Consider the following 57,671-nt stretch of genomic DNA (forward strand, 5'->3'; position numbering starts at 1 on the left):
GGGCGACATAGTATCAGGTTGTAGACCCGAAACCAGGTGATCTACCCATGTCCAGGGTGAAGATGAGGTAACACTCATTGGAGGCCCGAACCCACGCACGTTGAAAAGTGCGGGGATGAGGTGTGGGTAGCGGAGAAATTCCAATCGAACCTGGAGATAGCTGGTTCTCTCCGAAATAGCTTTAGGGCTAGCCTCATGTAGTAAGAGTCTTGGAGGTAGAGCACTGTTTGGACTAGGGGCCCCAACGGGTTACCGAATTCAGACAAACTCCGAATGCCAAAGACTTATCCATGGGAGTCAGACTGCGAGTGATAAGATCCGTAGTCGAAAGGGAAACAGCCCAGACCACCAGCTAAGGTCCCCAAGTAATCGTTAAGTGGAAAAGGATGTGGGGTTGCTTAGACAACCAGGATGTTGGCTTAGAAGCAGCCATCATTTAAAGAGTGCGTAATAGCTCACTGGTCGAGTGACCCTGCGCCGAAAATGTACCGGGGCTAAACGATTCACCGAAGCTGTGGATGAATCTCTATGAGATTCGTGGTAGGAGAGCGTTCTAAGCGCTGTGAAGTCAGACCGGAAGGACTGGTGGAGTACTTAGAAGTGAGAATGCCGGTATGAGTAGCGAAAGAAGAGTGAGAATCTCTTCCACCGAATGCCTAAGGTTTCCTGAGGAAGGCTCGTCCGCTCAGGGTTAGTCGGGACCTAAGCCGAGGCCGATAGGCGTAGGCGATGGACAACAGGTTGATATTCCTGTACCACCAACACATCGTTTGAGTAATGGGGGGACGCAGGAGGATAGGAGAGCACGCCGTTGGTTGCGCGTGTTTAAGCAGTTAGGCAGGAAATGAGGTAAATCCCGTTTCCGCGTAAGCTGAGCTGTGATGACGAGGGAAATTAGTACCGAAGTCTTTGATTCCACACTGCCAAGAAAAGCCTCTAGCGAGATGCAAGGTGCCCGTACCGCAAACCGACACAGGTAGGCGAGGAGAGAATCCTAAGGTGAGCGAGTGAACTCTCGTTAAGGAACTCGGCAAAATGACCCCGTAACTTCGGGAGAAGGGGTGCTCTATTAGGGTGCAAGCCCGAGAGAGCCGCAGTGAATAGGCCCAGGCGACTGTTTAGCAAAAACACAGGTCTCTGCGAAACCGTAAGGTGAAGTATAGGGGCTGACACCTGCCCGGTGCTGGAAGGTTAAGAGGAGTGCTTAGCGCAAGCGAAGGTGCGAATTGAAGCCCCAGTAAACGGCGGCCGTAACTATAACGGTCCTAAGGTAGCGAAATTCCTTGTCGGGTAAGTTCCGACCCGCACGAAAGGTGCAACGATCTGGGCACTGTCTCAACGAGAGACTCGGTGAAATTATAGTACCTGTGAAGATGCAGGTTACCCGCGACAGGACGGAAAGACCCCGTGGAGCTTTACTGCAGCCTGATATTGAATTTTGGCACAGCTTGTACAGGATAGGTAGGAGCCTTAGAAACCGGAGCGCCAGCTTCGGTGGAGGCATTGGTGGGATACTACCCCGCTGTGTTGAACTTCTAACCCGCGGCCCTTATCGGGCCGGGAGACAGTGTCAGGCAGGCAGTTTGACTGGGGCGGTCGCCTCCTAAAGAGTAACGGAGGCGCCCAAAGGTTCCCTCAGAATGGTTGGAAATCATTCGAAGAGTGTAAAGGCATAAGGGAGCTTGACTGCGAGACCTACAAGTCGAGCAGGGTCGAAAGACGGGCTTAGTGATCCGGTGGTTCCGCATGGAAGGGCCATCGCTCAACGGATAAAAGCTACCCCGGGGATAACAGGCTTATCTCCCCCAAGAGTCCACATCGACGGGGAGGTTTGGCACCTCGATGTCGGCTCATCGCATCCTGGGGCTGTAGTCGGTCCCAAGGGTTGGGCTGTTCGCCCATTAAAGCGGTACGCGAGCTGGGTTCAGAACGTCGTGAGACAGTTCGGTCCCTATCCGTCGTGGGCGCAGGAAATTTGAGAGGAGCTGTCCTTAGTACGAGAGGACCGGGATGGACGCACCGCTGGTGTACCAGTTGTCATGCCAATGGCATCGCTGGGTAGCTATGTGCGGACGGGATAAGTGCTGAAAGCATCTAAGCATGAAGCCCCCCTCAAGATGAGATTTCCCACACGCAAGTGGTAAGATCCCTGAAAGATGATCAGGTAGATAGGTTCGAGGTGGAAGCATGGTGACATGTGCAGCTGACGAATACTAATCGATCGAGGACTTAACCAAATAGGTTGATTCTCGGAAAATCCCTTACTTTGATGAACGTATCCAGTTTTGAAGGCGCGAGCCTTTATAAGTCTAGTGATGAAAGCGAAGAGGTCACACCCGTTCCCATGCCGAACACGGAAGTTAAGCTCTTCAGCGCCGATGGTAGTTGGGGGTTTCCCCCTGTGAGAGTAGGACGTCGCTAGGCAACCTGAGTCTTCCCCTGAGTGGGAAGGCTTTTTTTGTGCTTTCAAAAATGCCTTTAAAGGACAGGATCCCAAGGACATCCACCGATAGAACAAGATCCCCCTCATAATATGGGACACGCGATTTCCTTCAATCTGAAAGTGATTCCCTCAATGCTGCGTTCAATTCCTTCAATTTCCGATTTGATTCCATTGATACTGATATTAATTCTTTCAATAGCCAAAACACCAGTCTGTATTCCTTCATTCCCTCACTTATTTCCATCACAAAGATCACCAATCCCATCAGGTATACAAATGATGCCATCATATCTCTAAACACAATTTAATTTATTTTTTAAAAGGTGAAATAGGTCTCAATTTCATATAGTTCCGTTTAAGGAGCTGGTGAACGGGTATCTTAATAAAGTGTAAGAAGATAACATCCATTATTGTAAAGGTGGTATGTATACGATGAGTAAAAAAGTATTGATGGTATTAACGAATACAAGTGAAATTGATAAGGATCATCCAACAGGGCTTTGGTTATCAGAGTTTGCTGAGCCTTATGTAGAATTTAAAAATAATGGTTACGATGTTACAGTGGTGAGCCCTAAAGGCGGAGGGATTCCACTTGATCCGAACAGTTTAGATGATGGTGAGAATCCTGCTGAGTGGAAGGAAGCTGAAGGAGAACTTCAGAATACCGAAAAGTTAGCAAACGTAGTATTTGAAAATTATGATGGAATCTTCCTGCCTGGTGGTCATGGAACGATGTTTGACTTACCAAATGAGCCACAGCTTCAGGATGCATTGTCACACTTTGCTGAAAATGATAAAGCGATCGGCGCTGTATGTCACGGACCGGCAGGTTTTGTAGATGTAGAGTTGTCAGATGGGACTTATTTAGTTAAAGGCAAAAAGATGACCGGCTTTACAGATGAAGAAGAAAAGGAAACAGGTCTTGATTCGCTCATGCCATTCCTGCTTCAGTCTAAGCTGGAAGAACAAGGCGCACACTTTGTCACGCAGGGTAACTGGGCTGAACATGTACTGACTGATGGAAAGTTTGTTACAGGACAGAATCCACAGTCCAGTCAAAAAGCTGCTGAGGCATTTGTAAAAGTATTATAATCGTATTGAAAAGGGCAAATCCTAACGGGTTTGCCTTTTTATAATATTAAATGCGAAAAAAGTGTGTTTGAAACCATTTTACTGGAAAATCGTATGATTAGATAAGGAGGGGTGAAAATGTACATCATTATAACAATCCTGGTTATTAGCATCGTGCTTTTCCTCTTATTTAACTGGTTAATGGGTTATAAAAAGGGAAACATCATTATTGATTTTGAAGAACGTTATTTCAACTTTAATGAATACATTGCAGCGATTAAAAAGAAGCTTGATGATGACGGAAGAGAAGTCTTTTATAAAGGAAATGGGAAGTTTCAGATCGATGGAAAAAATTATTTGTTCATTGAAAGAAATGTGAGCATGGGAGGTGTGCCGATTCAGCGGACAATCCTGAAGCTTGATGAATAGAAAAAGGAGTCTCGTTGATGAGGCTCCTTTTTACGTTAAAGCAGTTGTTCGAATACTTTTTGTACTGTTGTTCCTTCTTCAAATGAAATAAGATTAGCGGTTTCGCCGGTTGTAATGGCCTGATGAAAGGCTGTTAATAGGGAGCCTGAAGCAGAAGTTGCGCGTTGCTGGACGAGTGCAAGCGCCTGGTCTTTGTTGCCATACTTCAGTTCGCCCCACTGATCAAGAGATAACACGCCTTTTGTACCATAGATTCTGTAAGTGAGATCGTCTTTCATGCCAATTCCACTATGACCGTTGATTAACAATGGAATATAGCCGGCAGTTCCGAATGCAATGACGCTTGTTTCACTGTCAGTTTCATTGTCAGGGTATTGTGTTTCATTTGCAGAAAAAACGATTTTACCAAATAACCTGTTTGTTAGCTGAATAAAATGAGGTGTAATCTCTCTGATGAATCCCCCCTGCTCCCGCTTTGCGATCCAGTCGTTTTGCTGCCAGAAACGCGGCCATGTTTCAAATCTCATTGTAAGCTCGATTCTCTGGATTTCACCAATTTTTGATAATCTTTCTTTTAATAATGCCACTTCGTTACTGTAGTGAAGCGGGAAGTGAATCGCATTGATGACCTTAGCTGATTTGACAGACTCAGTCATTTCTTCAGCTTCTGTGATTGAATTTGCCAACGGCTTTTCACAGAGAATGGCGATACCACGTTTTGCAGCGAGGAGTGCATAGTGGTGGTGAAACTTAGGTGGAACAGCTATGTATAAGGCATCTAGTGCACCGTATTCAATCATCTCTTCAGCATCTGTATAGTGAATGGCTTTTAAAGCATGCTTTTGTGTCGTTTCTTTCATTAGATCTTTATTTACGTCACTGATGGCTGCTACGGTAAATCCCCCGTGTTGTTCAAATGCCGGGATCAGCCGCTGTCCTATAGCGCCAAGCCCGATGATTCCAATAGATAACTCCTTCATGATCTTCACTCCTGTGCATATGATAAGATAATTATATCACTTAGGCATACGAAGTAATGAAAAGTTAATGATTTGGGGAGTATTGTCCTTTACATTTTCAGTTAAGGCTAGTAGGATTGCTGTTAGGATTTGAAAATACCGGAAAAGAGGAGATTTCTTTTGCTTGAGAATAGCTTGGTTATGGTAGCGATCATATTTTCAATTAACATTTTTTATGTATCGTTTTTTACCATTCGGATGATTTTAACGTTAAAAGGATACCGCTATTATGCTGCAGGAGTCAGTATGGTAGAGGTCGTTATATATGTAGTAGGTCTTGGGCTTGTTCTCGATAACCTGAATGAGATTCAAAACCTGATTGCCTATGCAGTTGGTTATGGTTTAGGTGTCATTATTGGGATGAAGATTGAGGAGAAATTAGCGCTTGGTTATATTACAGTGAATGTGATTACAACTGATAATGGTCTTGAGCTTCCGAGAAAGCTGAGAGAGCTAGGTTATGGGGTGACAGACTGGGAAGCGAATGGTCTTGAGGGAGACCGGTTCGCAATGCAGATCCTGACGCCAAGAAAGTATGAGTTAAAACTATACGATAGAATTAAAGAAATTGATCCAAAGGCATTTATGATATCATATGAACCAAAAGCGATTCACGGCGGCTTCTGGGTGAAGAGTGTGAGAAGAAGAATGTCTCAGGAGGAAAAGAAAAATGAGCAAAAAGTGGTTTGATGTTGAGGAGCACGAGTCAATCGGAGACTGTCTCGACAGAATGGCGAAAGATGGGTACATGCCGGTCAGAAGAATGGAAGAACCGATATTTAAAGAAGTAAAAGATGGATCTTCTGTCAAAAAAGAACCAGTCAGACAGAAAATCAGATTTCAGGGTCAAAAAAGCGAACAATGAAATGTTCAGAAAATATAATGTTCGCTTTTGATGTTGACGTTCTAATGTCAGCTTGTTATGATAATTACGAAATCAATTGAATGAACGGCCTCATATAAAATCGGGAATATGGCCCGAAAGTTTCTACCCTGCACCGTAAATGACAGGACTATGAGGGAAAGAGTCAGGAGACCTGTATATTCTGCAGGTCCCCTGACATAAGTCAGCAGCTTTCCTTCATCCTTACTAATGAAGAAAAGCTGCTGACTTTTTTATTTTTTAAATGTAACCGACTTATTGAAAGATTTAATTCAGCTGGTGATTGGAGTGGAGGACGGAGACTCCCTCTCCAGGAAGGGACAGGTGAGACCATTCGTGGCACGGAGGGGCTTACCGCCCGGGGGCAGGAAAGCGGAGTCCTCCACGGAAATCAACAGCGGTTATAAAAGAAATAAACCCGGATGGAGTGAGAGGATGTCAGCACTGGTTAGCGTCATTATGGGAAGTACGTCAGACTGGCCATCAATGAAGAAAGCATGTGAAAAACTGGACGAGCTTAAGGTACCTTACGAAAAGCAGGTAGTCAGCGCTCATCGTACACCAGATCTTATGTTCACATTTGCAGAACAGGCAAGATCACGCGGAATCAAAGTGATCATTGCAGGAGCAGGCGGTGCAGCACACCTGCCCGGCATGGTAGCAGCGAAAACTACACTGCCTGTAATCGGTGTACCAATTCAGTCAAAGGCACTCAACGGACTGGATTCACTGCTATCAATCGCTCAAATGCCAGCCGGTGTTCCTGTTGCAACTGTTGCAATAGGGGATGCAGGTGCAGCAAATGCCGGTATTCTTGCAGCTCAGATGCTTTCATCATTTGATGACGAACTGGCTGAGAGAATTGCTGAGATGAGAAAGAAGAGTGAAGAAAAAGTACTTGAAAGCAGTGGTGATCTTGTATGAAGCAAATGATTCTTCCCCCTGCAGTGATCGGCATTATCGGCGGCGGACAGCTTGGCAGAATGATGGCACTGGCTGCAAAGGAAGCAGGCTTTCGGATTGCAGTGCTTGATCCATCTGAAAATGGACCATGTGCGCAGGTTGCTGATTATACAATTCAGACCGCTTATGACGATGAAAAAGGATTAGCGGAACTCGCTGAATTAAGTGACGTTATCACCTATGAATTTGAGAACATAGACTATGAATCTTTAAAGCGTTTAACAGAAAAAGCTCACGTGCCTCAGGGTGCTGAACTCATCAGAATCACACAAAATCGTCAGTTTGAAAAGGATACACTGACAAAAGCAGATGTTCCGACTGCTTCTTATCAAATCATAGAAAACGAACAACAATTATATGATATGATAGGAACGTTCGTTTTTCCGATGTTATTGAAGACAATTACCGGTGGGTACGATGGTAAAGGTCAGGTAAAGCTTGAGAATGAAGATGATCTTGCAGAAGCAGCAAAGTTAGTTCAAAACAATGGTACATGTATATTAGAAGCTTTTGTTGATTTTGACTGTGAGATCTCAGTGATCATTCATCGCAATGAAAAAGGCGACACCGTCACACAGCCAATTGCTGAAAATATTCATGAGCATCAGATACTCCATACGTCTATTGTTCCTGCAAGAGTGAGTGATGAAGTAAAAGCGGATGCGATCAGGCTGGCTGGCCAGGTAGCAGATGAACTGAAGCTTGTTGGTACACTCGCTGTTGAGATGTTTGTTGGAAAAAATGGAGAGCTTTACGTGAATGAGCTTGCTCCAAGACCGCATAATTCAGGTCACTATTCAATAGAAGCAAGTTCTTCATCACAATTTCATCAGCATATCAGAACAATTGCGAATTGGCCGCTTGCATCATCAGATCTTTTGAAGCCGGCTGTCATGGTGAATTTACTCGGACAGCACGTTGAACCGGCGCTGAATGCCATCGCGCATTACCCGAACTGGTCACTTCATTTATACGGGAAAGACGAAGCGAAAACTAACAGGAAAATGGGGCATATCACAATACTGACAGATGATATTGAAAAGACGCTGAAAGAAATTAAAGCATCAGGCGTCTGGACCCCTGCAGTCAAGGAGGCACAACGATGATTGAACGTTATACGCGACCTGAAATGGGTGCGATTTGGACTGAGCAGAACCGCTTTGAAGCATGGCTTGAAGTTGAAATTCTGGCATGTGAAGCATGGTCAGAGCTTGGTGATATTCCAAAAGAGGATGTAAAGAAAATCCGCGAGAACGCATCATTTGATGTAGAACGCATTAAAGCAATCGAAGAAGAAACGCGTCACGACGTAGTGGCATTTACAAGAGCAGTCTCAGAGACGCTTGGTGACGAAAAGAAGTGGGTACATTACGGACTGACGTCAACAGACGTTGTCGATACTGCACTTTCTTATCTGCTTAGACAGGCAAATGAAATCCTGCTTGCAGATCTTGAGCGTTTTGTAGAGATTTTAGCTGAGAAAGCAAAAGAACATAAAGACACAGTGATGATGGGCCGTACACACGGTGTCCATGCTGAACCGACGACTTTCGGTTTAAAACTTGCACTCTGGTATGAAGAGATGAAGCGTAACCTTGACCGCTTCAAACGCGCAGCAGATGGTGTTGAATTCGGCAAAATGTCAGGTGCAGTTGGTACTTATGCAAATATCGATCCTTTCGTTGAATCGTATGTATGTGAAAAACTTGGCTTAACACCGGCACCAGTTTCTACCCAGACACTGCAGCGCGACCGTCACGCAGATTACATGGCAACACTTGCGCTGATCGCAACATCAATTGAAAAGTTTGCTGTTGAAGTACGCAGCCTGCAAAAGAGTGAAACACGTGAAGTGGAAGAATTCTTTGCAAAAGGGCAAAAAGGATCTTCAGCAATGCCGCATAAACGAAATCCGATTGGCTCTGAAAATATGACTGGACTTGCACGCCTGATCAGGGGTTACATGCAGACAGCGTATGAAAACGTTCCGTTATGGCATGAGCGCGATATCTCACATTCATCTGCAGAACGCGTGATTCTGCCGGATGCAACGATCGCACTGAATTACATGCTGAACCGTTTCGGTAACATCGTCAAAAACCTTACAGTATTCCCTGAAAACATGAAGCGTAACATGGACCGCACACTAGGTCTGATCTACTCACAGCGCGTATTGCTCGCACTGATCGACAAAGGCCTGTCACGCGAAGAAGCGTATGACACTGTGCAGCCAAAAGCAATGGAAGCATGGGAAAAGCAGGTACACTTCCGTGAGCTCGTTGAAGCGGAAGAGAAAATCACTTCAAAACTGTCTCCGGCAGAAATTGAAGACTGCTTTGATTACACTTACCACCTGCAGCACGTAGATACGGTGTTTAAGCGTATCGGACTTTTATAAGTTTTACTTAAATAAAGAAGCAGTTACTTTCTAATTCGTATATCGTCTATTTTACACTTTGAGTTGATCGGAGTGTAAGGCGGCGACTCCTGCGGGATGTGACGGACAGCTGAGACCCCGGAAGGCGAAGCCTGAGGAGGCTCAGCGCCGTCCCCGCGGAAAGCGTCCGCCTGAAACGGAGATCAGCGGCAACAAGACCTTATCTGAAATAATCCCAATATTCCGACATTCGAAAGGATGAAATCGATTTGAAAAAAGAACAGCTCCTCTACGAAGGCAAAGCAAAACGACTCTATCAGACAGATCAAAAAGACGTTCTATGGATTGAATATAAAGACTCAGCAACTGCATTCAACGGTGAAAAGAAAGAAACGATCACCGGTAAAGGTGTGCTGAATAACCTGATCACCAGCCTTCTTTTTGAAAAACTGAAAGCTGAAGGCATTGAGTCCCACTTTATTAAAAAGATTTCTGATCATGAGCAGCTTGTGAAGGCAGTTGAGATCATTCCGATTGAAGTCGTTGTCAGAAGTACAGTAGCAGGAACGCTTGCGAAGCGGATTGGTCTGGATGAGGGAACAAAGCTTCCAAAAACAATTGTGGAGTGGTATTACAAGGACGATGATCTCGGTGATCCGCTGATTAATGAAGATCACATCGAAGTTCTCGGACTTGCTTCAGCTGAAGAGCTGACACTTTTAAAAGAAAAAGGACTGCAGGTAAATGAGGTCATGACAGCATTTTTCAAAGAGATCGGTCTTGATTTAATCGACTTCAAGCTTGAGTTTGGCCGTGATGAAAACGGACAGGTGCTGCTTGCTGATGAGATTTCACCAGATACATGCAGACTTTGGGATATTAAAACTGGCGAGAAAATGGATAAAGATGTGTTCAGACGGAATCTTGGAAGTCTGACAGAAGCTTATGAAAAGGTATTAAACCGACTGGGAGGCGTCAAATCATGATAAAAGTTAAAGTTCATGTAACGTTAAGAGAGAGTGTACTTGATCCGCAGGGAACAGCAGTAAAGAATTCACTTCATGCAATGGATTATCACGAAGTGCAGGATGTACGAATCGGAAAATACCTTGAGCTGTTAATCGAACCGTCTGATCGTCCGATTGAAGACACAGTGAAAGAAATGTGCGAGAAGCTGCTCGCAAATACAGTTATTGAGAACTATGAGTTTGAAGTGGAGGAGGCCGTTACACAATGAAGTTTGCGGTCATCGTATTTCCGGGATCAAACTGTGACATTGACATGTACCATGCAGTAAAGGATGAGCTTGGTGAGGAAGTTGAATACGTCTGGCATGATGAAGCTGACTTAAGTCAGTTTGACGGCGTGTTACTGCCTGGCGGGTTCTCTTATGGAGATTATCTTCGCTCAGGGTCTATTGCACGCTTTTCAAATGTGATGAGTGAGGTCGTGAAAGCGGCTGAAGAAGGTAAACCTGTTCTTGGCGTATGTAATGGATTTCAGATTCTGCTTGAAGCAGGACTGCTGCCTGGCGCCATGCTTCGCAACCAGGGACTGAAGTTTATCTGCCGTCCTGTCGAACTTGAAGTTGTCAATAACGAAACCATGTTTACACAAGCCTATCAGGAAAATGAGCGGATCACAGTGCCAGTCGCACACGGCGAAGGGAATTATTTCTGCGACGAGGAAACATTGAAGCAGCTTGAAGCAAACGGCCAGATCGCTTTCCGTTATGCAGATAATCCAAATGGCAGCCTGCTTTCAATTGCAGGGATCACGAATGAAAAAGGAAATGTCCTTGGCATGATGCCTCACCCTGAACGTGCAGTGGACGAGCTGTTAGGCAGTGCAGATGGACTTAAATTGTTTCAATCAATCGTAAAACACTGGAGGGACTCTCATGTCGTTAATGCTTGAACCGGCACAACAGCAAATTAAGGATGAGAAAATCTATCGTGAAATGGGGCTGACTGATGAGGAATTCAGCCTTGTAGAGGGTATCCTTGGCAGATTGCCTAACTATACAGAGCTTGGATTATTTTCAGTCATGTGGTCAGAGCACTGCAGCTATAAAAATTCTAAGCCCCTTTTAAAGAAATTCCCTGTAACAGGTGAACAGGTACTTCAGGGACCGGGAGAAGGAGCTGGCATTGTTGATATTGGAGACGGCCAGGCAGTGGCATTCAAAATCGAGAGTCATAATCACCCATCTGCCATCGAACCTTACCAGGGTGCGGCAACAGGTGTTGGCGGGATTATACGTGACGTATTTTCAATGGGAGCTAGACCCATTGCGATACTCAATTCCCTACGCTTTGGAGAACTGGATTCTCCTCGTGTTCGGTACTTATTTGAGCAGGTAGTAGCAGGAATCGCAGGCTATGGAAACTGTATCGGCATTCCGACAGTCGGTGGTGAAGTTCAGTTTGACAAATCATATGACGGCAACCCGCTGGTTAATGCCATGTGTGTCGGGCTGATCAATCATGATGAGATCCAGAAAGGTCAGGCAAAAGGTCTCGGCAATACCGTAATGTATGTTGGTGCTAAGACGGGCCGCGATGGCATTCACGGTGCGACGTTTGCATCGGAGGAATTAACAGAGGATTCAGATGAGAAACGCCCTGCAGTACAGGTAGGGGATCCATTTATGGAGAAGCTTCTGCTTGAAGCGTGCCTTGAACTGATTAAAAATGATGCGCTGATCGGTATTCAGGATATGGGAGCAGCCGGTCTGACAAGTTCATCAGCTGAAATGGCAAGTAAAGCAGGTTCAGGTATCGAAATGAATCTTGATCTTGTTCCTCAGCGTGAGACAGGCATGTCAGCTTATGAAATGATGCTCTCTGAATCACAGGAGCGTATGCTGATCGTGATTGAAAAGGGTCGTGAAGCAGAAATTCAGGAGCTGTTCCACAAGTACGATCTGGATGCAGTAGCAGTTGGAACTGTAACAGACGATAAGCGTCTTCGCCTTGTTCATGAAGGAAATGTCGTGGCAGATGTACCAGTTGATGCACTTGCTGAAGATGCACCAGTGTATCATAAGCCGTCTAAAGAACCTGCTTACTATCGTGAATTCCAGGAGATTGAAAATGCAGAGCCTGAAGTTGAAAACGTTGAAGAAACACTGCATTCACTTTTAAAACAGCCGACAATCGCGAGTAAAGAGTGGGTATATGATCAGTATGACTATCAGGTGCGCACAAATACGGTTGTAACGCCTGGATCTGATGCAGCAGTCCTACGTATCCGCGGCACTGAAAAGGCGCTGGCGATGACAACAGACTGCAATTCGCGCTATCTGTATCTTGACCCTGAGACAGGCGGGAAAATTGCGGTGGCAGAAGCTGCACGTAATATTGTCTGCTCTGGCGGACGTCCACTTGCGATTACAGACTGCCTGAACTTTGGCAGCCCTGATAAGCCGGAGATCTTCTGGCAGATGGAAAAATCCGTGGATGGCATGAGTGAAGCCTGCCGCGTGCTGAATGCACCGGTTATTGGTGGAAACGTATCCCTATATAACGAAACAAACGGTACGGCAGTCTACCCGACACCGGTTGTCGGTATGGTCGGACTGATTGAAAACCTTGAGCATATTACAACGCAAAGCTTTAAAAAGGCAGGAGATGCCGTCTATCTGATTGGTGAGACGAAAACTGAATTTGGCGGCAGTGAACTGCAAAAGCTGACTGCAGGAGAGATTTCAGGTAAAGCACCTGAGCTAGATCTTACAACAGAGCTTGATCGTCAGGAAAAGGTACTGGGAGCGATCAAACAGGGGCTTGTACAATCAGCACATGACCTTGCTGAAGGCGGTCTTGCAGTAGCGCTTGCTGAATCAGCATTCGGGTCAGGTCTTGGTGTGACAGCTGAAACAACAGGATCTGTCATAACTGAACTTTTCAGCGAAACGCAGTCAAGATTCTTAATCAGCGTAAAGCCTGAGAATCAAAAAGCCTTTGAGGCGCAGACAGGCGCAAAGAAAATCGGTGAAGTAACAGTACAGCCTGTATTAAAAGTTGTGCATGACGGAGCAGCTGTGATTGACCAGCCAGTTGAAAAATTTGAAGAGAGCTGGAGAGGAGCAATACCATGCTTGCTGAATTAAAAGGATTAAATGAAGAATGTGGTGTATTTGGCGTCTGGGGCCACGAACAGGCTGCACAGATGACGTATTACGCACTTCAAAGCTTACAGCACCGCGGTCAGGAAGGAGCGGGTATCGCTGCAACTGACGGGGAAAACTTATCTTTCTCAAAAGGTGAGGGGCTAGTAACTGAAGTATTTAACCAGGAAATGCTTTCTGAGCTAAAAGGACACGGAGCAATCGGTCACGTCCGCTATGCAACAGCAGGAGGCGGCGGTTATGAAAATGTTCAGCCGCTCGTCTTCCGCTCACAAAGCGGCACACTGACACTTGCCCATAATGGTAACCTGGTTAACGCAAATCAATTAAAGCATCAGCTTGAGCGTCAGGGAAGCATCCTTCAGACAACTTCTGATACAGAAGTGCTTGCCCACCTGATTAAAAGAAGCGGGTATGCCTCACTTGAAGAACGTGTGAAAAATGCACTGACCATGTTAAAAGGTGCATATGCATTTGTGATTATGACTGAAACTGAATTAATGGTGGCGCTTGATCCACATGGTTTAAGACCACTCACACTTGCTAAAGTTGGTAACGGGTATGCAGTGGCATCTGAGACATGTGCATTTGACATTATCGGTGCAGAAGTCATCCGTTCCGTAGAACCTGGAGAGCTTTTAATCATTAATGATGAAGGTATCCGCTCAGAGCGTTTTTCATATGCGACAAACCGTGCAATCTGTTCAATGGAGTATATTTATTTCTCAAGACCTGACAGTGATATTGACGGAATTAATATTCACTCAGCAAGAAAGCGTCTTGGCAGGCAGCTTGCGCAGGAATTCCCGATTGAAGCAGATGTCGTAACAGGGGTGCCGGACTCAAGTATTTCAGCAGCAATCGGCTACGCAGAGGAAGCATCGATCCCTTATGAAATGGGACTGATTAAGAACCGTTATATCGGGCGTACATTTATCCAGCCTTCTCAGGAACTTCGTGAGCAGGGTGTGAAAATGAAGCTATCACCAGTAAGAGGTGTGGTTGAAGGTAAGCGGGTTGTCATGGTGGATGACTCGATCGTCCGCGGAACGACAAGCCGCCGGATCGTGAAAATGCTAAAAGAAGCAGGAGCGACAGAAGTACACGTCGTGATCAGTTCGCCGCCGATTAAGAATCCATGTTTTTATGGCATTGATACAAGCAGTCATGAGGAACTGATTGCATCTAAGCATTCAGTTGAGGAGATCCGCCAGCAGATTGGTGCTGATTCTCTATCGTTTTTAAGTGTAGAAGGTCTTGTGAAAGCAGTCGGACGTGATGATGAAGGTGAAAACCGAGGGCACTGCCTTGCATGCTTTACAGGAAAGTATCCAACTGAAATCTACCCTGACACACTTCACCCGTATGAAAAAGAATTATCGCATTAATCTTTGATTATCACGATGATTAAAACGATAGAAGGCATTGAATTCAAAGAGAGAATTTCTTATGTCTACAGCGTAGATCGCAGTGGAAGGGGGCGACTCCTGTGGCAGTGAGGGACGTGTGGGACCGGGCATGGCGCAGCCTGCAGGCTCACCACCCGGCCGCGAAGTCCCCCTTTAACGAAGATCGTACGTCAATATACTAAGACCCAACAGCGTATTCAAGGAGGAACAATTCATGTCTGATGCCTACAAACAGGCCGGAGTTAATATCGAAGCAGGATACGAAGCAGTAGAACGGATGAAAAAACACGTTAAGCGTACAGAACGTGCGGGTATCATGGGCGCATTCGGTGGATTTGGCGGCATGTTTGACCTGTCAGCACTGAACTATAAAGAACCAGTACTGATCTCAGGAACAGACGGCGTCGGTACTAAGCTGAAGCTTGCGTTTGCAATGGATAAGCATGACACAATTGGTATAGACTGTGTCGCAATGTGTGTGAATGATATTGCCGCTCAGGGTGCAGAGCCGCTGTATTTCCTTGATTACCTTGCAGTCGGTAAAGCAGAACCTGAAAAGATTGAGCAGCTGGTAAAGGGAATTGCGGATGCGTGTGTGGATTCAGGCTGTGCGCTAATCGGCGGGGAAACTGCTGAAATGCCTGGCATGTATGAAGAGGATGAATACGATATGGCAGGATTTGCAGTAGGTGCAGCTGAAAAAAGCCAGATCATAACCGGTGAAGCGATTCAGCCGGGTGATGTCATCATCGGCCTGCCATCCAGTGGCATCCATAGTAACGGTTTTTCACTGGTACGCAAAGTACTTCTTGAACAGAAGCAGATGCAGCTGACAGATCGTCCGGACGGTTTTAAGCACACACTTGGTGAAGTATTATTGACGCCGACCCGCCTGTACCCAAAAGCTGTAAAAACAGCACTCGCTGCAGGTGAAGTTACGGGAATGGCGCATATCACTGGAGGCGGATTCTATGAGAACCTTCCACGTATGCTGCCTGAAGGTACATCGATCGAAGTAATGAATAACAGCTGGCCTGTGCTTCCGGTATTTGATCTGATTCAAAAGGCAGGAGATTTTACAGATCAGGAAATGTTCAGCGTATTTAATATGGGGATCGGCTTTGTATTTGCCGTCCGTCCTGATTACGCAGCAGCGGTTCAGAGAAAGCTTGCCGATTCAGGTGAAGAGAGCTTTGAGATCGGCCGTGTGACAGCTGAAAATGGAAAGAAGGTAACCATCTATGAGTGACATTAAATTTGCTGTATTTGCATCAGGAAGCGGAAGTAACTTTGAAGCAATCGCACAGGCAGTTCGCGACGGCAGATTAAAGGGCTCACTCGTGTTACTTGTAACAGATAAGCCTGGTGCATTTGCAGTTAATCGTGCAGAAGCATTAGGCATTGATGTCTGCGCACTGAGTCCGAAAGAATTTTCATCAAAAGCTGAATACGAGACAGCAATCCTTGAAATGCTTCATGAAAAAGAAGTAGAATGGCTGGTATTAGCAGGGTATATGAGACTCATCGGATCTGTCCTTCTTCAGGCCTATCCAAAGCGTATTGTGAACGTCCATCCATCACTTCTTCCTGCTTTCCCGGGAAAAGATGCACTCGGACAGGCGATCGACAGTGGCATGAAAGTAACAGGTGTCACGATTCATTACGTGGATGAAGGAATGGATACAGGCCCTGTCATTGTACAGGAGCCATTTAAAATTCCTGATGGTTGGGAAAGAGAAGAGATTGAAAAGGTGATTCACGGGATTGAACACCGCCTTTACCCTGAAACACTTAATCAGCTATTTGCTGAAGCATTGGAGGAAACAAAATGACTAAACGTGCGTTAATCAGTGTATCTGAAAAAGCAGGTATCGTAGAATTTGCAGAACAGCTGCAGGCACTTGGCTATGAAATCCTTTCAACAGGCGGGACAAAAACACTGCTTGCTGATAATGGAGTTGAAGTAAAAGGTGTCGATGAAGTAACCGGTTTTCCTGAAATCCTTGAAGGACGTGTGAAAACACTTCACCCATCTATTCACGGAGGGCTTCTTGCAAAGCAGGATCAGCCGGATCACCAGCGCCAGCTTAAGGAGCAGGGGATTGAAGCGATTGACCTTGTGTGTGTAAATCTTTATCCATTCCAGCAGACGATTGCAAAGCCTAATGTATCATTTGAAGATGCTGTTGAAAATATTGATATCGGCGGACCAACTATGCTGCGCGCCGCTGCTAAAAACCATGCATATTTAACAGTGGTTGTTGATTCAGAGGATTATGAAAAGGTCATTGAGGAATTAAAGGCAGGCGGCGTATCTCCTGAGTTTAAAAAGCGTCTTGCTGCAAAAGTGTTCCGCCATACTGCAGCTTATGATGCTTATATCGCACAGTACTTAACAGAGGAATCTGGTGAAGAAAATCCTGAGCGAATCACGGTGACGTATGAGCGTAAGCAGGATCTGCGCTATGGTGAGAACCCTCACCAGAAAGCAGCATTCTACCGCAATCCGCTCGGCTCTGAATTCTCAATCGCACATGCGCGCCAGCACCACGGAAAAGAGCTTTCTTACAACAATATTAAAGATGCTGATGCAGCCCTTCAGATCGTAAAAGACTTTGATCAGGCAGCAGCTGTTGCAGTAAAGCATATGAATCCATGTGGAGTAGGCACCGGTGAAAGCCCTCAGGAAGCTTTCCAGAGAGCCTTTGAAGCGGATTCCACGTCAATCTTTGGCGGTATTGTTGCATTTAACCGCGGTGTTAATAAGGAAACGGCTGAAAAGCTGGCTGATATTTTTCTTGAGATCGTGATTGCACCTGCATTTTCAGAGGATGCACTTGAGATTCTCACGAAAAAGAAAAACATCAGACTGCTGACTGTTCCGTTTGACCGTCACTTAAAGCATGAACATATCTACACTTCAGTTGAAGGCGGTCTGCTTGTTCAGGATCAGGATCGTTACACACTTGAGGATGCGGATCTGAAAGTTGTTACAAAGCGTGAGCCAACTGAAGAGGAATGGACAGCAATGAAAACTGCCTGGAAGGTGGTGAAGCACGTTAAGTCGAATGCGATCGTCGTTGCTGAGCAGCATATGACGCTTGGAATTGGCGCAGGTCAGATGAACCGTGTCGGCGCAGCTAAGATTGCACTGGAACAGGCAGGCGACCGCGCACAGGGAGCTGCACTTGCTTCTGATGCCTTCTTCCCAATGAATGATACGGTTGAAGCAGCGGCTAAAGCCGGTATCACAGCGATTATTCAAACGGGTGGATCGATCAAGGATGAGGATTCCATTAAGAAAGCCGATGAATATGGCATTGCCATGGTCATGACAGGCGTACGTCATTTTAAGCACTAATTAGCATGAGTGAAACTTTTCTATTTGCGTAAGAGGTCCATGTCAAAGCCGCTTACAGAATATTTTTAGCCGGCTTCTTTTTGAGGCCGGCTCTTTTTGAATATCACTTTATAGGTTGGCTGATGATTTCCGCTTCAGGGGGACGCTTTCCGCGGCCGGGCGGTGAGCCAGCAGGCTTCGCCATGCTCTGTCTCACCTGTCCCTTCCTGCCGCAGGAGTCGCCCCCTTACGCTCCAATCACCAGCTGTGAAAAAACAATCATCTTTAACATAATTTTTATCATTTAATAAATTGAAGAATATTGGAGGAATACAAATGAATGTACTTGTAGTTGGACGCGGGGGACGCGAGCATGCCCTTTGCTATAAATTTCATCAGGATGCATCGGTCGGACAAGTGTTCTGTGCACCCGGAAATGCAGGGATCGCAGCGCATGCTGAATGTGTGGATATAAATGAAACCGAACAGCAGGAGCTGGTGACTTTCGCGAAAAATAACGATATCGCACTTACTGTGATCGGTCCGGAGCAGCCGCTTGCTGAAGGACTGACAGATCTGTTTCAAGCAGAGGGACTGAAAGTGTTTGGTCCGACTAAAAAAGCCTCTGCAATTGAAGGCAGTAAAGCATTTGCAAAAGAGCTAATGAAAAAGTACAGTATTCCAACAGCAGGGTATGAGACGTTTACGAACTTTCAGGAGGCCTCTGCTTACATAGAGAAAAAAGGGGCACCGATTGTCATTAAGGCGGATGGTCTTGCAGCAGGAAAAGGTGTTGTCGTGGCAATGACAGAAGCTGAGGCGCTTGAAGCCGCTGAAGATATGCTGGAGCACAACCGCTTCGGTGCATCTTCTGCAAAAATTGTCGTAGAGGATTTTCTGGCTGGCGAAGAGTTTTCATTTATGTGTCTTGTTAATGAAGAATCTATTATTCCATTGGCTCTTGCTCAGGACCATAAAAGAGCCTATGACAATGATGAAGGGCCAAATACAGGTGGAATGGGTGCATACTCACCAGTTACTCATTTGCCATCATCCACTGAGGAACAGGCGATGAATGAAATTATAAAGCCTGTCGTCCAGGCAATGATAAAAGAAGGCACTCCTTTTACAGGTGTTCTGTATGCAGGATTAATCCTGACTGAAGATGGACCTAAAGTGATTGAGTTTAATGCGCGTTTTGGCGATCCTGAGACACAAGTGGTTCTTCACCGCATGGACTCTGATCTTGCAGAGATCCTGCTGAACCTCCTTAATCATCAAACAGCTGATGTGGAATGGAATGATGACACTGTCGTAGGTGTGGTGCTTGCATCAGAAGGATATCCTGGCGCTTATGAAAAAGAGCATTCTGTACAACCAGTTTTAGAGGCAGATACGTTCTTCTACCATGCAGGTACTAAAATAAAAAACGCACAAATTGTATCTGATGGAGGCAGAGTGCTTCTTGCAGCAGGCTCCGGTGCAAGCGTTGAAGCTGCCAGAGAAAAAGTATATCAGGCATTAAACCGGGTGCATACAGACCACTTTTTTTACAGAAAAGATATCGGCAATAAAGGATTAAATAGAAGTTAGAATTTTCCGTAAGTATAACCAAATTGGTGCAAATGAGAGTATGTAGATGAAAATCATTCTTTTCGTACCTGTATGCAGCTTATATGGAAGTTGCGATTCATCTGTTCTGACATATAATGAAGATACTTATATTCTCTATAAAGAACAAGAGGTGATCGAATGGTACGAAAAGAATGTCCTACATGCACGCGCTCATCTTATAGCAGTGGCGCTGGAGAAACCTGGTTTTGTCCGGTGTGCGGGGAAGATCTCACTGCATATCCATCTCTCAGAGCAATCTCTTATTACGAACTAAATCAGCATATCCGTCAATCTGCGTACCAGCATTCCGCAAAATAATACAAACGAAACATTGTAACATAAATTTAATGTTGAAAAAGTCAGAAAATTTAGGTAAATAGGACTATTTATTTGCGATAATCCAGGTGGTAATATTAGTTCATAACAGAAATTATACCTATTCACTACCTTTAAGCCCTAGGAGAATCCCAGATGCCGCAATCGCTATGAGAGAACAGAAAAAGGCAAACCATTTGAAAAAATGGGACGCAAAGCTAACGGGTCTAAGGCCAATAAAGAGATAAGGGAGCTATGACGGCTGAGCCGCCTGAAGTACTGTAGAAAGTATTTTAGGAGGGAATGTTATGGGTCGTAAAAATGAAGTAGATGTTGAATGGATGGCGCTGATCGAAGAGGCTGTACAAGCAGGAATCCCGGTGGAGGATATCAGAGATTTCCTGGAAGGAGCAGGTTCTGCCGATTGGAGGAGGAATGATTTAGTTGTTGGGTAAGGGTAAAAGTGATCGTAATTCATAAAGTAGCCTGTGCAAAGCAACTATGCTGCACAGGCTACTTTTGATTGATCCGCCATTTATTAAATTCTATAAATTCTTTGAATTGTTCTTTGGAGATTCCGGATTCCATTGCCGTTTTTGCAAGGTTCACCCATTCACTATCTACATTTTTTTCATCACTATCCGGGTCGAGCAGAGAGTTGACTGTCACACCAAGTACTGGTGCAATCTTTTCTAAGAATTGAATGGATGGGTTTTTTTGAAGATTTCTCTCAAGAGAGCTGATATATGATTTAGCAACGCCTGCCTGGTCAGCCAGTTCAGTCAGCGACATTTTCTTTTCTTTTCGTAAAGCTTTAACGCGGTCTCCGATCATAACAATCACTCTCTTTGCTAAAATATTGTTATATAAATAATATCATACATCCTAAAAAAGACCACTAATAACTGATTCCTTATCATTATTTATCAGAATATTCTATCTAAATAATGTTTATTTATATTTGCCGGCGAGCAGTAAGCACCTGGTGTAGCTTAATCAGGTGCGCAAAAAAACATGAGTCAAAAAAATAATGTAAAAAAATGTATTTTGTTAGGATAATGTTCATTTATGCACATAATCAAGAAAAAGACACATTTCTTTCGTGCGGTAACGCGTAAAATATGGTAAGCTTAATGAAACTTTTAGAGGAATTATTGGAGTGATGAGAGTGGAACAGAGATTCCCGTGGAAGATTAGTCATTTAAGAGACCACACTTCCATCTTGGAAGGGAAAAAATCACCTGATCTTGTACTTGCAGATACGAATTACCTGAATTCAGTTCTTCACCAATGGGTTAAAGGTAATATATGGATATATCAGGATAGAATTATTTATGCAGGGAGCGACATGCCTGAAAATCAGAATGGAACTGAAGTGCTTTATCTTGAGGATAAGTGGATTGTGCCGGGTTACATTGAACCGCATGTTCATCCTTTTCAGCTCTATAATCCACACAGCTTTGGAGAATATGCAGCAAAGCGTGGGACAACGACTTTTATTCAGGATAATTTAATGCTCCTTTTATTATGTGACAAAAAGAAAGCGCTTCCTTTCATGCAGCAGTTTAAAACATCACCACTTACTTATTACTGGTGGAGCAGGCTGGATTCACAGACAGAGATGCGTAATGAAGAAGAAGTTTTTACAAATGGAGAAGTATTGTCATGGCTTGATGACCCTAGTGTGTTACTGGCTGGTGAACTTACTTCATGGCCTAAACTGGCAGGGGGAGACAACCTGTTACTGAGCTGGGTTCAGGAAGCCAGACTGCGTTATAAGAGAGTGGAAGGTCATTTACCCGGTGCATCGGAGAAGACGATTGCGAAAATGGCATTGCTCGGTGTAACAGGAGATCATGAGTCGATGTCAGGTGATGATGTGTGGAAGCGTCTTGAGCAGGGACTTGCAGTGACACTGAGACATTCATCAATCCGACCGGATCTTCCGAAACTGATCAGAGAGTTAAAAGAGCGGAACCTGCATTCATTTGATTCACTGATGATGACAACTGACGGCTCAAGTCCATCCTTTTATGAGAGTGGTGTTATGGATCAGCTTGTCCGGGTTGCGATTGATGAGGGGGTAGAACCAATTGAAGCTTACCATATGGCCTCATATGCGGTTGCGAAATACTATCGTCTGGATTACATGCAGGGGATGATTGCAACCGGCCGCCTTGCTACATTAAATATTTTGAGCGATCCGGCAAATCCGGTACCCGAATCAGTGATGTCAAAAGGTAAATGGATTTTGAAAGATGGTGTAGAAAAGAAACCAGCGTTTACACCGGACTGGTCAGAGATTAATCCGCTTAAAATTGACTGGGAGCTTGAGGCGGATGATCTGCAATTTTCAATGCCTTGCGGGATCGATATGGTGAACAACGTGATTACAAAGCCGTACTCAGTTTCCATAGATGCGAGTGTAAATGAGCTTCCGCGTGATAATGATGAAAGCTTCCTGATGCTCATTGACCGGTATGGAGAGTGGAAGATCTGTACGCTGATCAAAGGATTCGCCAGTAACCTGGGCGGACTTGCTTCCTCATTTTCAAGCACCGGTGACATTTTACTGATTGGGAAAAGTAAAAAAGATCTGCTCGCTGCATTTAAAAGAATGAAGGAAATAGGCGGGGGCATTGTGCTGATCGATCAGGGCAGGCAGTTGCATGAGATTCCTCTTCCGCTTGGCGGTGTTATGTCAGATCAGCCGATGGAAGTGTTAATGAAAGAAGAAAAGAAACTGCGCAGTGTGCTGAAGGAATGCGGATATGCGTTTGATGATCCTGTATATACTTTGTTATTCCTATGTTCCACTCACCTACCATATTTAAGAGTGACACAGCGTGGAATCTATGATGTGAAAAAGAAAACGGTACTCTTTCCAACGATAATGCGTTAAAATGTAAAAGAGTCCTATTTTTAGCTGAGCACACGTTTGCTCTTGCAATACTTTTAAAAGGAGCTGTAACTGTCTGATGCAAATCGATAAGTTAAGAGGGAAGGAACTGGACCAGCTATGCGAAGCCGTTCTTTCACTTAAAGACAAAGACGAAGCCTACCGATTCTTTGATGACTTGTGCACAATTAACGAAATACAATCTCTTGCTCAGCGCCTTGAAGTAGCACGCATGCTGCGCGAAGGGAATACCTATCATAAAATTGAAACACAAACCGGTGCAAGCACCGCAACCATTTCACGCGTAAAACGCTGCCTGAACTACGGCAACGATACCTATGCAATGGTCCTTGAACGCGTTCATCAGAGTGATGATAGCGGGGAAGATAAAGAGTAATACTCTTGAGGGGGTGGGACCGGGTGTCCTGCCCTCTTAATCGTTTCGCTGCGCTACAGGCGGACGCTTTCCGGACGGAGGTTGCTGAGCTCCTCGGCTTCGCCTGTGGGGTCTCAGCTTCCCTCTAATCGTCCGGAGTCGCCGCCTTCCGCTTCTACTTTTATTCACAGCGTTGATCGGAGAGAAAAGTGTCCGCTTAGAACAGAGATCAGATGCCAGTATTATAAAAAACCTCTTGAAATGGGACTCATTTCAGGAGGTTTTTTAACGACTTTCTAACATCATTCCCTCATCCCTTTTAGAGTCACTTCTTCGGTGCTATAATAGTACGGATAATGAGTGTTCGAATGGAGGATTTAGGATGTACGATGTCCGGGAATGGAAGCATGTATTTAAACTGGACCCTAATAAAGAAATAACAGATGAAGCACTTGAACAGATTTGTGAATCAGGCACAGATGCAGTCATGGTTGGCGGTTCTGATGGTGTGACACTTGAAAATGTGCTCGATCTGATGGCGCGCGTGCGCAGATATACAGTTCCGTGTGTACTTGAAGTATCGGCTCTTGAAGCGATTACCCCGGGCTATGATTTATATTTTATACCAACCGTTTTAAATACAGAGGACCCGAAGTGGTTTAAGGGACTTCATCACGAAGCAGTGAAAGAACATGGCGATCTGATGAACTGGGAAGAGATTCTTGCAGAAGGCTACTGCATTTTAAATCCGGACTGCAAAGCAGCGTCACTGACGGGAGCAGATGCTGCAATCAGTGATGATGAAGTGATTGCCTATGCACGGATGGCTGAGCACCTGTTTTCACTTCCGATTTTTTATATGGAATACAGCGGAATATATGGAGATCCGGCGCTTGTAAAAAAAGTCAGCGGGGAACTGGGGAACACAGTCCTTTTCTATGGCGGCGGCATCCAAAGCGAACAACAGGCCAGAGAAATGGCGGCTCACGCTGACGTCATCGTAGTTGGTGATGTGATTTACAGCAATTTAAAAGAAGCATTGAAAACAGTTTTAAATTAAAGTTGTCCGGATGCAAATATCCGGTCTATAATAAGAACAAACGTTCGAGGTGGTGCGACGATGCAATTTTTAACAGATCGTCTGCTGAATGGGATGAATCCTGAGCAGGCAAAAGCAATTAAAGCAACAGACGGCCCGCTGCTGATTATGGCAGGCGCGGGTTCCGGGAAGACTAGAGTACTGACACACCGGATCGCGTATTTAATGATTGAAAAAGGTGTAGCGCCGTATAACATTCTGGCGATTACCTTTACCAACAAGGCTGCGCGTGAAATGAAAGACCGTGTAGGAAGCATACTTGGCGGTGCAGCTGAGGATGTATGGATTTCAACATTTCACTCCATGTGTGTGAGGATTTTAAGAAGAGATATTGACAGAATCGGGTACAACCGTAACTTTACGATTCTTGATTCCACCGACCAGCAGTCAGTGATCAAGCGTATTTTAAAGGATAAAAACCTGGATCCGAAAAAGTTCGATCCGCGCGGTATTCTTGCTGCCATCAGTTCAGCAAAAAATGAGCTGACAACGCCTGAACAGTTTGCGAAGGATGCAGGCAGCTATTTTGACCAGACGATCAGTGAAGTATTTACTGAATATCAAAAAAGACTGCGTAAGAATTCAGCGCTGGATTTCGATGACCTGATCATGCAGACCATTCATTTATTTGAACGTGTGCCTGAAGTGCTGGAAAACTATCAGCGTAAATTTCAGTATATTCACGTGGATGAGTATCAGGATACAAACAGAGCGCAGTACATGCTTGTCAAACAGCTGGCATCACGCTTTAAAAACCTCTGTGTAGTCGGTGACTCAGACCAGTCGATATACCGCTGGAGAGGCGCAGATATTACAAATATCCTGTCATTTGAAAAAGACTATCCGAATACGACAGTGATCCTGCTTGAGCAGAACTACCGTTCAACTGAAAAGATACTGGATGCTGCGAATGCGGTCATTAAAAATAACCCGAACCGTAAAGCAAAAAACCTTTGGACAGATAATAAAGGCGGGCAAAAGATCACGTATGTCCGTGCAGACAGTGAGCAGGGGGAAGGTCAATTTGTGGCCGGTAAGATCAATGAACTGGTCCGCTCAGGTGTAAGAAAACCATCTGACTTTGCGATCCTGTACAGAACCAATGCACAATCCCGTGTCATGGAGGAAGTACTCATGAAGTCCAATATTGAGTACACGATTGTCGGCGGGACAAAGTTCTATGACAGAAAAGAAATCAAAGATATCCTGGCTTACCTCAGACTCGTTGCCAATCCGGATGATGATATCAGTCTGATCAGAATTATTAATGTACCAAAGCGCGGCGTCGGTACGACTTCACTTGATAAGATTGCAAACTACGCACGTGATAACGAAATGTCGATGTACAATGCGCTTGAACTGGCGGATTTTATCGGCTTAAGCGGTAAAGCTGCAAAGACAGTCCTTGAGTTCCGTGATTTCATTAAGAACTTTACACAGATGCAGGAATACCTGTCAGTGACTGAGCTGGTAGAGGATATTCTTGAAAAATCCGGCTACCGTGAAGCGCTTCAGGCTGAAAAGACAATCGAAGCACAGAGCAGGCTTGAAAATATTGATGAGTTCCTGTCTGTCACAAAAGAATTTGAAAAAGCAAGCGATGATAAGAGTCTCATTGCGTTTCTGACAGACCTTGCGCTGGTTGCGGATATTGACCAGCTCGATAAGGATGATTCGCCTTCAGATGCAGTCACATTGATGACGCTGCACTCTGCAAAGGGGCTGGAGTTCCCTGTTGTATTCCTGATGGGGCTTGAAGAGGGCGTATTCCCACACAGCCGCTCACTGATGGAAGAAGCTGAAATGGAAGAGGAAAGACGTCTTGCTTACGTTGGCATTACACGTGCAGAAGAAGAGCTGTTTATTACTAATGCTCAGATGAGAACGTTATTCGGGCGTACAAATATGAATCCTGTCTCAAGGTTTATTGCTGAAATTCCGGCTGAGTTGCTTGAAGAGCCGATGAAAAAAGAAACTTCTTCAGGAAGCAGAAGCTTTGGCTCACCTTCAAAGCCGCAGCCGAGAAAAGGTCCTGTGAGACGCCCTGCACCGCGTAACACTGGTGGCAGTGATCTGGGCTGGAGTGTTGGAGACAAAGCACAGCACGGTAAATGGGGCACAGGTACAGTCGTCAGCGTAAAGGGTGAAGGTGATTCTATGGAGCTGGATATTGCATTTCCAAGCCCTACCGGCGTTAAACGCCTGCTGGCGAAATTTGCGCCTGTTAATAAAGTGACATAAGGAGTTGAACCTGTGAGTCAGACGATAGAAAAAAGAGTACAGGAGCTGCATGAGCTGCTGAATCAGTATAATTATGAATACCATGTCCTGGACAAGCCCTCAGTGCCTGATGCTGAGTATGACCAGCTATTAAATGAACTAAAAGAAATAGAAACATCGAACCCTGAATATGCAACATCTGATTCGCCGACACAGCGTGTAGGCGGCGCTGTGCTGGAGCAATTTTCAAAGGTCACACACCGTACATCGATGCTGAGCCTTGGTAATGCTTTTAACGAAGATGATCTTAAAGACTTTGATCGAAAAGTAAGAGAGGTAGCCGGGGACAGTGCGATGTACAGCTGCGAGCTCAAAATTGACGGCCTTGCAGTTTCTCTCAGATATGAAGACGGACTATTTGTTCAGGGGGCTACAAGAGGAGACGGTTCTGTCGGGGAAGATATTACAGCGAACCTTAAGACAATCAGGTCAATTCCACTCAGGTTAAAAAAGCCGCTTTCCATCGAAGTCCGCGGTGAGGCTTTTATGCCTGAGTCCTCTTTTGTGAAGCTCAACGAAGAAAGAGAAAAGAAAGAGGAAGCACTTTTTGCAAATCCCAGAAATGCAGCGGCGGGTTCACTCAGACAGCTTGACCCGCGTATCGCAGCTTCAAGAAACCTTGATATCTTCCTTTATGCGATCGGTGATCCTGGTGATACAGGTGTCAGATCTCAAAGCGAAGGGATGAAGCTGCTTGATGAGATGGGACTGAAAACAAATCCTGAACGGAAAATGTGCAGCACTATTGAAGAAGTGATGGAATACATTCATGAATGGACTGAAAAAAGAGCTGACCTCGCCTATGATATTGATGGCATTGTCATAAAAGTGGACTCGCTTGATCATCAGGAAGAGCTCGGTTTTACGGCGAAAAGTCCAAGGTGGGCAATTGCCTATAAGTTCCCTGCAGAAGAAGTTGTCACCGTGCTACGTGACATTGAACTGAGCATCGGCAGAACAGGTGTCGTGACACCGACTGCGCTGCTTGATCCGGTGAAAGTGGCTGGTACCACTGTGCAGAGAGCTTCGCTTCACAATGAAGACCTGATCCGTGAAAAAGACATCCGCATTGGTGATCATGTCGTCATTAAAAAAGCAGGGGATATTATTCCTGAAGTTGTCAGTGTGATTACAGACAAACGTACTGGTCAAGAAAAAGAATTCCACATGCCAACACATTGTCCGGCCTGTGAAAGCGAGCTCGAACGTCTTGAAGGGGAAGTAGCACTGCGCTGCCTGAACCCGAAATGTCCTGCTCAGCTGCAGGAAGGACTGACTCACTTTGTTTCAAGGAACGCGATGAATATTGACGGGCTCGGTGAAAAAGTCATCGCCCAACTTTATCAGAGCGGGCTGATCGAGGATGTAGCAGACCTTTACCGTCTGACAAAAGATCAATTAATTGGACTAGAGCGGATGGGTGAAAAGTCAGCCGATAATCTGCTGAATGCCATTGAAGCATCTAAAAGTAATTCAATGGAGAAGCTGCTGTTTGGACTGGGCATCCGTCATGTCGGGGCAAAAGCAGCCAGAACCATTTCTGAGCATTTTCGACATGTTGATGCATTGAAAGAAGCATCAGCTGAAGAATTGTGTCAAATTGATGAAATTGGTAACAAAATGGCCGATGCAATCGTCACATACTTTGAGAACGAAGAAGTGCTCGAACTGATTGAGGAACTTCGTGAAAACGGCGTTAACTTAACTTATACCGGACCTGTGAAAAAGAAAGCAGAAGATATCGATTCAGCATTTGCAGGTAAAACAATTGTTCTTACAGGTAAATTGGCTCAATTGACACGCGGGGACGCAAAAGAGAAAATTGAGTTGCTTGGCGGAAAAGTAACAGGCAGTGTCAGCAAGAAAACGGATTTGTTAATTGCCGGAGAAGATGCCGGTTCAAAGCTTACTAAAGCCCAGGACTTAAATATACCGGTATGGGATGAAGACCAGCTGGTAGCAGAAATCACAAAACAAGAGGTGTAGCAGTTACATGAAAAAATGGTTAGCCGCTGCGACGGGAACTGCATTACTGATGAGCGGCTGTATGCCGTCTTTTCAACAGGAAGATGAAGTTGTGCAGGAAAATGCCCCGGAAAACAGTGAAGAGCAGACGGTCATTATCCCTAATTTCCAAATATCTGATGAGTATTACCGTACCTTACTGCCATATGAAGCATCACCATCAAGAGGGATGGTTGTGAATAACCTGAACACAAATTATGATATCGCAGAATTTGAGAATGGTTTGATGCGTGTGGCACAGCAGAACTTTTCACCTGAAGAGTATTTCTTTCAGGCAGGACAGTTTCTTGAAAGTGATACAATTTCAAGCTGGTTAAACCGTGAATTTACAGTAGATCAGCTTGCGGAATACGGAATGGAGCCCGAAGAAAATATCGGATTGAACCCGGTGGACAACGGAGAAGGTACAAGGGCTGAAAGAGCCGAAAGAAGCCCGATCTACCTGGCTCACATTCTCGAACATAACTACTTTGTAAAATCAGCTGAAGATGAATCAAAAGTAAGACTTGGTGGTATTGTCATTGGTCTTGCGATGAACTCAGTCTATTATTATAACAACGATGGTGACCCATACGGTCCAACATTTGAGGAGAATATATCTCAAAGCCTTCTTCAGGAGGAAGGGCAGGCAATGGCAGCAGAAGTTGTATCACGTATTCGTGCCCTTGGTGCCAATGACGCTGAAAAGGCAGAGCTTGCTGAAGTGCCAATTACAATTGCGCTTTTCAAGCAGGAGCCTAAAAGCACAGTAATCCCGGGTAACTTCTTCGGGTATGCAACAGCAGACAGTGGCAGCAATGAGCTTGGCGGATGGAATGAAATGAATGAGAATTATGTATTATTCCCGTCTGAAGAAGCAAGAGAAAGCTATCGGAATGATGAGACTGCATTCCTGAACTTCAAGCAGGATATTGAAACCTATTTTCCTAACTTCAACAGTGTGATCGGTACAGGTCTTTATAGAGGAGACCAGCTGGCACACCTCAAAATTGATATTCCGATTCAGTTCTATGGTAAATCAGAAATCGTCGGTTTCACCCAGTATATTGCCGGCCGACTGATCGATCTGTTCCCGGAATACTTTGATATTGAAGTGAGCATTACATCGATCAACGGACCTGAAGCGCTGATTATTAAAGAGCCGGATGATACAGAGCCGTTTGTTCATATTTATGAGCAGTAGGGGATGAAGGAAGCAAATGTGGTGAATGTGATCTCAAATCGCTGCCTCACACATAGCAAGAACCCGGGACTCATTGAAGTCCCGGGTTCTTTTTAGATTGTTATAAATTCCAAATCTCATCCGCATACTGCTGGATTGTCCGGTCGCTTGAAAAGTAGCCGGAGCGTGCAATATTATGGATACTTGAAGTCAGCCAGCGTTTTCGGTCCTGATACGCCTCAGACGTCAGCTGCTGGGCACGTACATACGCATCAAAATCCTTCAGCAGAAAATACTGATCATTTTCCATCAGCAGAGAATCGGCAATCATCTCGAAATCATAGAACGTATCAGGGAAAAAGCCGGAAGTAAACTGATCAATGATCTTTTTAATTCTCGGATCTCCGTGATAATAATCGTAAGAATGATAGCCGCCATGCTTTTCATATTTCATGACTTCCTGTGCAGTCAGACCGAAAATGAAAATGTGCTCTGGCCCTGTCAGTTCTTCAATTTCTACATTTGCACCGTCCAATGTGCCAAGTGTCAGCGCACCATTCATCATAAATTTCATGTTTCCGGTACCTGATGCTTCTTTACTTGCAGTAGAGATCTGCTCACTGATATTGGTCGCAGGAATAATCTTTTCTGCAAGAGAGACTCTGTAGTTTTCAAGGAAAACAACTGTCAGATAATCTTTTGACACAGGATCATAATTCACAAGGTTCGCAACTGAGTGAATCAGTTTGATGACCTTTTTAGCGTAATGATAGCCTGGTGCTGCTTTTGCTCCGAAGATAAATGTCTGCGGATGCGGTTTGAATGAGCTGTCTTCCTTCATTCTGTTATACAGATGCATCACATGCATGATATTTAACAGCTGACGTTTGTAAGCATGCAGCCTTTTAATCTGAACGTCGAAAATTGAATCAGGATTGACTTTGATGCCATTTTTTTCATGAATCAGATCAGCCAGAATGCGTTTTTTGTCATGCTTGATCTGATCTACCTCATCCTGGAATGAAGCGTCCTCAGCGAACTTTACAAGATCATTCAGCTTGCGCGTATCTTTAATCCAGTCGGTGCCGATTGCATTATTTATTACATTTGTCAGCTCCGGATTTGCCTGTAGCAGCCATCTTCTATGTGTGATCCCGTTCGTTTTATTGTTGAAACGATCAGGATAAAACTCATGGAAGTTTTTCATTTCACGCATTTTTAGAATTTCAGTGTGTAATCTTGCTACTCCGTTAATGCTATGACTGCCGACAATTGACAGGTGAGCCATTTTCACAAAGCCGTGTGCAATGACCGCCATTGATTCAATGCGATCCCAATCGCCGGGAAATGCTTCCCAGAGTTCTTCACAAAATCTTCTGTTGATCTCTTCAATGATCAGGTAAATTCGTGGAAAGAGCGGTCTGAACAGATCAATTGACCATTTTTCAAGTGCCTCGGATAAAATCGTATGGTTCGTATACGAAATTGTTTGAGTCACAATACTCCATGCTTCCTCCCAGCCCATTCCTTCTTCGTCCATCAATACGCGCATTAATTCAGGAATTGCAAGTGCAGGGTGCGTATCATTAATATGGATCGCGACATGCTCATGAAGTTCTGTCAGGTCGTCATGGTCTTCTTTATAATCTCTCAGGATACTTTCGAGACTGGCTCTGACCAGGAAGTACTGCTGCTTCAATCTGAGAATTTTTCCTTCATCAGACATATCATCGGGATAGAGAAATTCAGAGATCTGCTCAGTGTCACGTTTATACTGCATATAGTCTTTATGAGGAGGGAAGTGCTTAGCAGGCTCCGCCCCCCAGAGACGCAATGTGTTCACGCGGTCTGTATCATAGCCGATGACCGGCATATCAAATGGCACTGCCAGTACCGTTTCAGCCTTTTCGTGTGTAAAAATCATCTGACCGTTTTTCTCAGTCCATTTCACTTCTCCCCAATAAGGCACTTCAACGGCAAGATCCGTTTTTCTTACTTCCCAGACGTTCCCATTACGCAGCCATTGCTCAGGCAGTTCGACCTGATAGCCGTTCACGATCTTCTGTTCAAATAAGCCATGCTTATAGCGGATTCCGTGACCGTGACCTGCCATCGAGAGAGAAGCCATGGAATCAAGGAAGCAGGCAGCAAGACGCCCTAAACCACCATTACCAAGACCTGCGTCAGCTTCGGCTTCTTCAAGTTCACTCAGGTTAATGCCAAGGTCAGTTAATCCCTCATCCACCAGTTCTTTTACTCCAAGGTTCACTAAAGAGCTGACAAGCAGCCTGCCAAGAAGGAACTCAATTGATAAATAATAGACTTCCTTATGGTCGCCTTTACGGGAGTCTTCATTCGAAGCAATCCAATTCGTGCTGACATATTCCCGCACCATCATACCAAGTGTCTGATATTGGTGCTGTGGAGTAGAATGTTCAAATGATAAACCGCTTGATTGTTCAAGCCGCTGTAAAAAGGCTGCTTTAAATGCTCTTTTATTTTGGAACATGCATTATTTCCTCCCTTGAAGTCCTTTATAAAGGTCGTAATATTCTTTTGCAGAACGCGCCCAGCTGTAATCACCTGACATCGCATTTTTCTGCAGAATCGGCCATACTTCTTCATTGTTAAAGTGTTCTAGAGCACGTTCAACTGTGTGCTTCATATCATGTGCATTGTATGCGCTGAAAGTGAATCCATTGCCTGTATGATCTGTTTCATGCCACGAGTGAACTGTATCATTTAATCCGCCGGTTTCACGTGCAATTGGGATTGTTCCATATTGCAGTGAAATGAGCTGACTCAGTCCGCATGGTTCGAATAATGAAGGCATCAGGAAAAAGTCTGCGCCGGCGTAAATGCGATGGGCGAGCGCTTCACTGAAGCCGATGTATACACCGGTTTTTTCCGGATAGGCACTTGCCAGGTAATTGAAGTACCTTTCAAATTCAGGATCCCCGCTGCCAAGGACAATCAGCTGCATATTCTCATCATTTAATAATTCATGCATGACCCGCTTAACGAGTGACAGACCTTTTTGTTCAGTCAATCTTGTCACCATCGCAACAATAGGTACATGCTCAGACACAGGCAGGTTAAATTCCTTTTGGAGGGCAGCTTTATTAATCTTTTTATCATCAAGTGTCTTAAAGGAATAAGGCTTTGCAATGTAAGTATCTTTTTCAGGGTGGTAGGAATCGATATCAATGCCATTTAAAATCCCGCTCAGTTTAAATGACTGATCACGTAAAAGACCATCCAGTTTTTCACCGAAGAATGGTGTCTGAATTTCATCCTTATAAGTCGGGCTGACTGTGGTGAGTGCATTTGCGCTCAACAGAGCACCCTTCATAAAGCTGACAGCTCCGTAAAATTCAAGCTCTTCGGCTGAAAAGTACTGCTGGTCGAGATTGAGCAAATCACCAATTATGCTTTCAGGAAATAACCCCTGGAACTGCAGATTATGAATAGTGAAGACTGTTTTAATATTTTTATAAAATGGATACGCTCTGTACTGGCGGTCAAGCAGGAACGGCACCATACCTGTATGCCAGTCGTGCGCGTGAATGACATCAGGCTTAAATGGAATGAGCGGCAGGGCATCAAGTACAGCTCTGCTGAAAAATGCAAAGCGCTCACCGTCATCAAAATCTCCGTAGAGGGCATTTCGCTTGAAGTAGAACTCATTATCGAGCAGATAGTATGTAATACCGTCATGCTTTAATGTTTCAATCCCGCAATATTGGCGTCTCCAACCTACATTGACATAGAAGGTTTTAATCTTTTTAGCTTTTACAAGTAATTCATCAGAGATCGTTGAATACTTCGGCAGTATGACACGCACGTCTGCGCCAAGTTTGATTAACTCTTTAGGAAGAGCCCCGGCGACATCGCCGAGGCCTCCTGATTTTGCAAATGGTGCACATTCAGATACCGCAAACAATACCTTCATTATTGCACCACCGCCGCTTCACGCACGCTGCCTTTACGAAGTACAAGCGGCTGCTCAGCTGTTCCTTTTAATGACGTGCCATCAAGCACTCTCACGTCTTTATCTAAAATAACGTATTCCAGAGAACAGTTTTTACCGATCTGCGACTTCTGCATGACAACGCAGTTTTTTACTGTAGAACCTTCACCGATTTTTGCAGCTCTTGATACGATGCTGCTCTCGACACTTCCGCGGATATCAGCGCCGTTTGCGATCATTGCATTTCGTACCTGGGCAGTAGAGCTGTATTTAGTTGGCGGCTCATCTTTAACCTTCGTATAAATCGGACGCTCCTGTGTGAAGAGCTTGCTCCATACATCATGACGCAGCAGGTCCATTGAATGTTTCAGGTAAGCAGGGATTGAATCAATGATTGCCGTGTAATCTTTATGTTCATAAGCACCGATTTTATAATTATGAAGCGGCTGCTTTACAACATCTGACACACTGATGAACTGTGAGCGGCGTCTTGCTTCGATCAGTTCGATCAGCAGCGCTTTACTAATCACATAGATCTCAAGAGACTTTCCGTTATGCTGAACCTCCGTAATATCATAATCGTGAATTAAGTGTTCAGCTAAAGCTTCTTCAAAATCAATATTTGCAATCACGTAGCTGCTCGCTATGACCACATAGTCCTGATGACTGCGCTTGAAAAATTCGATGTGCTGTTCAAGTCGTGAAAACGATCCGATGCTTGTTGTCTCATTCGGTTCAAAGTAAGGGGGGAAGAAGAAGAGACCGTCTCTTTTTCTATCCATATCCCAGTTCTTACCTGATCCGATATGATCCATTAATGAACGATACTGATGCTTCGGGAAGATCGCTACGCTGTCTACACCTGAATTCACCATGTTTGAAAGAACAAAATCAATAAAACGGTAACGCCCTGCGAAAGGAATAGAGGCAACAGAGCGGTTTAAAGTTAAATCCTGAAGCCCACTTTGTACAGTGGCTGCGTCAATCACTCCTAATAAACGACTCATGCTGTCACGTCCTTTCTTAATCTTTCCACCAGTTCTTTTGTGACAAGAATGACATCCTCATCACCATGTTCAGGTGTAATGGTAATACCCTCCGGCACTTCAATGTCACCTGGTACGATTGCACGCTTAATCGTTACATTCTTTCCAATTACAGCATCAGGCATAATGACTGATTCATAAATATCAGCACCTTCACCAACTGATACACCCTGGAAAATAACTGAGTGAGATACTTTACCTTCAATGACACATCCTTCATTAATGAGTGAATCTGTCACTTTAGATGTTGTTGCAAGATATTGAGGCGGCTGATTCGGGTTTCTTGAATAAATTCTCCATGAATGGTCAAACAGATTCAGACCCGGATTCTCTTTTAACAGATCCATATTTGATTCCCACAGACTTTTAACGGTACCGACGTCTTTCCAGTAGCCTTCAAATGGATAAGCCATTAAGCGCTTACCTTCATTCAGGAACAAAGGAATAATATCTTTACCGAAGTCATGTGATGAATTTTCATTTACATTATCCTGATCAAGATATTTTTGAAGGGACTTCCAGTTAAAAATGTAGATACCCATTGAAGCAAGGTTATTCTTTGGTTCAGCAGGTTTTTCATCAAACTCAAGGATTTCAAGGTCATCATTGGTATTCATGATGCCAAATCGGCTTGCTTCATCCCATGGAACTTCAATAACGGAAATCGTTGCCTCAGCCTCATTTTGAATGTGATAATCAAGCATTTTTGAGTAGTCCATTTTATAAATATGATCTCCGGATAGCACAAGTACATATTCAGGATCGTATTGTTCAATGTAATTCAGGTTCTGATAGATCGCATTTGCCGTACCGCTGTACCATTTCACACCGCTTGCTTCAGTGTAAGGAGGGAGGACAGTGACGCCACCGTTACGGCGGTCAAGGTCCCATGCGCTACCGATACCGATATAAGAATTCAGTACGAGCGGCTGATACTGTGTCAGCACGCCAACTGTATGAATCCCTGAATTTGTACAATTACTCAGTGTGAAATCGATAATCCGGTACTTACCTCCGAAAGGTACTGCCGGCTTGGCAATTTTCGTAGTAAGGGAATGCAGGCGGCTTCCTTGTCCTCCTGCCAGTAACATCGCTACACATTTTTTCTTAACCATTATGTCACGCTCCTCGTTATTTTTTTGCCGGCTTCCAAATCGTGATGCCAAGCGGTGGGATCTTCATATCAAGAGACTGCTTCCTGTTGTGAATCGGGTTTTCTTCAGTCACTGCTGTCTGATTAATGTGATTTGTTCCGCCGAAGTTCTGCCTGTCACTTGAAAATACTTCTTCCCACTTTCCTTCAAACGGGGCACCAATCCGGAAATGATCATAACTGACATTTGTGAAGTTACAGATCACCATCAGCGTGTCGCTCTTTCTTTTGCCTCTTCTGATAAATGAATATATGCTCTGTTCTGCATTGTCTGCATCGATCCACTCAAAGCCCTGCGGATCATGATCAAGCTCGTGAAGTGCTTTTTGCGTCTGATAAAAATTCATTAATTCTTTAGTAAAAACGTCTGACTGAGCATGTGAATCATATTCTTTCAGGAACCAGTCAAGACCTTGTACATATTTCCATTCATCAAACTGTGCGAATTCTCCACCCATAAAGAGCAGCTTTTTCCCGGGGTGTGTGATCAGATAGCTGAGCAGCAGTCGCCACTGAGCGAACTTCTCCCAATACTCACCCGGCATTTTATGAAGCAGAGACCGTTTTCCATGTACCACTTCATCGTGTGAGAGTGGCAGAATATAGTTTTCTGTATATGCATATACAAGTGAGAATGTCAGCTTATGATGATGGTGTCTGCGTTCATAAGGAGGGTACTCCATATAATCGAGCAGATCATTCATCCAGCCCATATTCCATTTGTAGTTAAATCCAAGTCCGCCTTCGTGTACAGGTTTGGTCACGCCCGGCCAGTCAGTTGAATCCTCAGCCATCATTAGAAAGCGTGGATTTTCTTTAAAAACAGCCTTATTTAATTCCTGAAGAAATTCAGTCGCATAGGGGTTTGCTGTTTCAGGCTCACTGTTAGCCCAGTAAATAATATTTGCCACTGCATCCACTCTCAGTCCATCTATTCTGAAAAAGTTCATCCAGTATAGTGCGTTAGAAATCAGGAAGCTTCTGATTTCACCTTTTGCCAGGTTGAAGTTTGCAGTACCCCATTCGAGATTTTCACGGTCATTAAATGAGTCATATTCATATAACGGCTGCCCGTCAAACATATATAGTCCGTGAGAGTCCTTACAGAAATGCCCCGGTACCCAGTCGAGCAGGACACCAATGTCTTCCTGATGACAGCGGTCAATGAAATACATCAGATCGTGCGGCGTCCCAAAACGGCTGGTAGGGGAGAAGTACCCCGTACCCTGATATCCCCAGGAAGCATCAAGCGGGTGTTCAGTTAAAGGGAGTAGTTCAATATGAGTGAATCCTCTTTCCTTTACATAGGGAATTAATTCATCAGCATATTCTCTGTATGTAAAGTAAGAACCATCTTCTTTTTGCTTCCATGAATTTAAGTGAAGTTCATAGATTGCAAGGGGTCTTTCGTAAATCGGTCTTCTTTTTCTGACGCGCTGGCGGTAAAGGTGATCGCCCCACTTGTAACCGGACAGGTCATAAACGACTGAAGCAGTCTGTGGCCGCAATTCAGAGTGGAATGCATAGGGGTCTGATTTCATAATCAGCTCCCCGGTTGCTGTCGTAATTGCGTACTTATAAAGCGCTCCTTCTAAATCCTGATCAATGATACAGCTCCAGATTCCTTCTTTATTAATCCGGGTCATTTCATATCTGCCAGGCTCCCAGTCAGTAAAGCTGCCTGTTACAGAAACTGACTGTGCATGAGGCGCCCAGACGGTAAAGCGTGTGCCGGTCACCTGCTTTTTCTGTTTTACAAGATGAGCGCCAAATGTAGCGTGTGCATTGTAAAGTGTACCTTCATGGAAAAGGTGTATGTCAAAATCACTAATGATCTGTTCCATGTGCGCCATCCTTTCTCATTTAAATTCGTCTATACAATTTCAACATTACCATATAAAACTCCTTGTTTTATCGAAAATTCGATAAAAATTTAGAAAATTCAGAAGTAAGCGCTTGCAATATTTTCTTTTTCCACAAAAATCGGATAAAAAATGTCATTTTAAGTATGAAAAAGAAAGTGCTTACTCAATACTGCATAATTTTCCCTGTAATGGGTGTCTTGAAACTAAGAATAGAGATTTAATTGCATTTAATCATAAATGATACATTTGTTTATGATCATCGGGATATATAAGGTGACAACATAAGTAGAATGACCTGCTGAAAACATAAAAAAACGGCTGGTCATATTGACCAGCCGTTTTGAAAGTAATTTATTTATTTGATTCAACTTCGTGTACTTTTTCGAACTTATCATAACCTTCGCGAACAGGTTCGCGTGAGTTAGATGAGATCATGCTGACAACAATGATTGCAATTGTACTTAAGATAAAGCCTGGAATCATTTCATATAACCAGCTGCTTAATCCAAGTACGTATACCCACAGGATAACTGTAATCGCACCAGTAAGCATACCTGCAAGAGCACCCCAGCGAGTCATACGCTTCCAGTAAAGTGAAAGCAGGATCGCAGGACCGAATGCAGAACCAAAGCCAGCCCATGCATTACTTACAATATCAAGAATCGTGCTGTTTGAATCAAGTGACAGAATGATCGCAATTAATGCAACTAATAGTACTGAGATACGTCCTACCAGCACAAGCTCTTTATCAGAAGCACTGCGCTTCAGGAATGTGTTGTAGAAATCCTCTGTCAGCGCACTTGACGTAACAAGCAGCTGAGAAGATACCGTACTCATGATTGCCGCCAGGATTGCAGCAAGTAAGAAGCCGGAAATCAATGGATGGAACAATACCTGAGAGAAGAAGACAAAGATTGTTTCAGGGTTTGCCAGCTCTGCTCCAGTATTTGCAATGTATGCTACACCAGTTAAACCAGTGAATAATGCACCGATAATCGCAACGATCATCCATGTCATACCAATACGGCGTGCAGTCTTAAGTGATTTTACATCACGGATCGCCATAAACCGGACGATAATGTGCGGCTGACCGAAGTAACCAAGACCCCATGCCATTAGACCGATAAATCCTAGGAACGTTGTCCCTTCAAAGAATGAAGTCAACTGAGGATCGATACCGTTTAATGTATCAAATGTAGGTCCGATTCCGCCAAGCTCCATGAATGCAACGATTGGTACAAGAATAAGTGCGACAAACATGATAACGCCCTGAACAAAGTCAGTGATACTAACTGCCAGGAAACCACCGAATAAAGTGTAAGCAAGAACAACGCCTGCAGTAACAAACAGACCTAATGTGTAATCCATTCCAAATGCACTTTCAAATAAAACTCCACCTGAAACCATACCTGAAGATGTATAAACAGTGAAGAAAATAATGATGACAATTGCGGATACGAAACGCAAAATCTTTGTATCATCTACAAAGCGATTCTCAAAAAAGTCAGGAATTGTGATTGAATCGTTTGCCACTTCCGTATAAGTTCTTAAACGAGGTGCTACAAATAAATAATTTAAATATGCGCCAATGGATAAACCAACCGCAATCCACATGCCCGAGAGTCCGGATACATAGATCGAGCCTGGTAGACCTAAGAGCATCCACCCACTCATGTCAGATGCGCCGGCTGATAATGCAGTAACCCCTGGTCCAAGCGTTCTGCCACCAAGCATGTACTCTGATAAATTGCCGGTCGATTTTTTATAGGCATAATAGCCAATCGCCAGCATACCGATGAAATATAATGCGAGAGATATATATACCTCAAAGCCAATCTCTACAGCTTCCACCAAATCTCCTCCTTGTAAAATGAATTTTTTGTGTCAATTGTTTCATGACGCTTACAGTTGAATAACCTAACAAATATTTTCAAGCTGTTCAAGTGATATAAACTGCATCATATCAGCCTAAACAGCTGTCACCCTATTAAGCGCAAGGGATAGAGCATGATTTGCAAAACATTAAAGTAAAATAATTCTGAAAATTAAATCATACTTTATTTTAATCGCAAACCTTGAATTTTAGCAAGTGAAACCGCCTGAAACACTTCTATATAAACGTTTGAGCATGGAATAAAAATCCTTAAATGGGCAGTAAAAAAGGTAGAATATGTGAATTTGTGCACAAATAGATGACCTGAAAAGAGATATTTTGTACAATGGAGATATGATAAAAGAAAGGGTGAGAGTATGGCACAGGGAAAGAGTGTTGATGATTATATTCAGGAAGGGATATATGGTGCCAGAGAAACTTTGCCAGATGAAAGAAGAATGTTTTTAACATCAATCAGGGAAAGGGTGGAATTTGCGCTCCTGCAAAACCAGGTGCGTGAATCAGACGTGTACCCTGAGATTGAACAGGCAGTTAAAAAACACCGTGATCTAAAGATGTTTTTAAATGGAAACATGAATTACCGTTTTTTATCAAAATATATTCAATTAGCAGACCGGTATAAATTGTCTTATCAGGTCGTAACAAATAAAGAATACAATTCTGAGTACGGTCTGGTCTTGTCTCATTTAGAAGCAATTGATAAAGAAGACATCTCGCTTCCTAAGAGACATGCTGATAACGGTGCAGCACCATCATTTTGGGATCGGCTGTTCCGCTCATAATGCGTTTCTTCTATTTTAATATGGGTGAACTGGGTATTACGTCCATTTAATGAAAAAATTAATAACACTATTCGGCAGGGATATTCAGGTAAAGTTGCCTGAGACCCTGCCTTTTTGGTATGATAAACAGTATTGTGAGTGTTCGAACATACACGGAGGTGAGTCACAATGACAAAGATTACAAAAGAAGAAGTTAAACACGTAGCGCATTTGGCGAGACTGAATATTGATGAGCAGGAAGCAGAGAAATTTGCAGACCAGCTCGGCTCAATCATCACTTTCGCAGAACAGCTGAATGAGCTTGATACCGAAAACGTTGAACCGACAACGCATGTGCTCGATATGAAGAACATTTTGCGTGAAGATAAGCCTGTTGATGGGCTGCCGCGTGAACAAGTACTAAAAAATGCACCAGATCACCAGGATGGACAGGTGAAGGTGCCAACGATTTTAGAGTAGGAGGGCAAAAGATGTCTTTATTCGATCACAAGCTGGCTGATCTGCATGATCTTTTACATAAAAAAGAGATTACAATTGCTGATCTTGTCCGTGAATCATATAAACGTATTGAAGAAGTAGATGGTAAGGTTCAGGCATTCCTGACACTTGATGAAGAGCGTGCGCTTAAACGTGCAGAAGAGCTGCAAAGTAAAATGGGCACTGATGAAGGCCTTCTTTACGGAATGCCGATCGGTGTCAAAGATAATATTGTGACAAAAGAGCTGCGTACAACAGCAGCAAGTAAAATCCTTGGAAACTTTGATCCGATTTATAACGCAACAGTTGCTGACAAGCTTTTCGCAGCTGACGCAATCACAATCGGAAAACTGAACATGGATGAATTTGCAATGGGTTCATCAACAGAGAACTCGCATTTTGCTAAAACAAAGAACCCATGGAACCTTGAAACTGTTCCCGGTGGATCTTCAGGTGGCTCTGCAGCAGCAGTTGCAGCCGGTGAAGTTCCATTTTCCCTTGGATCAGATACAGGCGGATCAATCCGTCAGCCGGCATCATTCTGTGGTGTTGTAGGTCTTAAGCCAACATATGGCCGTGTATCACGCTTTGGTTTAATTGCATTTGCATCATCTCTTGATCAGATCGGACCTATTACTACGAACGTCGAGGATAATGCTTATCTATTAGAAGCAATCGCAGGTCTTGACCCAAATGACTCTACGTCTGCTAACGTCAGCGTTCCTAAATACCGCAGTGCACTGACAGGTGACATTAAGGGATTAAAGGTTGCTGTACCGAAAGAATATCTTGGTGATGGTGTAAGTGAAGAAGTACGCCAGTCAGTCCGCGAAGCACTAAAAGTACTTGAAGGACTTGGTGCAACGATTGATGAAGTATCACTTCCTCACTCTAAGTACGGTGTAGCAACTTATTACCTGTTGTCTTCTTCTGAAGCATCAGCGAACCTTGCACGTTTTGACGGTATCCGCTACGGTTACCGTGCTGACAACGCTGAAAACCTGATCGACTTGTATAAAAAGACGCGTGCTGAAGGCTTCGGAGACGAAGTAAAACGCCGCATTATGCTTGGTACTTACGCATTAAGCTCAGGCTATTATGATGCTTACTATAAGAAAGCACAAAAAGTCCGTACATTAATTAAGCAGGACTTTGAAAAAGTGTTTGAGGACTATGATGTCATCGTAGGACCTACAACGCCAACCCCTGCATTTAAGATCGGCGAGCAGATTGATGACCCGCTGACAATGTATGCAAATGATATCCTGACAATCCCTGTGAACCTTGCAGGTGTACCGGGTATTTCTGTGCCTGCAGGACTCTCTGAAAATGGTCTTCCACTTGGTCTTCAGATCATCGGGAAGCACTTTGATGAAAGTACTGTATACCGCGTGGCACACGCATATGAGCAGGCAGCAAACCACAACATGAAGCCGGAACTGTAGGAGGGAGAAGACATGACAAACTTTGAAACGATTATTGGACTTGAAGTACACGTAGAGTTAAAAACTGATTCAAAAATGTTCTCTCCTGCACCTGCGCATTTCGGTGCGGAGCCGAACACAAATACAAACGTTGTAGACCTTGGTTACCCGGGCGTACTGCCTGTCATCAACAGACGCGCAGTAGACTGGGGTATGAAGGCTGCAATGGCACTGAACTGTGAAATTGCTGAACATACGAAGTTTGACCGAAAGAACTATTTCTACCCGGATAATCCGAAAGCTTATCAGATCTCACAATTTGACCAGCCGATCGGTGAACATGGCTGGATTGAAATTGAAGTGGACGGATATAAAAAGAAAATCGGTATTACACGTCTTCATCTTGAAGAAGATGCAGGTAAACTGACGCATACTGACAAAGGATACTCACTTGTCGACTACAACCGTCAGGGCACACCGCTGATTGAAATCGTATCTGAGCCGGACTTAAGAACACCTGCTGAAGCATACGCTTATCTTGAAAAAATCAAGTCAATCATCCAGTACACAGGCGTTTCTGACTGTAAAATGGAAGAAGGATCACTTCGCTGTGATGCGAACATCTCACTCCGTCCGGTTGGTCGTGAAGAATTCGGTACTAAAACTGAGCTGAAAAACCTGAACTCATTTAACTTTGTTAAAAAAGGTCTTGAGTTCGAAGAAAAGCGTCAGGAAGAAGTACTATTATCAGGCGGATCGATCCAGCAGGAATCACGCCGCTTTGACGAGTCTACAGGCAAAACGCTATTGATGCGTGTAAAAGAAGGCTCTGATGACTACCGCTACTTCCCTGAACCTGATCTTGTATCAATGGTGATTGATGAAGAATGGAAGGAAAGCGTTCGTAAAACAATCCCTGAACTTCCGGATGCACGTAAAAAGCGTTATGTAGAAGACCTTGGCCTGCCTGCATATGATGCGATGGTATTAACGCTCACAAAAGAAATGTCTGATTTCTTTGAGCTCACACTTGAGCAGGGTGCAGATGCAAAGCTTGCTTCTAACTGGCTGATGGGTGAAGTATCTGCTTACCTGAACGCTGAACAAAAAGAGCTTGGCGATACTGCACTGACGCCTCAGGGGCTTGCAGGTATGATCAAGCTGATTGAAGACGGTACGATTTCATCTAAAATTGCGAAAAAGGTCTTCAAGGAACTGATCGAAAAAGGCGGAGATCCAAACAAGATCGTAAAAGATAAAGGTCTCGTACAGATTTCTGACGAAGGTCAGCTGCTTGGTTTTGTCACTGAAGCACTTGATAACAACCCGCAGTCGATTGAAGACTTTAAGAACGGTAAGGACCGCGCAATTGGTTTCCTAGTCGGACAGATTATGAAAGCATCGAAGGGACAGGCAAATCCTCCGATGGTGAATAAGCTGCTGATGCAGGAGATTAAGAAGCGGTAAATATTTTGGGGAGAAACGCACTTTTTGAGTGCGTTTTTTTTTGTTTGGAGTGGGAATGCGGTGGCGTTGGTACGGGTGCTGGTGAGTGGGGATGATTCGTGCACCTTTTTGGATTTATCTATCAGCTTTCAGATTATTTTGTCGTTAGTATATTTTGTGGACACACCAAAGTGATAGAATACAACTAATTGTAAATCATGGAGGAGGGTCTAAAATGGATCGGAATTATAAGCATTATGACGAAGGGTTTAAAAAGTATGTGGCGAAGCTGGTGGTGGATGATGGCAGAAGGATGGCGGATATTGAGCGGGAATTAGGAATCTCTTATCCAAGTCTTCAACGTTGGGTCAATGCTTACAGACAGGAAGAGGATGAAAAAAAGAAAACATCCCAGGAGGAACTCCTTACTGCTTCTGAATACAAAGCAAAACTCGAAGCGTCTGAGGCAGCACGCAAAGCAGCCGAAGAAGAAAATGACATCTTAAAAAAGGCTATGCACATCTTCACAGAAGACCCAAGAAAGTAAAGGTCTTTGAGTTTGTAGAGGCACATGATCAGGAACACCATGTGATGAAGATGTGCACACTCCTCGGGGTCTCGCGTTCAGGTTATTATTCATACCTTCAGCGTAAAAAGCAGGGGTCGTCTGAACAGGAAAAGAAAAAGGCGGCACTAGAGGAAAAGATCTCTCAGATCTTTCATGAAAGCTATGGGACATACGGAAGCCCAAGGGTACATGCCCAGCTGATACGAGAAGGATGGATCGTGTCTCAAAAAACCGTTGCCAACCGGATGAGAGAGCTGAATCTGATCGCGAGAACGCTTGTGAAGCGAGTGATGACGACAGATTCCAACCACCAAAATAGGGTCTATCCAAATACATTGAATCGCCAGTTCGAGCCTAAGCAGTTAAATATGGCTTGGGCTGTCGACATCACGTACGTGATGACCCTTGAAGGCACCCTGTATTTTAACCCTGTGATTGATCTTTGTTCAAAAAGGATTATTACTTACCAGATCGATGATCAAATGAAAACTGAACTACCCAAAAGAGCGTTAGAGGAAGCCATTATTCTCAGGAACCCGTCTGAAGGTTTGATCCACCATTCAGATCGTGGAACTCAATACACATCTGATGCTTACCTGGACATCCTTAAAAGGGTTGAAGCTGTCGTCAGTATGAGCCGGAAAGGCAATCCCTATGACAACGCATGTGCAGAGTCTTTTTTCTCAAGCTTTAAACAGGAATTCCTGTACAGAAAGCTGCCTCAAACGAAGGCAGAAGCACGTGCTTTGATTCATGAATATGTAGGATTCTATAATGAGCGACGTCTACACTCCACTTTAGGTTATCTGACACCGGTAGAGTTTGAGAGCATGAAGCGAAGTGAGGCAATAAGTGAATGATCCGGGAACCATTCACTTAAGAAAAGCAAAACCTGATTCTACAAAGGAATCAGGTTCAAAACGAGTGAAAAAAGTGATAGAGGCGTGTCCACTTTCTTGACATAAGCTCAATTTCTATTAGCTTTCAGATGTATTCATCCTGATGCAGGATGTTGCTGGATGATGCCATCATCTTTTGAAAAAATTCCATCAGCTCCGGCATTTTATCTTACACCTTCAACATTTTTCAGCTGTCCCCTGTATCATCCGCCAAAGACGAGCATTTCTGAAATCGGCACATTCCACAAACAATTTATTCGAATAAAAATCTTTATTATGAGAAGCTGAAAAATGAGGTGATTAACATGACAAACTTAAACGAATGGTTTGAAAGAGGGCTGACAGCTGAAGCTTATCAAAATCAGATGGAATCACATAAAGAAAACATGTCTAAAGTCTATGAACAGTTCTCAGTTCCGGTTGAAGATGAAGCGTTTCTTGAGCAGTTAAAAGCTCAAAACCTGCGGGCAATTGTGTTGACTGAAGACTGGTGCGGCGATGCGATGATGAATAATCCTGTACTCTTGAAGCTTGCTGAACGTTCTGGTATGGAAGTCAGATTTATCTTAAGAGATAGTAACCTGGAGTTGATGGATCAGTATTTAACAAATGGCAAATCCCGTGCAATTCCGATTTTTGTTTTTATTAATGAAGATGGAGATGAAATTGCAAAGTGGGGGCCGAGAGCCGAAAAAGTGCAGGCATTTGTAGATGATGCAAGATCTAATCTACCGGCAAAAGAGGATCCGGCCTTTAAAGATGGTCAGCAGCTGATGATCAAACAGCTGACAGCAGCTTACACAGTGCGCGAAGATTTCTGGGCAGAAGTATATCAGGAACTGAAAAATAAGCTTACTGTGGTAAATTCCGTTAAATAACGTTATGATGGGGATAAGCCTTCATTTAGGGCTTATTCTTTTTTTGTTTACATACAGCAAAAAGTGATTATAATTTTATAGTATGCTTATTATATAAAAGGCAGGCTGAAAATCATGAAACGAGCTAGAATCATTTACAATCCGACTTCAGGTCGTGAGCTTTTCAGAAGACACTTACCTGAAGTATTAATGAAATTAGAACAGGCAGGCTACGAAACATCCTGTCACGCTACAACATGCGCAGGGGATGCGTCTATTGCTGCAGCAGCTGCAGCAGAGCGTGGCTTTGACCTGATCATCGCTTCAGGCGGGGATGGCACGCTGAATGAAGTGGTGAACGGTATTGCTGAAAAATCGAACCGTCCGACATTGGGGCTCATTCCAATGGGAACGACCAACGATTTTGCGCGTGCGCTTCATATTCCAAGAGATATTGAAGATGCAGTAGACATCATTATAAAGGGTGATACGATCCCTGTTGATGTTGGAAGAATGAATGATAAATATTTTATTAATATTGCCGGTGGCGGACGTATCACTGAATTGACATATGAAGTGCCAAGTAAGCTGAAAACTGTGCTTGGCCAGCTTGCATATTATTTAAAAGGAATTGAAATGCTTCCATCATTTAAACCGACAAATGTACGGATTGAGTATGATGGGAAAGTATTTGAAGGAGAGGTCATGCTTTTCCTGATCGGTCTGACAAATTCAGTCGGTGGATTTGAAAAGCTCGCACCGGACTCTTCTATTAATGATGGTTTATTTACATTAATGTTTTTAAAGAAAACAAATATGGCAGAAACAATCCGCGTGATCTCTCTTGCGCTTCGCGGAGAGCATCTGCATGATCCGCACCTTGAATATGTGAAAGCGAATCATATAAAAGTTACTTCTCAGGAAACGGTTCAGCTGAATCTTGATGGAGAATTTGGCGGGTTGCTGCCTGCAGAGTTTCAGAATCTCTATCGTCATCTGAATGTTTGTGCGCCATTTGATAAGCTTCGTAAAGAGGATCGTGTAGATGATGATCAGAATGTAGTGCTGAAAAACAGTATCATTGATGAAGAAGATGAGGTCAGAAGCGACCATTAAAAAAAGGCCGGGCGGTTAAAATCGCCGGCCTTTTTTATTGAATTGCTTCAATCCAATCAACAGCATTGTCCATGTCAGCAGCAAGCTTTGAAGCTTCCTCAATCGGACGCCACTCAAAATGAAATCTCATCCCATCATCCTTGCCATCACTTTCAACCGTATAATCCCACTCGTTTTCTACTGTGCGCTTTAGTGCAAGGTGGAAAAAGTTGCGCTCATAATATTTTGAGCGGTCTTCTGAATAATACATCTGTTTATGAAGTTTTCCCTGTAATTGAAGTTCATTTCTCTTCAAACCGGTTTCCTCTTCAATTTCGCGATAAAGCGCATCAATCAGCAGTTCATCGTCTTCAACGCCGCCGCCAGGTACCTGGAGACCAGCTTGTGGATGATCCTTATGGGAAAAAACAAGTAATTCAGTCTTTCCTTCAATTTCCCTCGTAATATAAGCGAGTACTTTCTGTTTAACAATCTGTCCCATATCGTTTCCTCCTTAGTTAGAATTTTTAGAATAAAAAGAATAGTTTCTCTATTCTACACACCTTTATATAAAAAATCAAGGTTATTTAGGTAATTTAATATATACCCCTTATAGGGTGTGGTTAAACCTATAAGGGGTTTCTTTTTTAAAATGATGAAATGTTTCACTTGAAATTGCTGAAGCTTTCTAAAGTTAACTGTTATTTTAAGTATACGGGTAACAAGGGCTAATATATGCTACAATAATGGGCAGCGATTCTAACGAAGAGGGCGATTAAAACATGACAAAAAAGCAGTCTTTACCTGTTAAGAAAAATGATACTGTAACTGTGACAATAGAAGATTTAACGCATGAGGGACATGGTGTTGGGAAGGTAGACGGGTACCCGTTGTTTATTCCGTTAACGCTCCCTGAAGAGAAGGTAAAAGTGAAGGTACTGAAAACGACGAAGAACTTCGGTTTTGGTAAGCTGGTGGAACTTGAGTCTGTCAGTGAACATAGAACGGAACCACCGTGTCCGGTTTATGACGCGTGTGGCGGTTGTCAGTTGCAGCATTTCAGCTATGAAGGACAGCTTGCTGCAAAACAAAAGCAGGTGCGTGATGTCCTTGAGCGAATCGGTAAGATCAAAGATGTACCGGTTCATCCGACACTCGGCATGGAAGACCCTTGGCGCTACCGGAATAAAAGCCAGATTCCTTTCGGCAGTGAGAGTGGGCGAGTGATTGCTGGCTTTTATGCAACTCGGAGTCACAGAATTGTGGATACGGATGTATGTCTGATCCAGGAAGAAGTCAGTGATCGTGTAATGAACATTGTAAAGGAAGAAGCAGGCCGCTTTGGTATCCAGCCATATGATGAAGAACGTCATAAAGGTGTGCTCCGTCATGTCGTTATCAGATATGGCCGTACTTCAGGTGAAGTAATGGTTGTGCTTGTGACAAGAACTAAGCATCTGCCGCACGCAGAGGACTTAACGGCTGTACTGCGTGAAAAAGTGCCGGGTCTGAAATCGATTGTTCATAATATTAATGATGAGCGGACGAATGTCATTCTTGGTAATAAGGGACAGACGATCTGGGGCAGCGATGTCATTTATGATTCGATTGGTGAAGTAAAGTTTGCGATTTCAGCACGCAGTTTTTATCAGATCAACCCTGTGCAGACGGAGGTGCTTTATCAGAAGGCACTTGAATACGCTCAGCTGACAGGAGAGGAATCTGTTGTTGATGCGTATTGCGGCATCGGAACAATCTCACTCTTTTTAGCGCAAAAAGCAAAGAAAGTATTCGGCGTTGAGATTGTGAAGCAGGCGATTGAAGACGCAAAAGCGAATGCAGAATTAAATGGGTTCACAAATACTGAATTTGAAGCGGGACCGGCTGAAGAAGTCATCCCTGCCTGGCATAAAAAGGGCAATCAGGCTGACGTCATTGTGGTGGATCCACCGAGAAAAGGCTGTGACCAGGCGCTGCTTGATACAATGCTTGCGATGAAACCAAAGCGGATTGTATATGTGTCATGTAATCCTGCTACACTTGCGAGGGATCTTAGGATTCTGGAGGATGGCGGATATAAGACGCAGGAAGTCCAGCCTGTTGATATGTTTCCGCAGACGAGTCATGTTGAATGTGTGGCGTGGCTGGAAATAAGATAAAGGAATAAGAAATGGTTATTAACACAGGTATCTCTTGATAAGAGATACCTGTTTTTTAGTAAGATTTGACCTTTTGATAGATATTCCATTAACTGTTAATGTATATTTGAAATAATCTATTTAATATTCACTATTAATTTTATAAAAACTCTCTGTTCCGATGAACATGATTTGGATTATTTAGTACAAATGAGTAAAAATAACTGTCGAGGGAAATTAGCAATTTACAATATAATAGGTGTAAATTTAAACGTTTAACTGATCAATAAGTGAAGGAGTGATGAAAGCATGCCTTTTACGATTATCAGACAGGACATCACAAAACTAGAAGTGGACGCTATTGTGAATGCAGCTAACACTTCGCTGGAAATGGGAGGTGGTGTATGCGGCGCTATTTTTAGAGCAGCAGGAGAAGCGGAGCTTCAAGAGGCATGTGACAGACTTGCTCCAATTAAGACCGGTGAGGCTGTAATGACTCAAGGGTTTAATCTGCCCGCTAAGTATATCATTCATACAGCTGGTCCGGTCTATCGGCACTCAGATAAAGAGAATAGTGAGCGTAAACTACACTCTGCATACATTAACTCTTTAAAGATAGCTGTTGAAAATAAGTGTGAAAGTGTAGCATTTCCCCTGATTTCAAGCGGTATATATGGGTACCCCAAAAAAGAAGCGCTTCAGGTGGCAACTGCTGCAATTAAGGAATTTCTGGCTGATCATGATATCAGTGTCATGCTCGTTATTTATGATAAATCTGCATTTAATATCAGCAATGAGTTGCTTGGATCTGTGGAGAGCTTTGTTGACGAAAATTATGTAGAGAAAAAAACGCTTCAGAGGAGGGAATTGCTTGATATAGAGAAAGAGGCTCTATACACGCTCAGTGAAAGTCGTTTGAATTATGACGATATCCCGGATGCAATGCGTTCTCCTATAGAAGATTTTGTCGACAATCTTGATGAACCGTTCTCAGCTGAAATTATCAGGCTGATCGACTATAAAGGGAAGACAGATATTGAGGTATACAAGCGTGCCAACCTTGATAGAAGATTATTCTCAAAAATAAGAACTGGTAAAGGGTATGAACCAAGTAAACGTACCGCAATAGCACTTGCAATTGGACTGGAGTTAACGCTCAATGAAACAGATGACCTCTTAAGATGTGCCGGTTTCGCATTGTCCCGCAGTCAAAAATTTGATGTGATTATTGAATATTTTATTAAAAACGGCAAGTACGATATTTTTGAAATTAATGAAGTCCTTTTTGAATACGACTTACCAACCCTGGGAGTTTAATGAATACATATCAGCATAAAATACAGTTATTTATATTCATAAACAAAGTAAATGTCGCTTTCAAAGCGACTAATTTTATAAAGAAACTTGTTACCCTTAAGTTATAACAAGACTTGAGGAGGATATTAAGATGACAAATGATTTAATCGAACTAGTATTTATACTTGATAAAAGTGGATCAATGGGAGGCTTGGAATCTGATACGATAGGCGGATACAATTCAATGCTTGAAAAACAGAAGAAGATTAAAGGGGAGTGCAATATTACAACGGTTTTATTTGATCATCATTATGAACTTCTTTATGATCGTATAAGTGTTAGCAAAGTAGATGCAATGACTGAAAAAGAATACCAGGTTGGCGGGTCTACAGCACTTCTTGATGCTGTTGGTGTAAGCTTACACAGAATGATCAGTGTACAGAAGCTTTTTGATGGTACAGATCGTGCTGACAAGGTGATGTTTGTCATCATCACCGATGGAGAGGAAAATTCAAGCCGTGAATATTCAGCTGATCATGTTAAGTCACTCATTGAACAGCAGAAAGAAAAACATGGTTGGGAATTCATCTTTTTGGGAGCCAACCTTGATGCAGCAAAAACTGCAGAAAGATATGGGATATCATCTGACAGAGCAATTAATTACGTAGCTGATCATAAAGGAACACAATTAAACTATAAAGTAATGTCACAGGCAGCTGCATCATTCCGGAAAGAAGGAATAGTGGATGAAAGTTGCTTAGATGAAATTCGAGAAGATGTTAAACAGCGCAGAACACAATTCTAAAACTCCCGGTTTTCAACTCCATGTACCTGGAATAATCTTGTCAATTATGTGCGAAGGTCAGGTAGAATAAAATGCCCTGTTACACTTGAGCGTGATCTGAGAAATTTGGAAGACGGTGGGTATAAGACGCAGAAATAAATCATGTTGATATGTTTCTGAAGACATCTTATGTTGAAGAAGTTACAAAGCTTGTTTTTAAATGAGTTAATTAACCCGTGTGATTGTTGCCTTTTCCAATTTGAAAGTATAAAACAGGTAATGTTTTTTCCTGGTTTCAAACCTTTTAACTGTTATGGAGAGTGATCATCTATACCGATGTAGAGGAGTAATGAATTAGGTAGAAGAATATAGAGCCTGCCCATTCTGATCGTGTGAAATTTCACAATATATAAACTTTATTATATGATATTGTGTAAAAGTTCTTCCTCATGATAAAGTGTCTAAACAAACTTCATATGAATTCCTTATATAACTATGGTGATATGGACCATAAGTCTCTACCTGGCAGCCTTAAATTGCCGGACTATAAGGAAAGTCATTCTATGCATGAAAAGTGTATGGGGCTTTCTTTGTATTGAGAGAAAGTCACATACGCTTTTTATTTTTTCCCTATAAGTGGTCTGACATCTTACGACTATATAGAAATATAAGAAATGATTGAAGTGAACATATCACTGGGAGGTATCTTGCTTTGAATTTTATTTTTGGCGTTTTTTCTTTAATGGGAGTACTGTTTTTGGCGTGGTTATGGAGCAGCAAGCGTTCTGCGATTAATTGGCGCATAGTCTTTACAGGTCTTGTGCTTGAATTTTTGCTTGTTTTGTTCGTTTTGAAGGTTCCTTTTGGACAAGCTATCCTGAATAATGCGGCACTCGGTGTTCAGCAGGTGATTGATTATAGCACGGAAGGGATCATGTTCGTCTTCGGAGGTTTTTATGAGGAAGGAACTAACATCACGTTCGTTTTTGCCATTAATGTCCTGGGTGCGATCATTTTTATTTCGGCACTGATTTCTGCGCTGTATTATTTACGCCTCATTCCTTTCTTTGTCAAATACATTGGAATTGGACTTGGCAGGATTTTAGGTACAACAAAAGTAGAATCGTTCAATGCGATCGGCAACTCCTTTTTAGGCTTAGTGGAAGCCCCACTATTGATCAAACCTTATCTGATCAAGCTAACGCGTTCAGAGGTTTTTGCTGTGATGGTTGGAGGAACCGCGTCGGCAAGCGGAGCCATATTAATCGGGTATTCTTTAATGGGAATAGACATGAAGTTACTGCTTCTTTCCGTTTTCAGTGTGCCACTCGTTTCGCTCATCATTGCTAAAGTGATGGAGCCTGAAACTGAGGAATCACAGACAAATGGTGATATTTCACTGGGAAAAACCACGCATACCAATGTATTCGAAGCAATTGCAGATGGCGCGTTGAACGGAACAAAGCTCGCCATTAATATTGGAGGTCTGCTGATCGCTTTTATTGGGATCCTGGCACTGATTAACGGTCTGCTGGGTCTTGTGAACACAGAGCTTTCAACTATTTTTGGCTACATCTTTTATCCTTTGGCAGTGCTGATCGGTATTCCGATGGATGAGGCATTCAAGGCTGCCTCAATTATAGGTACCAAGCTTTCAATTAACGAGTTTGTCGCATTCAGCGAGCTGTCGTCAATCATGGACGATCTTTCACCAAAGACAGTGGCCATTTTAACCATTGCGCTTTGTAACTTCGCAAACCTGTCTTCTATTGGACAATTGATTGTCGGACTTGGTTCCCTGGAGCCCAGCCAGCAAAAAACTGTATCCAAATTAAGCTTCAAGGCAATCGTGGCAGGAACACTGGCAAGCTTTATTACAGCGATTATTGTTGGTATCTTTTTATAAAATCATAACGATGGTGAAGGTATGAAGCAGACAGCTGTTAATAAAATCGGCAGCCATTATATGATTATTGCTTTCTTTAGTCAGCTGATTTGGAAAGGAAAATCATATTCACGAATAAAGATTTAGTATTAAAACTCCCCCTGCAGGCGTTATACTGTAAGAATGCTGTGCTGTATGCGCCATTGGTGTTAGCAGAGTGGTTGAAATTGATGATTGAAGAACAGGAGATCTAAATGAATAATTACAAATTAACAATCCAGTATGATGGTGGCCGATATAAAGGCTGGCAGCGACTTGGCAATAGTGACAATACGATTCAGGGGAAGATTGAAAACGTGTTGACAGAGCTTGCAGGAGAAAAGATTGATATTATCGGCTCCGGCAGAACGGATGCAGGCGTTCATGCCCTTGCTCAGATCGCTAACTTTAAGATGCGTAAACACGCAACAGAAGCTGAAGTGATGCAGTATCTAAACAAATATTTGCCTCATGATATCAGCGTGACTGATGTGACGATGGTACATGACCGCTTTCATTCACGCTACAATGCTAAGAATAAAACGTATATGTATAAGATCTGGAACGAGCAGTATACACATCCTTTTATGCGGAAATACAGCATGCATGTGGAAGGCAAGCTTGATCTTAATAAAATGAGAGAAGCCTCAAAACATTTTCTCGGTGAACATGACTTTACATCGTATTCCAACGCAAAATCAAAAAAGAAGTCTATGGTGCGTGAGATCTATTCAATTAAAATCAGTGAAAAAGACGGATTTTTAGAAATCAGCATGCAGGGGAATGGCTTTTTGTACAATATGGTCAGAAAAATTGTCGGAAGCCTGATTGAAGTAGGTTTGGGTGAAATGGATGCCGACGCAATCCCTGGCGTTCTTAAATCAAAAGAAAGAATTCAGACAGGCCGTATGGCAATTGCAGAGGGATTATATTTGGAGAAGGTCGGTTTTTAAGGTTTGTTGAATTGGTTCAGCTTCATGATGAAGAAATAAATATGATCATATTTTTTAAGCATTCACTTACAAATAGTGAGTGCTTTTTTATATTCATACATGCAATCAAATACATATATTTTTGAGAAAAACCATATATTCTAAAAATAAAGTGTGCAATACAGTTCAGGAAGGTGATCGATTGAAAAAACTCAATCCAGATCAGCTATATGTTGAATTCAAAAATGGCGTAACGATGACTGAACCGGTTATAGGTCGTAAGTATACATTAACGCACTCCGATATCACTGCAGAACTATTTCTAACGATTGGTCTTCAGTATGCTTTTGAAAAGATCAATGCCATGAGAGATGAAGTGCTTGCAGAATGGAAAATGACTAATGGATGTCCATTTCTGTATGTCTATGTTTATGTTGACGGAGAGTTTGGCCCGGCAGTTACTGCTGTGCGTGATGCTGTTTTCAGGCGTGAACTGCCTTTAGCTTTAGAAGCAATCAGATATGGAGATAGAAAATTCTTTGCAGCTCATCCAGCGTTAGACAGTGCGCCGGTATGGATTCATTTTGATTCATCAAATCCACAGTATCATAAGTTTGAGTACTGGGGCACTCCTCGTGATTATCAGTGATTTGCATCTGATCTCAATTGATGTTATTAAACCATCCAACATCCTGGATAACAGACAATTCACGACGTCTGATATCCAGGATGCTTTTTTTGTAATATGAAAATAAATGAATATATTTATTGATTATCGATAAATATATATTTATAATCAAATTAAATATCATGAGTTTCAATTAATTTGAAATCGGAAGGTGATGGTTGAATGAATCAATCAACAGGCATTTCACATATAGCAGTCATTATGGATGGGAACGGGCGCTGGGCGGAAAGAAGAGGGCTTTCGCGAACGGATGGTCATGTTGAAGGAGTATCGACGGTCGTGAAAATTGTAAAGAGAGCGTCTGAAAGAAACGTGAAGTTTTTAACGCTTTATACATTCTCATCTGAAAACTGGAAACGGCCGCAAAAGGAGGTTGAATTTATTCTGCAGCTGCCAAAGAAATTTCTTTTTCAGTATTTACCGGAGCTTATGAAGAACAATGTAAAAATCAATATACTCGGAGATCTGCAGCGGCTCCCATATGGTACACGTGAAGCACTTAAGCATGCAGTGAAAAAGACGGCTAAAAATGATGGGTTGCAGCTGAATTTTGCATTAAATTACGGAGGGAGGCAGGAAATACTTAGAGCCTTTAAAACAATGAGAGAAGAAAACGTGGAGTTTACTGAAGAAGCCGTTTCGAAATATCTTTACACGAATCAGATGCCCGAGCCGGACCTGCTGATCAGAACAGGTGGAGAAAAGAGGCTCAGTAATTTTCTGCTCTGGCAGATGGCGTATACTGAATTTTATTTTTCTGATGCGCTTTGGCCTGATTTTTCAAATGAAGAGTTTGACCTTGCAATGAACGAATTCAATGTAAGACACAGACGCTTTGGTGGATTGTAAGCTTTCAACTTAATAAAGGAGGGGGAGTTCAAAATGAGTTCAATTGCAGAAGATATTTCTATAAAAAGAAAAATGCTATACACAGCCTCTCAATTAATGAGTTTCGCTAAAGAGATGGCATTGTCATGTATTTTTCCACTTGTTATCTTTTGCTCGCTCGCTTTAACTGAAGTCATTGCACTTCCCTTCTTTTCCAGATATGACTGGCTGCTGATGATTTTTCTTACGATGCAATGGTGGATGGTAAAAACCGGGCTTGAAACAGTCGATGAATTAAAGGTGATCTGTCTATTTCATATGATTGGTCTGTTGCTTGAAGTCTATAAAGTACATATGGGTTCATGGTTTTATCCGGAAGCAGGTCTGTTCAAAGTCGATGATGTACCGTTATATAGCGGTTTTATGTATGCAAGCGTTGCAAGCTTTTTGTGTCAGGCATGGAGAAGGATTGATGTCATAATGGTCAATTGGCCGGCACCCTGGCTTGTCATACCGGTGGCGACACTGATCTATTTAAATTTCTTTACACATCACTTCTGGCTGGACCTCAGATGGCTGCTGCTTTGCAGTGTGGTTGTTATTTTCATGAGGACGTCAGTCAGTTTCAAAGTCAGGGGAGCAGTCTACCACATGCCTCTGACACTCTCATTTATTTTTACAGGCTTTTTCATCTGGATTGCAGAAAATATCGCTACTTTTTTTAATGCATGGCAGTATCCTAATCAGCAGGCAGGCTGGGAAATTGTCCATGTGGGAAAAGTCAGTTCGTGGGTTCTTTTAGTCATTGTCAGTTTTCTGATTGTTGCCAGTCTGAAAAGAATGAAATCTGCACAGCAGACTTGACCTGAAACGCGTTTCATCCTTTACGTTCGATCTATAAGAACAAAAGGAGGGCACGCGTATGTTGTTTTTACCTGTATTATGTGCAATTGTTTATGTAGCTTGTCTGGCGGGTTCAAGGGTTAAGCCGGAGCAGGTGCAGCCAATTGAATCAATCGAGGATTACTTCCGTTGAGGTGAAGGTATGGCAAATATTCGGGATGTAGCAAGAATCGCAGGTGTATCTGTCACAACTGTATCAAGGGTGCTGAATCAACATCCATATGTACAGGAGGAAAAAAGGCAGGCAGTGCTCGCAGCAATAGAAGAGAGTGGATATGTGAAAAATATGAATGCAGTTAACCTGAGTACCGGAAAGACTGAAATGATTGGGGTTGTTCTGCCGTTTACTGACCATCCTTATTTTGCTGCACTTCTTAAAGGCATTGCTGAAGAAGCACGTGTTCATCGCAAAAAACTGGTGGTGTTTCAGACCGATTATCAAACAGATCAGGAAATCGCAGCACTTGAAATGCTGAAGCACAAACAAATTGATGCCTGTATTTTCTGCTCGCGCTCAAGTGAATGGGACTTGATTCAACCCTATCAAGCGTTTGGACAGATTGTCATGTGTGAGGAGATTCATGAAAAAGTTTCCTATACTTTTATTGACCAGTATGAAGTGTTTATGAACGCACTGAACTATCTTGATCAGAAGGGCTACAAGCGGATCGGTTACTGTATCGGGAGACGGTCGGGTACAAATAGTCAGGAAAGAGAACGTGCATATAGAGAATTTTTAGAAAAAAGAAAGATGCCATTTAATGAATCCTGGATTTTTGATGATTGTTATCATGTGCAGGATTGGGAACGGGTGCTGCATGAGATCAGCCGCCTGTCTCAAAAGCCGGATGCACTTTTAGTGACAA

Annotated in this window: 49 protein-coding genes, 2 rRNA genes, 1 pseudogene and 3 riboswitches (2 of these 55 only partly in view); of the genes and pseudogenes, 42 read left to right on the forward strand and 10 right to left on the reverse strand. The window is 43.3% G+C overall.

Annotated elements, in window-relative coordinates:
• Both DH10bf12_RS09055 and rrf read left to right on the forward strand, forming a co-directional pair.
• Nucleotides 1-2,237: ribosomal RNA gene (locus DH10bf12_RS09055) — 23S ribosomal RNA — on the forward strand (it extends 686 nt beyond the left edge of the window).
• 71 nt (nt 2,238-2,308) lie between these two features.
• Nucleotides 2,309-2,424, forward strand: a 5S ribosomal RNA gene (gene rrf, locus DH10bf12_RS09060).
• A gap of 128 nt (nt 2,425-2,552) precedes the next feature.
• Here rrf and DH10bf12_RS09065 read toward each other — a convergent pair.
• Nucleotides 2,553-2,729: a hypothetical protein gene (locus DH10bf12_RS09065; RefSeq protein WP_471735009.1), complete on the reverse strand. Its 177-nt coding sequence runs from the start codon at nt 2,727-2,729 to the stop codon at nt 2,553-2,555.
• A gap of 146 nt (nt 2,730-2,875) precedes the next feature.
• Between DH10bf12_RS09065 and DH10bf12_RS09070 the strand changes: the two genes are divergently transcribed.
• Together DH10bf12_RS09070 and DH10bf12_RS09075 are read left to right on the forward strand one after the other, a co-directional pair.
• Nucleotides 2,876-3,535: a type 1 glutamine amidotransferase domain-containing protein gene (locus tag DH10bf12_RS09070; RefSeq protein WP_471735010.1), complete on the forward strand. Its 660-nt coding sequence runs from the start codon at nt 2,876-2,878 to the stop codon at nt 3,533-3,535.
• Between the two features lie 117 nt (nt 3,536-3,652).
• Complete coding sequence (locus tag DH10bf12_RS09075; RefSeq protein WP_471735011.1) at nt 3,653-3,943, forward strand: hypothetical protein; 291 nt, start codon at nt 3,653-3,655, stop codon at nt 3,941-3,943.
• 35 nt (nt 3,944-3,978) lie between these two features.
• On the opposite strand, the gene DH10bf12_RS09080 is transcribed toward DH10bf12_RS09075, so the two are convergent.
• Entirely contained in the window at nt 3,979-4,923 is a 945-nt protein-coding gene (locus DH10bf12_RS09080; RefSeq protein ID WP_471735012.1) for a Gfo/Idh/MocA family protein, read from the reverse strand.
• Between the two features lie 159 nt (nt 4,924-5,082).
• Here DH10bf12_RS09080 and DH10bf12_RS09085 point away from each other — a divergent pair, with 159 nt between their 5' ends.
• The 15 genes from DH10bf12_RS09085 (at nt 5,083) to DH10bf12_RS09155 (ending at nt 20,450) form a co-directional block, all read left to right on the forward strand.
• A complete protein-coding gene (locus DH10bf12_RS09085; RefSeq protein ID WP_404408215.1) occupies nt 5,083-5,652 on the forward strand; it encodes a DUF2179 domain-containing protein in 570 nt (189 codons plus the stop codon).
• A complete protein-coding gene (locus DH10bf12_RS09090; protein WP_471735013.1) occupies nt 5,633-5,827 on the forward strand; it encodes an NETI motif-containing protein in 195 nt (64 codons plus the stop codon). Before DH10bf12_RS09085 ends, DH10bf12_RS09090 begins: the two co-directional genes overlap by 20 nt.
• A gap of 70 nt (nt 5,828-5,897) precedes the next feature.
• Nucleotides 5,898-5,998: riboswitch (purine riboswitch) on the forward strand.
• Nucleotides 5,999-6,280: 282 nt separating this feature from the next.
• Nucleotides 6,281-6,769, forward strand: coding sequence for a 5-(carboxyamino)imidazole ribonucleotide mutase (purE, locus tag DH10bf12_RS09095; RefSeq protein ID WP_471735014.1), 489 nt, complete (start codon nt 6,281-6,283; stop codon nt 6,767-6,769).
• Complete coding sequence (gene purK, locus DH10bf12_RS09100; RefSeq protein ID WP_471735015.1) at nt 6,766-7,914, forward strand: 5-(carboxyamino)imidazole ribonucleotide synthase; 1,149 nt, start codon at nt 6,766-6,768, stop codon at nt 7,912-7,914. Before purE ends, purK begins: the two co-directional genes overlap by 4 nt.
• Nucleotides 7,911-9,206, forward strand: coding sequence for an adenylosuccinate lyase (purB, locus tag DH10bf12_RS09105; protein ID WP_471735016.1), 1,296 nt, complete (start codon nt 7,911-7,913; stop codon nt 9,204-9,206). The genes purK and purB overlap by 4 nt, the downstream gene beginning before the upstream one ends.
• Nucleotides 9,207-9,454: 248 nt before the next feature.
• Entirely contained in the window at nt 9,455-10,171 is a 717-nt protein-coding gene (gene purC, locus DH10bf12_RS09110) for a phosphoribosylaminoimidazolesuccinocarboxamide synthase (protein ID WP_471735017.1), read from the forward strand.
• Nucleotides 10,168-10,422 carry a phosphoribosylformylglycinamidine synthase subunit PurS gene (gene purS, locus DH10bf12_RS09115; protein WP_471735018.1) on the forward strand — a complete coding sequence of 85 codons (255 nt, stop codon included), beginning with the start codon at nt 10,168-10,170 and terminating at the stop codon, nt 10,420-10,422. Before purC ends, purS begins: the two co-directional genes overlap by 4 nt.
• Complete coding sequence (purQ, locus tag DH10bf12_RS09120; RefSeq protein WP_471735019.1) at nt 10,419-11,102, forward strand: phosphoribosylformylglycinamidine synthase subunit PurQ; 684 nt, start codon at nt 10,419-10,421, stop codon at nt 11,100-11,102. The genes purS and purQ overlap by 4 nt, the downstream gene beginning before the upstream one ends.
• Complete coding sequence (gene purL / locus DH10bf12_RS09125) at nt 11,086-13,299, forward strand: phosphoribosylformylglycinamidine synthase subunit PurL (protein WP_471735020.1); 2,214 nt, start codon at nt 11,086-11,088, stop codon at nt 13,297-13,299. Before purQ ends, purL begins: the two co-directional genes overlap by 17 nt.
• The gene (gene purF / locus DH10bf12_RS09130) at nt 13,284-14,705 is read left to right on the forward strand and encodes an amidophosphoribosyltransferase (RefSeq protein ID WP_471735021.1); all 1,422 of its coding nucleotides are present in this window, start codon (nt 13,284-13,286) and stop codon (nt 14,703-14,705) included. The genes purL and purF overlap by 16 nt, the downstream gene beginning before the upstream one ends.
• Before the next feature lie 235 nt (nt 14,706-14,940).
• On the forward strand, nt 14,941-15,975 hold the full coding sequence (gene purM, locus DH10bf12_RS09135) for a phosphoribosylformylglycinamidine cyclo-ligase (RefSeq protein WP_471735022.1): 1,035 nt from the start codon (nt 14,941-14,943) through the stop codon (nt 15,973-15,975).
• Nucleotides 15,968-16,558, forward strand: coding sequence for a phosphoribosylglycinamide formyltransferase (gene purN, locus DH10bf12_RS09140; protein ID WP_471735023.1), 591 nt, complete (start codon nt 15,968-15,970; stop codon nt 16,556-16,558). Before purM ends, purN begins: the two co-directional genes overlap by 8 nt.
• Complete coding sequence (gene purH / locus DH10bf12_RS09145; protein WP_471735024.1) at nt 16,555-18,087, forward strand: bifunctional phosphoribosylaminoimidazolecarboxamide formyltransferase/IMP cyclohydrolase; 1,533 nt, start codon at nt 16,555-16,557, stop codon at nt 18,085-18,087. The genes purN and purH overlap by 4 nt, the downstream gene beginning before the upstream one ends.
• Nucleotides 18,088-18,402: 315 nt before the next feature.
• A complete protein-coding gene (gene purD / locus DH10bf12_RS09150) occupies nt 18,403-19,659 on the forward strand; it encodes a phosphoribosylamine--glycine ligase (protein ID WP_471735025.1) in 1,257 nt (418 codons plus the stop codon).
• A gap of 513 nt (nt 19,660-20,172) precedes the next feature.
• Nucleotides 20,173-20,270, forward strand: a riboswitch (cyclic di-GMP riboswitch).
• 33 nt (nt 20,271-20,303) lie between these two features.
• The gene (locus DH10bf12_RS09155) at nt 20,304-20,450 is read left to right on the forward strand and encodes an anti-repressor SinI family protein (RefSeq protein ID WP_471735026.1); all 147 of its coding nucleotides are present in this window, start codon (nt 20,304-20,306) and stop codon (nt 20,448-20,450) included.
• A 58-nt stretch (nt 20,451-20,508) separates the two neighbouring features.
• Here DH10bf12_RS09155 and DH10bf12_RS09160 read toward each other — a convergent pair whose 3' ends face one another.
• Nucleotides 20,509-20,829, reverse strand: coding sequence for a helix-turn-helix domain-containing protein (locus DH10bf12_RS09160; RefSeq protein WP_471735027.1), 321 nt, complete (start codon nt 20,827-20,829; stop codon nt 20,509-20,511).
• Between the two features lie 328 nt (nt 20,830-21,157).
• Here DH10bf12_RS09160 and DH10bf12_RS09165 point away from each other — a divergent pair, with 328 nt between their 5' ends.
• The 6 genes from DH10bf12_RS09165 to DH10bf12_RS09190 all read left to right on the forward strand — a co-directional run bounded on the left by DH10bf12_RS09165 (nt 21,158) and on the right by DH10bf12_RS09190 (nt 29,857).
• Complete coding sequence (locus DH10bf12_RS09165; protein WP_471738216.1) at nt 21,158-22,897, forward strand: adenine deaminase C-terminal domain-containing protein; 1,740 nt, start codon at nt 21,158-21,160, stop codon at nt 22,895-22,897.
• 76 nt (nt 22,898-22,973) lie between these two features.
• Nucleotides 22,974-23,291 carry a YerC/YecD family TrpR-related protein gene (locus DH10bf12_RS09170; RefSeq protein WP_322422454.1) on the forward strand — a complete coding sequence of 106 codons (318 nt, stop codon included), beginning with the start codon at nt 22,974-22,976 and terminating at the stop codon, nt 23,289-23,291.
• A gap of 361 nt (nt 23,292-23,652) precedes the next feature.
• Nucleotides 23,653-24,330: a heptaprenylglyceryl phosphate synthase gene (gene pcrB / locus DH10bf12_RS09175; RefSeq protein WP_471735028.1), complete on the forward strand. Its 678-nt coding sequence runs from the start codon at nt 23,653-23,655 to the stop codon at nt 24,328-24,330.
• A gap of 60 nt (nt 24,331-24,390) precedes the next feature.
• The gene (pcrA, locus tag DH10bf12_RS09180) at nt 24,391-26,610 is read left to right on the forward strand and encodes a DNA helicase PcrA (RefSeq protein WP_471735029.1); all 2,220 of its coding nucleotides are present in this window, start codon (nt 24,391-24,393) and stop codon (nt 26,608-26,610) included.
• A gap of 12 nt (nt 26,611-26,622) precedes the next feature.
• Nucleotides 26,623-28,635, forward strand: coding sequence for an NAD-dependent DNA ligase LigA (ligA, locus tag DH10bf12_RS09185; RefSeq protein ID WP_471735030.1), 2,013 nt, complete (start codon nt 26,623-26,625; stop codon nt 28,633-28,635).
• A gap of 7 nt (nt 28,636-28,642) precedes the next feature.
• Complete coding sequence (locus DH10bf12_RS09190) at nt 28,643-29,857, forward strand: CamS family sex pheromone protein (RefSeq protein ID WP_471735031.1); 1,215 nt, start codon at nt 28,643-28,645, stop codon at nt 29,855-29,857.
• Nucleotides 29,858-29,957: 100 nt separating this feature from the next.
• Here DH10bf12_RS09190 and DH10bf12_RS09195 read toward each other — a convergent pair whose 3' ends face one another.
• From DH10bf12_RS09195 to putP, 6 genes are all read right to left on the reverse strand, one after another.
• The gene (locus DH10bf12_RS09195) at nt 29,958-32,345 is read right to left on the reverse strand and encodes a glycogen/starch/alpha-glucan phosphorylase (RefSeq protein WP_471735032.1); all 2,388 of its coding nucleotides are present in this window, start codon (nt 32,343-32,345) and stop codon (nt 29,958-29,960) included.
• Nucleotides 32,346-32,348: 3 nt separating this feature from the next.
• On the reverse strand, nt 32,349-33,788 hold the full coding sequence (gene glgA / locus DH10bf12_RS09200; protein ID WP_471735033.1) for a glycogen synthase GlgA: 1,440 nt from the start codon (nt 33,786-33,788) through the stop codon (nt 32,349-32,351).
• Nucleotides 33,788-34,813: a GlgC family sugar phosphate nucleotidyltransferase gene (locus tag DH10bf12_RS09205; protein WP_471735034.1), complete on the reverse strand. Its 1,026-nt coding sequence runs from the start codon at nt 34,811-34,813 to the stop codon at nt 33,788-33,790. The genes glgA and DH10bf12_RS09205 overlap by 1 nt, the downstream gene beginning before the upstream one ends.
• Nucleotides 34,810-35,967, reverse strand: coding sequence for a glucose-1-phosphate adenylyltransferase (locus DH10bf12_RS09210; RefSeq protein WP_471735035.1), 1,158 nt, complete (start codon nt 35,965-35,967; stop codon nt 34,810-34,812). Before DH10bf12_RS09210 ends, DH10bf12_RS09205 begins: the two co-directional genes overlap by 4 nt.
• Nucleotides 35,968-35,983: 16 nt before the next feature.
• A complete protein-coding gene (gene glgB / locus DH10bf12_RS09215; RefSeq protein ID WP_471735036.1) occupies nt 35,984-37,849 on the reverse strand; it encodes a 1,4-alpha-glucan branching enzyme in 1,866 nt (621 codons plus the stop codon).
• Nucleotides 37,850-38,221: 372 nt separating this feature from the next.
• Complete coding sequence (putP, locus tag DH10bf12_RS09220; protein WP_471738217.1) at nt 38,222-39,706, reverse strand: sodium/proline symporter PutP; 1,485 nt, start codon at nt 39,704-39,706, stop codon at nt 38,222-38,224.
• A gap of 414 nt (nt 39,707-40,120) precedes the next feature.
• Here putP and DH10bf12_RS09225 point away from each other — a divergent pair, with 414 nt between their 5' ends.
• The 8 genes and pseudogenes from DH10bf12_RS09225 to DH10bf12_RS09260 all read left to right on the forward strand — a co-directional run bounded on the left by DH10bf12_RS09225 (nt 40,121) and on the right by DH10bf12_RS09260 (nt 47,333).
• Nucleotides 40,121-40,546 carry a YueI family protein gene (locus DH10bf12_RS09225; protein WP_471735037.1) on the forward strand — a complete coding sequence of 142 codons (426 nt, stop codon included), beginning with the start codon at nt 40,121-40,123 and terminating at the stop codon, nt 40,544-40,546.
• 168 nt (nt 40,547-40,714) lie between these two features.
• Entirely contained in the window at nt 40,715-41,005 is a 291-nt protein-coding gene (gatC, locus tag DH10bf12_RS09230) for an Asp-tRNA(Asn)/Glu-tRNA(Gln) amidotransferase subunit GatC (RefSeq protein ID WP_039807881.1), read from the forward strand.
• Nucleotides 41,006-41,016: 11 nt separating this feature from the next.
• Nucleotides 41,017-42,468, forward strand: a complete 1,452-nt coding sequence (gatA, locus tag DH10bf12_RS09235) for an Asp-tRNA(Asn)/Glu-tRNA(Gln) amidotransferase subunit GatA (protein WP_471735038.1) — start codon at nt 41,017-41,019, stop codon at nt 42,466-42,468.
• A gap of 12 nt (nt 42,469-42,480) precedes the next feature.
• Nucleotides 42,481-43,914: an Asp-tRNA(Asn)/Glu-tRNA(Gln) amidotransferase subunit GatB gene (gatB, locus tag DH10bf12_RS09240; protein WP_471735039.1), complete on the forward strand. Its 1,434-nt coding sequence runs from the start codon at nt 42,481-42,483 to the stop codon at nt 43,912-43,914.
• A gap of 214 nt (nt 43,915-44,128) precedes the next feature.
• A complete protein-coding gene (locus DH10bf12_RS09245) occupies nt 44,129-44,440 on the forward strand; it encodes a transposase (RefSeq protein WP_471735040.1) in 312 nt (103 codons plus the stop codon).
• A 14-nt stretch (nt 44,441-44,454) separates the two neighbouring features.
• A pseudogene (locus DH10bf12_RS09250) lies at nt 44,455-45,321 on the forward strand (IS3 family transposase); the annotation flags it as partial.
• A gap of 344 nt (nt 45,322-45,665) precedes the next feature.
• Nucleotides 45,666-46,238, forward strand: a complete 573-nt coding sequence (locus DH10bf12_RS09255; protein ID WP_471735041.1) for a thioredoxin family protein — start codon at nt 45,666-45,668, stop codon at nt 46,236-46,238.
• A gap of 114 nt (nt 46,239-46,352) precedes the next feature.
• Entirely contained in the window at nt 46,353-47,333 is a 981-nt protein-coding gene (locus tag DH10bf12_RS09260) for a diacylglycerol kinase (RefSeq protein ID WP_471735042.1), read from the forward strand.
• Nucleotides 47,334-47,367: 34 nt separating this feature from the next.
• On the opposite strand, the gene DH10bf12_RS09265 is transcribed toward DH10bf12_RS09260, so the two are convergent.
• Nucleotides 47,368-47,814 (reverse strand): NUDIX hydrolase, encoded by a 447-nt coding sequence (locus DH10bf12_RS09265; RefSeq protein ID WP_471735043.1) that lies wholly within the window; start codon nt 47,812-47,814, stop codon nt 47,368-47,370.
• A gap of 280 nt (nt 47,815-48,094) precedes the next feature.
• Between DH10bf12_RS09265 and rlmD the strand changes: the two genes are divergently transcribed.
• The 9 genes from rlmD to DH10bf12_RS09310 all read left to right on the forward strand — a co-directional run.
• Nucleotides 48,095-49,471: a 23S rRNA (uracil(1939)-C(5))-methyltransferase RlmD gene (rlmD, locus tag DH10bf12_RS09270; RefSeq protein WP_471735044.1), complete on the forward strand. Its 1,377-nt coding sequence runs from the start codon at nt 48,095-48,097 to the stop codon at nt 49,469-49,471.
• A 288-nt stretch (nt 49,472-49,759) separates the two neighbouring features.
• Complete coding sequence (locus DH10bf12_RS09275; RefSeq protein WP_471735045.1) at nt 49,760-50,767, forward strand: macro domain-containing protein; 1,008 nt, start codon at nt 49,760-49,762, stop codon at nt 50,765-50,767.
• A 130-nt stretch (nt 50,768-50,897) separates the two neighbouring features.
• Complete coding sequence (locus DH10bf12_RS09280) at nt 50,898-51,551, forward strand: vWA domain-containing protein (RefSeq protein ID WP_471735046.1); 654 nt, start codon at nt 50,898-50,900, stop codon at nt 51,549-51,551.
• A gap of 444 nt (nt 51,552-51,995) precedes the next feature.
• Nucleotides 51,996-52,097: riboswitch (purine riboswitch) on the forward strand.
• Nucleotides 52,098-52,287: 190 nt separating this feature from the next.
• Nucleotides 52,288-53,436 carry a NupC/NupG family nucleoside CNT transporter gene (locus DH10bf12_RS09285; RefSeq protein ID WP_471735047.1) on the forward strand — a complete coding sequence of 383 codons (1,149 nt, stop codon included), beginning with the start codon at nt 52,288-52,290 and terminating at the stop codon, nt 53,434-53,436.
• Between the two features lie 233 nt (nt 53,437-53,669).
• Nucleotides 53,670-54,407, forward strand: coding sequence for a tRNA pseudouridine(38-40) synthase TruA (truA, locus tag DH10bf12_RS09290; RefSeq protein ID WP_471735048.1), 738 nt, complete (start codon nt 53,670-53,672; stop codon nt 54,405-54,407).
• A 181-nt stretch (nt 54,408-54,588) separates the two neighbouring features.
• Nucleotides 54,589-55,035: a staygreen family protein gene (locus tag DH10bf12_RS09295; protein ID WP_471735049.1), complete on the forward strand. Its 447-nt coding sequence runs from the start codon at nt 54,589-54,591 to the stop codon at nt 55,033-55,035.
• Nucleotides 55,036-55,236: 201 nt separating this feature from the next.
• The gene (locus tag DH10bf12_RS09300) at nt 55,237-55,923 is read left to right on the forward strand and encodes an isoprenyl transferase (protein ID WP_471735050.1); all 687 of its coding nucleotides are present in this window, start codon (nt 55,237-55,239) and stop codon (nt 55,921-55,923) included.
• Between the two features lie 33 nt (nt 55,924-55,956).
• Nucleotides 55,957-56,766: a DUF817 domain-containing protein gene (locus DH10bf12_RS09305; RefSeq protein ID WP_471735051.1), complete on the forward strand. Its 810-nt coding sequence runs from the start codon at nt 55,957-55,959 to the stop codon at nt 56,764-56,766.
• Nucleotides 56,767-56,947: 181 nt separating this feature from the next.
• Nucleotides 56,948-57,671 carry the 5' portion of a LacI family DNA-binding transcriptional regulator gene (locus DH10bf12_RS09310; RefSeq protein WP_471735052.1) on the forward strand. The gene runs 233 nt beyond the window's last position, so 724 of the gene's 957 nt are visible here — the first part of the coding sequence; its start codon is at nt 56,948-56,950; its stop codon lies off the right edge, out of view.

It is taken from the genome of Jeotgalibacillus sp. 10bf12, assembly GCF_055597105.1.

Coding starts and splice junctions, on each gene's coding strand:
- gatA (WP_471735038.1), top strand. CDS start 41,017: ATGTCTTTATTCGATCACAAGCTGGCTGATCTGCATGATCTTTTACAT.
- gatB (WP_471735039.1), top strand. CDS start 42,481: ATGACAAACTTTGAAACGATTATTGGACTTGAAGTACACGTAGAGTTA.
- glgA (WP_471735033.1), bottom strand. CDS start 33,788: ATGAAGGTATTGTTTGCGGTATCTGAATGTGCACCATTTGCAAAATCA.
- purF (WP_471735021.1), top strand. CDS start 13,284: ATGCTTGCTGAATTAAAAGGATTAAATGAAGAATGTGGTGTATTTGGC.
- truA (WP_471735048.1), top strand. CDS start 53,670: ATGAATAATTACAAATTAACAATCCAGTATGATGGTGGCCGATATAAA.
- purL (WP_471735020.1), top strand. CDS start 11,086: ATGTCGTTAATGCTTGAACCGGCACAACAGCAAATTAAGGATGAGAAA.
- purM (WP_471735022.1), top strand. CDS start 14,941: ATGTCTGATGCCTACAAACAGGCCGGAGTTAATATCGAAGCAGGATAC.
- DH10bf12_RS09075 (WP_471735011.1), top strand. CDS start 3,653: ATGTACATCATTATAACAATCCTGGTTATTAGCATCGTGCTTTTCCTC.
- DH10bf12_RS09080 (WP_471735012.1), bottom strand. CDS start 4,923: ATGAAGGAGTTATCTATTGGAATCATCGGGCTTGGCGCTATAGGACAG.
- DH10bf12_RS09300 (WP_471735050.1), top strand. CDS start 55,237: ATGAATCAATCAACAGGCATTTCACATATAGCAGTCATTATGGATGGG.
- DH10bf12_RS09245 (WP_471735040.1), top strand. CDS start 44,129: ATGGATCGGAATTATAAGCATTATGACGAAGGGTTTAAAAAGTATGTG.
- DH10bf12_RS09205 (WP_471735034.1), bottom strand. CDS start 34,813: ATGAGTCGTTTATTAGGAGTGATTGACGCAGCCACTGTACAAAGTGGG.
- purE (WP_471735014.1), top strand. CDS start 6,281: ATGTCAGCACTGGTTAGCGTCATTATGGGAAGTACGTCAGACTGGCCA.
- pcrB (WP_471735028.1), top strand. CDS start 23,653: ATGTACGATGTCCGGGAATGGAAGCATGTATTTAAACTGGACCCTAAT.
- DH10bf12_RS09225 (WP_471735037.1), top strand. CDS start 40,121: ATGGCACAGGGAAAGAGTGTTGATGATTATATTCAGGAAGGGATATAT.
- DH10bf12_RS09155 (WP_471735026.1), top strand. CDS start 20,304: ATGGGTCGTAAAAATGAAGTAGATGTTGAATGGATGGCGCTGATCGAA.
- purK (WP_471735015.1), top strand. CDS start 6,766: ATGAAGCAAATGATTCTTCCCCCTGCAGTGATCGGCATTATCGGCGGC.
- DH10bf12_RS09255 (WP_471735041.1), top strand. CDS start 45,666: ATGACAAACTTAAACGAATGGTTTGAAAGAGGGCTGACAGCTGAAGCT.
- DH10bf12_RS09275 (WP_471735045.1), top strand. CDS start 49,760: ATGCCTTTTACGATTATCAGACAGGACATCACAAAACTAGAAGTGGAC.
- DH10bf12_RS09170 (WP_322422454.1), top strand. CDS start 22,974: ATGCAAATCGATAAGTTAAGAGGGAAGGAACTGGACCAGCTATGCGAA.
- DH10bf12_RS09090 (WP_471735013.1), top strand. CDS start 5,633: ATGAGCAAAAAGTGGTTTGATGTTGAGGAGCACGAGTCAATCGGAGAC.
- purD (WP_471735025.1), top strand. CDS start 18,403: ATGAATGTACTTGTAGTTGGACGCGGGGGACGCGAGCATGCCCTTTGC.
- purQ (WP_471735019.1), top strand. CDS start 10,419: ATGAAGTTTGCGGTCATCGTATTTCCGGGATCAAACTGTGACATTGAC.
- DH10bf12_RS09305 (WP_471735051.1), top strand. CDS start 55,957: ATGAGTTCAATTGCAGAAGATATTTCTATAAAAAGAAAAATGCTATAC.
- DH10bf12_RS09210 (WP_471735035.1), bottom strand. CDS start 35,967: ATGGTTAAGAAAAAATGTGTAGCGATGTTACTGGCAGGAGGACAAGGA.
- DH10bf12_RS09070 (WP_471735010.1), top strand. CDS start 2,876: ATGAGTAAAAAAGTATTGATGGTATTAACGAATACAAGTGAAATTGAT.
- pcrA (WP_471735029.1), top strand. CDS start 24,391: ATGCAATTTTTAACAGATCGTCTGCTGAATGGGATGAATCCTGAGCAG.
- purB (WP_471735016.1), top strand. CDS start 7,911: ATGATTGAACGTTATACGCGACCTGAAATGGGTGCGATTTGGACTGAG.
- DH10bf12_RS09160 (WP_471735027.1), bottom strand. CDS start 20,829: ATGATCGGAGACCGCGTTAAAGCTTTACGAAAAGAAAAGAAAATGTCG.
- DH10bf12_RS09190 (WP_471735031.1), top strand. CDS start 28,643: ATGAAAAAATGGTTAGCCGCTGCGACGGGAACTGCATTACTGATGAGC.
- DH10bf12_RS09195 (WP_471735032.1), bottom strand. CDS start 32,345: ATGTTCCAAAATAAAAGAGCATTTAAAGCAGCCTTTTTACAGCGGCTT.
- DH10bf12_RS09280 (WP_471735046.1), top strand. CDS start 50,898: ATGACAAATGATTTAATCGAACTAGTATTTATACTTGATAAAAGTGGA.
- DH10bf12_RS09065 (WP_471735009.1), bottom strand. CDS start 2,729: ATGGCATCATTTGTATACCTGATGGGATTGGTGATCTTTGTGATGGAA.
- glgB (WP_471735036.1), bottom strand. CDS start 37,849: ATGGAACAGATCATTAGTGATTTTGACATACACCTTTTCCATGAAGGT.
- purN (WP_471735023.1), top strand. CDS start 15,968: ATGAGTGACATTAAATTTGCTGTATTTGCATCAGGAAGCGGAAGTAAC.
- purH (WP_471735024.1), top strand. CDS start 16,555: ATGACTAAACGTGCGTTAATCAGTGTATCTGAAAAAGCAGGTATCGTA.
- DH10bf12_RS09260 (WP_471735042.1), top strand. CDS start 46,353: ATGAAACGAGCTAGAATCATTTACAATCCGACTTCAGGTCGTGAGCTT.
- DH10bf12_RS09265 (WP_471735043.1), bottom strand. CDS start 47,814: ATGGGACAGATTGTTAAACAGAAAGTACTCGCTTATATTACGAGGGAA.
- purS (WP_471735018.1), top strand. CDS start 10,168: ATGATAAAAGTTAAAGTTCATGTAACGTTAAGAGAGAGTGTACTTGAT.
- gatC (WP_039807881.1), top strand. CDS start 40,715: ATGACAAAGATTACAAAAGAAGAAGTTAAACACGTAGCGCATTTGGCG.
- rlmD (WP_471735044.1), top strand. CDS start 48,095: ATGACAAAAAAGCAGTCTTTACCTGTTAAGAAAAATGATACTGTAACT.
- DH10bf12_RS09165 (WP_471738216.1), top strand. CDS start 21,158: ATGAGAGTGGAACAGAGATTCCCGTGGAAGATTAGTCATTTAAGAGAC.